Source organism: Pseudanabaena sp. SR411, from assembly GCF_002251945.1.
In the GTDB taxonomy this organism is placed as follows: Bacteria; Cyanobacteriota; Cyanobacteriia; order Pseudanabaenales; family Pseudanabaenaceae; genus Pseudanabaena.
In genome coordinates, this window is record NZ_NDHW01000034.1 from 1 (window position 1) to 57,671 (window position 57,671).

The following is a 57,671-nucleotide window of genomic DNA, read 5'->3' on the forward strand; positions in this document are numbered from 1 at the left end:
TGGTTTGAGTTCATGCTTTTCGTCGCCTAGATGAGTTGATAGTTCTGCTTCCAATGCTCTTTCCACCGAGGCGGTGGTCAGTTGCTTCAGGATTCCTCCTTCTCCGAATAGGTCTGGTGGAGTTTTACATTCTTGCAACAATTCATCGAGTAGTTCTTTACGAATATTCATCTTTTTAGTGTTGGTATTGTGTGTCTTGATTATCTCTCTGTATATATCCCAGACTTTACACATCTCACTTTACATTCTCTGACCGGGGGGCAAAAACTACAACGCTTAAATGGTTTCTAAAACCGATAAGAGACGGCGCGAAGCGCCGCCACTTATCGGTTTTAGAAAAGACAATAGAGGCGGCGCAAAGCGCCGCCTCTATTGTTAGGCAAACTAACTTTTAATAAAAAAGTACAGTGTCATCACTGAACCAACGCCAATCACAAAGCGCTTTACTACTATGGGGGCAATCTTTTGGACATAGTAAGCGCTGATATACCCCCCGATAGAAGCACCGATCGCCGCAACCGCCCCTTCTTGCCAAAGAATCACCCCTGCATTAACAAAGGGAATGACGATTACTGCATTAATACAACTGGTGAGCATGACCTTATAAGCGTTCATGCGATGGATATTGGTCATCCCCATCAGCGCAAAGGTTGCCAAAAATAAAATCCCCATCCCGCCCCCAAAAAAGCCTCCATACACAGCCACAACTAATTGCAAGATCGTAATGAAGACTGTTCGCAATTCTCGGAGCTTTGCAAATCGGGCTTGTTGCTGCTCAACCCATAGCGTCATTTTATTGCTAAAGGCAAAAGCCAATGTTGCTGTCAGTAATAAGTAAGGTAAGACTTGTAAAAAAGTTGCAGTCGGGGTTCTGAGAAGCAAAATGGCTCCTGCTAGCCCTCCAATTATCCCCAAGATACATACTTGAATTAGCGATCGCTTGTCTTGATTAAATTCACGACGATAGGCTCCTGCACTGGCTAATGTACCTGGTAACAAAGCGATCGCATTGGTGGCATTGGCTGTTATTGGCGGAATACCAACAAACATGAGAACAGGAAACAAAATAAAACTGCCTCCCCCTGCAATGCCATTGATCCCACCTGCCAATAGCGCCGCCCCAAAGATCAACAGATATGACACATTCATGAAATATATATAATTGAAACAATATAATGCAGGTAAATCCAAATCCACATTTTGGACGTAACTACAATCTAGAGAAAACAGAAATTCTTATTATGAAACTGATTTTGGTGATTTCAGTGCCGAAGACACTGAAATCACCAAAATCAGTTTTTTGAAAACCTGCCTAATATGGGTTTTCAAAAAACTGATTTTTATAATAAGAACTGCTGGTAGAGACAATGAACCAATTCACTAAATCGGGAAAAGTAATATGATTAAGGTTTTTAGGAGATATCAAAAGGTTTTATACAGCCTAGTTCTGGGTATCACCATCTGTTTACTTGCGATAAATGTTAGCGCACCAGCCCAATCTCATAATGTCTCCCCTACAACCATTAGTTCGCAGCTAGCTGACAATTCTATCAGTTTAGCAATCTATCAACAGCAAGCCGAAGCTGAACTCCTTTCTCAAAGCAACTTGATCAGCCAAAGCGCTAATTTCACTAGATTTGCAGCAATCTTGACAGGTGACGAGATTTATCCAAGTCCAGTGACAACTAATGCAGCAGGTGTAGTTGGAGCAGCTCTGTTCGGCGATCGGTTAATTGTACGTGGTGGTTTTTATAGTTTGAGCAGTCCCCTACGTGATTATGCTACTGATCCTCTAGTTCCTCCTAATCCAAACATTACTTCGGGTGTACATATTCATAGAGGCGCTGCTAAGGCAAATGGTCCTTTCCAGTATGCTTTGCAAGTGCAAGTTAATTCAGATGGTGTAAGCGGTAATGTTAAGGGCGAATATACGCTAACGGCTGAGCAACTCCAAGCTCTTAATAGTGGTGGTTTATACGTTGATCTCCATACCAAATCTAACCGTGCAGGTGAGTTACGCGGTATTTTGAAAGTACAGTCATAGCACTCAAAAGCTGATGAGTTGCTTGGCAACTCATCAGCTTTTGAGTCTTAGAGCTAGCTACAAAGACCAACCCGAAAGAGAGTGGCGGCGCGAAGCGCCGCCACTCTCTTTCGGGTAATAGCCATAGAGTGATGACAACTCTAAAGTTACTGAAACGTAGGAGCGTTCATTTTTGCTTTAATATTATTAATGTAAGCAATTATTGTCGTCTTAGTGTGTCTAAGCTGCGCGATGTCTAGCGTTTATCTTGCATTGATTCAAGGGCGTTTAGGATTTAGAGCGTAGCCGCAAACCTTCCGCTATAGGCACTGGTACATTTTTTAATCGTTATGCCCAAAGTTCTCGTTTCTGACCCCATCGATCAAGTTGGTATCGATATCCTTTCTCAAGTCGCCACCGTTGACGTAAAAACCACCCTTAGTCCCGAAGAACTGCTCCAAGTTCTCCCTGAATACGACGCGATCATGATTCGCTCTGGTACAAAGCTCACCAAAGAAGCTGTTGAAGCTGGTAAAAACCTCAAAATCATCGGTCGTGCTGGTGTTGGGGTCGATAATGTAGATGTGCCAACCGCTACCCGCATGGGCATTGTGGTTGTCAATTCTCCTGAAGGCAATACGATCGCGGCGGCTGAGCATACTCTGGCGATGATGATGTCGCTATCGCGCTTTATTCCCGCAGCTAACGCATCCCTCAAGGGTGGCAAGTGGGATCGCAAGAGTTTTACTGGCGTTGAAGTCTACAAGAAAACCCTTGGTATTCTTGGTTTAGGCAAAATTGGCTCTCACGTTGCTACGGTTGCCAAGTCTCTGGGAATGCGGATTCTCGCCTATGATCCATTCTTGACCGCAGAACGTGCTGAGAAATTAGGTGTCCATCTGGTTGAGCTAGAAATTTTGCTGCGTGAAGCTGATTACATAACATTGCATTTACCCAAAACTAAAGAAACCGCACATTTGATTAATGCCGATCGCATTGCAATCATGAAAGATGGCGTGAGAATCATCAACTGCGCTAGAGGCGGGATCATTGATGAAGTAGCGATCGCTGAAGCAATCAAGAGCGGCAAAATTGGCGGCATCGCCCTTGATGTATTTGAAAATGAGCCTCTCGAAGCTGACTCTGGTTTGCGTGAACTAGGTGCAAACGTAATCTTGACTCCTCACCTTGGAGCATCTACCGAAGAAGCTCAAACCAATGTGGCTGTTGATGTTGCCGAACAAATCCGTGATGTCTTGCTTGGCTTACCTGCGCGATCGGCGGTGAATATCCCTGGATTGCGCCCCGATGTATGGCAAAAACTCAAGCCTTACCTGCAACTTGCCGAAATGCTGGGCAATTTAGTTGGACAACTGGCTGGCGGTCGTGTCGATACCCTCAATGTCAAGCTTCAAGGTGAAATCGCCAACAGCGAAAGTCAACCAATCGTTGTTGCTGCTCTCAAAGGCTTGTTAACCCCTGCTTTGCGCGAACGTGTTAATTTTGTAAACGCCAGTATCGAAGCTAAGGAGCGTGGCATTCATGTCACCGAAACCCGTGATCCTTCGGTTGAAGACTACAGTGGCTCGATTCACTTAACTGCTCACGGCAGTCAAGGTCAGCAAGAGGTGACGGGAGCTTTGCTAGGCAAATCAGAAATTCGGATCACTAGCATTAATGAGTTCCCAATCAACGTTGCACCTACGCACTATATGTTGCTGACACTGCACCGTGATATGCCAGGGATCATCGGTAGACTTGGCTCACTACTTGGCAACTTCAATGTCAATATTGCCAGTATGCAAGTTGGTCGTCGGATGGTACGCGGTGAAGCGGTTATGGTGTTGAATATTGACGATCCATTGCCTAGTGGTTTGCTTGATGAAGTTGTACATATTCAAGGCGTCACCGATGCCTTTGTGGTGAAGCTATAGTTTAGATGGTGACGCAATGCGTTACCATCTAAACGAAGTTTAGTGGATAAGCATTATGTCAACTTCAAAACCATATATTTCTTCAGAAAAGTATCGTCAAATGTTGGTACGTGATGGCGATCGCCGTTTTCAAGAGTGGCATAACAGCTTTCTCAGTTACCAACAGGCTTATCTCGAAGACATGAATAAGCGTAAAAAATAAACAAAAGGCTCGCAATGCGAGCCTTTTGCTTGGGAGGATTAATTATGACTTTTTGGGAGTGGTACGATCGCAGTTTTTTATCAGCAAAACAATATGATGTACCTGTATATGAGCTTGATTGGCTAGTTTTACGGCTAACTTGCTTAGACAAATTGGACTTAAGATTACGATCGCCTGATATCTCGCAAAAAATTACACCCGAAATATTAACTAAACTCGATCAACTTTGGCAGAAAAGATTAAGCGATCGCATTCCCGTACAGTACCTAACAGGATCAGTAACATGGCGCAATTTAGAGTTGCAAGTATCTTCCGCCGTATTAATTCCTCGTCCTGAAACCGAATTAATAATTGATATTGTTGAGGAGAATTGCCAAGATCCTATTTATCAAAATGGTATTTGGGTGGATTTAGGGACTGGTAGCGGCGCGATCGCGATCGCTTTAGCACAGCAATTTCCGCAAGCAGAAATTCATGCAGTTGATTGCAGTCAAGCTGCTTTAGAAATTGCCAAAACTAATGCTAGTAAAAATTATCAGCAAATTCATTTTCATCACGGCAGTTGGTTTGAGCCATTAGCTAAATTAAATTTACAAAATCATCTTGCAGGAATAGTTTCTAATCCGCCTTATATTCCCAGTATCGAAGTTTTAAATCTACAGCCCGAAGTTACCAATCATGAGCCACATTTAGCCCTTGATGGGGGTAATGATGGACTAGATGCTATTCGAGAACTTGTAAATAATGCACCACAATATCTAATTTCAGGCGGATTTTGGATTGTGGAACTAATGGCTGGACAAGCAGAAATAGTGCGATCGCTATTACAAGCCAATGGCAGGTATACCAATATCCAAATACATCAAGATTACGCAGCGATCGAACGCTTTGTATCAGCTCAAACCAATTAAAAGGCGGGATTACGGATTAAATGGATTATTGACACGGATTTCAATTAATTTACTCTAGCCAAAACTTTTCATTTTAGATGTCTGGAAATCTGCCTCATCCTTTAATCCATCTAGTTCACAATTCTGACTTTTATCGCACTTGCATATATGCTACATCAGAAATTAAAGGAATTTTATCGGCATATTTTCCAAGGATACATTGAAATACGGAATATATAAAAGCCGCCGTTATCCCTAAAAAAGTAACACTCGCAATAATTTGCAACATAAATGGAAAGAATGCAAGTTGTCCTAAAATTGCTTCTAAAATCTGAGTTGCTGCTCCCACGAGAGCGACAATAATATCTAAGAGTAATGCTTGCATGGCATTAAAGCGCGTAAAATGATTTACCTTATAGCTTCTAACTACAAAAATAAATACGCAAAACCAAGCAACAAAGCGGATTGAAATAAAATCAATAATTGAAATAGATAGAAGTTGATTTAACTTCAAAACTGGTAAAAACACAATAAATAATGGGGGGAATTGGATAAACAAAAATGCCCCAAATCCCACTACTGCGGTAATTGGCAATAGATAAGTTAAGCTTGCATATAACTTATCTAAATTATCAACTGAACTACGTCTTGCCATAAATCTCTATTGATTTTCAAATTGTTTTTAAACTGTCTAAATATCACTAGATTCTATAAAATCTATGCCTAGATTAGTTTTATAATTCACACTGAAATGATGCAGCTTGTGAAAGAGTAGGAATGTCAGAATATTCACCTTTGACATTTTGATAAATGGCATAGCCAGCTATTAGAGTTGTACCAATAAAAATGGTATTGGCGATGGTTGCGCTGATCACAGATGGCAATCCATTGCTAGATAACTGTTGGACAACTTGAAAGAAAAGTTGTGCAATAAACAACACTATTTGCATTAGCAAAGCTTGCATTGTGTTGAAGCGAATAAAATGCGGAATGCGAGAATCTCTTACTATTAAGAAGAACAGCCCCATAAACAGGAAAAATTCGCCTGTTAAACCAAGTACAGGTACTAGGGGGAATGCCAAAACATTGCCATAAAGCCAAATAAACGGAAAAAAGGGAAGTACGAGAATTGGGAATTGCTGAAACAAGGTCGCCCCATAGATTACACCCGCCGATATGGGCAGTAGGTAAGGCAAGCAACTATAAAAGCGGTGCAGAGGTGTTACAGATTGCTGCCATGTCATAACTATTTTCTCTAAGTTCTGTGATGTTATTAGATTTAAAGAAATCCTAAATTCATTTGTGGGATTGAATGGTTTGAGAGAGTGCGCCCTACAAAAAGCGTACTCTCTCAAACTATTTAGGATTGCTGTATATAGAGTTCGATTTTAGCTCAAGTTCTTTAAAGAGATTTAAAAAATATTTGCATTTTGTTGTCGCAAATGTAACGAAATATAACGAAATGTAAACAAATCAATTTAAAATTATTGCATTTATAGCCCAAAATCAACCACGGCAATGCTTGTCTGGTATTAAATAGTGAGTAGGTATAAATCTTTAATTGCTAATTGTTATTCTATGTAACAGGTTTAGCAACACCATAACCAAACGCAATATATAAAATCCCCCAAAAATCAGGACAGTAATTTAAGGAGACTGCATGTTCACTTCTGTGCCACCGATCGCAACATTATCTGGTAGACGTATCATTCCCGAAAATCTACAGGGTCGGGTCTTAATGAAGTTGGTCTATGTAGTGCTTGAACCTCAATATCAGAGCGCTATGTCGGCGGCTGTAAAGTCAATCAACAAAAACAATCCTCATCTGGCGATCGAGGTAAATGGCTATTTAATCGAGGAGTTGCGTAGTCCAGAAAATTATGAAGCTTTTAAAGAGGATATTGCGGAAGCCGATATTTTTATTGCCTCACTAATTTTTATCGACGACTTGGCAACAAAAATTGCTCAAGCAGTTGCCCCCCATCGCGATCGCCTATCGGCATGTGTAGTATTCCCATCAATGCCAGAGGTGATGCGCCTCAATAAGATGGGTTCATTCAGCATGGAAAATCTGGGGCAGTCGAAAAGTGCGATCGCCCAGTTTATGCGGAAGCGTAAAGAGAAATCAGGCAGTTCTTTTCAAGACAGTATGCTCAAGGTCGTGCAGACCCTGCCCAAGATTCTCAAATATATGCCGATGGATAAGGCGCAGGATGCTCGCAACTTCATGTTGAGCTTTCAATATTGGCTAGGGGGATCAACGGAAAACCTTGAAAATTTCTTGCTGATGCTTGCCCAAAATTATCTGCCTACGGTCAAAGCGCGAGCAAAAGAAAATGGTTCCGCACCTTTACAAATCAAAGATCCTGTCAATTACTTAGACATGGGGCTGTGGCATCCCCTTGCTCCCAAGATGTTTGAGACTACTGCCGACTATTTAAACTGGTTTAACTCACGCACAGATATTCCTGAAGAAATGAAAGATCCCCTCGCGCCATGTGTGGGGCTGCTCATGGCAAGAACTCACCTTGTCACAGGCGATGACGCGCATTATGTGGCGATGGTGCAAGAATTAGAATCCCTAGGGGCTAGGGTGATTTCCGTATTTAATGGGGGCTTAGATTTCTCAAAAGCAGTTGAAGAATATTTCTATGATCCTAAGCAAAAGGATCGGGCGATCGTCGATAGCGTCGTTTCACTGACTGGTTTTGCATTAGTTGGGGGTCCTGCTAAACAAGATCACCCCAAAGCGATCGAAGCCCTTGAAAAGCTAAATCGTCCCTACATGGTGGCTTTACCCCTCGTTTTCCAAACTACTGAAGAATGGCAAGATAGCGATCTTGGATTACATCCTGTGCAAGTAGCGCTACAGGTTGCGCTACCAGAACTCGATGGCGGACTCGATCCCATCGTGCTTTCGGGGCGCGATAGTATGACGGGAAGATCCCATGCGATCGGCGATCGCTTAGAAACCATTGCTAATCGTGCAATCAAATGGGCAAATCTGCGCCGCAAGCCTCGCCACGAGAAGAAACTCGCCATCACCATCTTCAGTTTTCCACCTGATAAGGGCAATATTGGCACAGCCGCTTACTTGGATGTTTTCTCTTCCATTCATAAAGTTGCCGAAGCTCTTGGGAACAATGGTTATGATGTGCAAGGCTTGCCCAAGACATCCCACGACATGATGTCAGAAATTCTGCATAACCCTGAAGCAATGGTTGGCAGTCCTGAATTGAATGTTGCTTACAAGATGTCTGTGCCAGAGTATGAAGCAAATACTCCCTACGTCGATCGCATTATTGAGCAATGGGGAGCCGCCCCCGGACATCTCAACTCCGATGGACAGAACCTCCTCATTTACGGTAAGCAGTACGGAAATATTTTTGTAGGTGTTCAGCCCACCTTTGGTTATGAAGGCGACCCCATGCGCTTGCTTTTTAGCAAATCTGCATCCCCACACCACGGATTTGTCGCTTACTACACCTATCTCAATCACATCTGGGGAGCCGATGCCGTCCTCCACTTCGGTACTCACGGTTCAATGGAATTCATGCCAGGCAAACAGGTGGGAATGTCAGGTGAATGTTTCCCTGATAGCTTGATTGGTGCGCTGCCAAACATCTATTACTACGCAGTTAATAATCCATCGGAAGCAACGATCGCTAAGCGTCGCGGTTATGCCACAATCATCAGTTACATCACTCCTGCACCCGAAAATGCAGGCTTGAGCCGCAACTTACAAGAACTGAGCGAATTGATTGCGTCCTACAAGGATCTGCGCCTCGGTGGTCGTGGAGTCCAAATCACCAATACGATTATGGACAAGGTGCGCTTGGTCAATCTGGATAAGGATGTGCAACTTCCTGACCAAGATGCCAAGGAAATGTCCCTTGAAGAACGCGATAACGTCATCGGTCAGGTATACAACAAGCTGATGGAAATCGAGTCTCGTGTTCTCCCTTGTGGCTTACACGTTGTTGGCGAACCTCCAAAAGTCGAAGATGTCACCGATGTATTGACCAGTATCGCCAGCTTTGATCGCCCCGAAGACAACATGAAGTCTTTACTACGGATTATGTGTGAATGTATCGGACGCGATATTGAACAACTCTATAAATCCAGCGACAAAGGTATTTACGCCGATGTGGAACTTTTGGCAAACATTCGTGCGATCGCCAATAAAGCTGTAGGTGCATTGGTCAAAGCCAAGGCTGATGACGATGGCAGAGTTTCTAAACTCTCAGTACTTAACTTCTTTAGAATGGGCAAAACCGAGCCTTGGATTGAAGTTTTCCAAGAGAATGGCTATCCCAATATCAATAAAGATGACATCAAGCCTCTATTTGAGTTTTTAGAGTTCTGTCTCAAGCAAATCGTTGCTGATAACGAACTCGGTGGATTGATTCGCGCTCTCGAAGGTGACTATATTCTCCCTAGCCCTGGTGGTGACCCAATCCGTAACCCATTGGTGCTGCCCACTGGCAAGAATATGCACGCTCTCGATCCCAACTCGATCCCAACGAGTGCGGCTGTGCAAGCAGCAAAAACCGTAGTTGATCGTCTATTGGAGCGTCAACGTCAAGATAACAATGGAGTCTATCCCGAAACGATCGCCGTTGTCCTCTGGGGAACTGACAACATCAAGACCTATGGCGAATCCCTTGCTCAAGTCCTCTGTATGATCGGTGTGAAGCCTATGCCTGATGCTCTCGGTCGGATCAATCGTTTAGAGTTAACCCCTCTTGAAGAACTTGGCAGACCTCGCGTGGATGTCGTCGTCAACTGTTCAGGCGTATTCCGTGACCTGTTTGTTAATCAAATGGACTTGATCGATCGCGCTGTGAGAATGGCAGCCGAAGCTGATGAGCCTTTGGAAATGAACTTTGTCCGCAAACATGCGATCGCCCAAGCCGAAGAGTTTGGTTTAACCATCAGTCAAGCTGCAACTCGCGTCTTCAGTAACTCATCGGGTTCCTATTCCTCTAATGTCAACCTTGCTGTGGAAAACAGCACATGGGAAAACGAAGAAGAATTGCAACAGATGTATCTATCGCGCAAGTCCTTCGCCTTTGGTGCGAATGTCAGCAACACGCAACAGCGTCAGCTTTATGAAGCTTCGCTGAAGACCGTTGACATGACCTTCCAAAACTTGGACTCGTCAGAAATCAGTCTCACCGATGTCTCCCACTACTTCGACTCTGACCCCACTAAGCTCGTTGGCAGTCTCCGCAAAGATGGCAAAAAACCAGCCTCCTTTGTCGCTGATACCACGACAGCTAATGCTCAAGTTCGCACCCTGACTGAGACAGTCCGCCTCGACACTCGCACGAAGATTCTCAATCCCAAGTGGTATGAGGGAATGCTCAAAAGTGGTTATGAAGGTGTACGCGAAATCTCGAAGCGCCTTGTGAACACAATGGGCTGGTCGGCAACGGCTGGTGCAGTGGATAACTGGGTCTACGAAGATGTCAATGATGTCTATGTGAACGATAAAGAGATGTGCGATCGCCTCAAAAATCTCAATCCTAACTCGTTCCGTAAGATTGTTGGTACTCTTTTAGAAGTCAATGGTCGCGGCTATTGGGAAACCAGTGAAGAGAATCTTGATAGACTTCGTGAACTCTATCAAGAACTCGAAGACCGCATTGAAGGTGTAGAATAAAAATTAAAAGCGGCGCATTGCGCCGCTTTTAATTTTTAAAGTCCTGATTTTTTGTTGGAGGTTATATGATTCTTTTTCAAGAGATTATTGAAACGATTGAAAGCCTACCAATAAAGGATCAGGATTATTTGTTTGAGATGATTCAAAAGCGGAGAACTGCTACACAGAAAAATCTATCAACGGCGATGCTGGGTCAATCTAATATGCCAAATAAATTTATCTTTGATTACAGCGCTCCACCTATTTGGGAGGTTGTTGCTAAAATTTCTGCTCAAGTGCCTGATGAAGAGTGGCAAAAATTGCCAACAGATTTGGCAATGAATTTTGAAAACTATTTCAACTGCAAGTAATGAAAGAATTCCTTAATCAGACTCCTCCTGATGATACAGGTAGTAATACTCTAAAACGATATCGCTATCAAGCTCAACTAGCTTTACCATTCTGTTTGGAATGTGTTCAAGGTGATAGTGTTCATTCAGTTATTATGGAACACTTTGAAGATATTGTTGTGGAATACAAGGAATACTGGCAATTTATCCAAGTTAAAACCCGAAATGCTAATCTAGGTCCTTGGACACTTACAGATGCAATAGATGGTCTTCAAAGCCTCTATAGAGCTTATAAAGAAACATCAAATCTAAATGTTAAATATAGCCTTTTTTTAGAAGGAGCTATTGGAGTAAAGCAAAAAGATCTTCAGACTTTAGTTAGTAAGACACCTGAATTATCAACATCTCTCATTAAAACAGTTGCTAATAAACTTGAAATTAGTGAATTAGAGAGCAAAAACTTTCTTGGTTTAGTAACTGTTCATCCTAATCAGATTGATCGAAATGCTATTACCGCACATAATATAAGGCTGATGGGGCAAGTTTCTGGAAACACTTCAGCTAGAGAGATTGAGTGCTTAGAGCAAAAATTGACTGATGAGATTCTTCGAGCAATGTCGTATGATCGCCTAGAAAATCTTTTGTATCAGTATATTACCCAAGCAAATGTGATTGATAGCGAAGGGGAAAACAAGATTAAAGCCAAATGTCTCACAAATAAAAGTATTAAAGATATTATTGGTTCTCTTTTGTGTGGTGAGTATCCTTTACTGAAAAGATTCTCTGAAACTAATAATAATGATGTACTAGAAGATTCTACTAAATTAGAATTAAAGCTTATTGCAGGTGGTGCTTCTGAACGTATTATTAAACAGGCTAAGGAACTTAGAGCAAACGCTTCGTGTAGAGAATATGAGATTTTAGCTTCTGGATTTGAGAATGAGCAAAACAAAATTATAGATGTACAAATCCGAATTGAAACACTCACAAATTCAATTGTTGAATATCATGAAGATTCTCCAAAGCCAGCCAAAATTATATGGAAAGAAGTTCTTGAGGAACTAATAAAGAATAAGGGGGATATCGATCCTAATCGTATATATAAACAAGATCCTTATTTATTGCTTGGTGCAGCTTGTGGACTATCTGATGAATGTCGAATAGATTGGGGGGTGAAAATTGCGTAAAGAACTTTTTCACCCTACTATTGAAAGTGAGGCTAGAATACTCTTGTTGATCAATGGTTTCACTACAAAAACTAAATCCTTAGAAGGAAGAACCAAATTAGCTAAGCTTGATTTTCTGCTACGTTACCCCAGTTTTATGCAACGCGCTCTTTCTATTAAAAATCCTGAACAGACTATGAATGTCTCACAAGAAGAAGAACTAAATATTGAAAGTCGAATGATCCGATATAGGTATGGTCCTTGGGATCCATCCTATTATGCAATCTTAGGTAAACTAATAGGTAAAGGACTAATAGAAATTGTGCCTAATCAGCATGGGATTAGTTATCGTACTACAGAAAATGGACAAAGAATAGCCAATGCTTTGGCTAAGGAAGATAGTTGGTCTGAGACTAGAATTCGTATCAAACTACTAAAACAAAATTTTAATATCACTGGAACTAACTTAAAAAAGTTTATTTACGAACATTTCCCTGAAGTTACTGGTGCTAAATGGGGAGATGAATTATGAAAGTCTGTATCAATAAATTTTCCCTAATGGGTACTAATCGAGAGTTTTTCCTCCAACCTGGCTTAAATATTATTACAGGGTCAATTTTTAGCGGGAAAACAACACTCATGAAATGCTTAAGAGGTATTTTAGGATCTAACCTTCAAGACTTCTCAAGAGAGGCAAGAAATAACATTACAAATTTAGCTGGAGAAGTGTTAATTGGAAATGAGATCTATCAAATAATCAGACCTTTTGTAACAACTAGTGATGCTAAAGTTTCTATCGCTGGTGAATATGAAAATCAACGTTTACCAGCAATGCGTGGTAAGCGGGAAGAACAAACTTACGGTACATGGCTACTAGATAAACTAGGATTACCAACTTTAAGGGTTTTAACTGCTCCAACTCAAGCTGAAAGTGACACTAATCTTCTATCTATTAATGATTATCTAATGTATTGCTATCTTAGACAGAAAGAAATAGATGTCAATGTTTTTGGGCATACAGACTATTCTAAAAATATTAAACGCAAATATGTTTTTGAAGTGCTTTATGGAAAGTATGATGTTGAAATTGCTCAACTGCAAGAACAAAGAGTGGAGACAGTCCTTGAAATTCGTCGTCTCAAAAACTATACGAAAACCATTGAAGAATTTCTGTCTGGTACAGCTTTAGAAAATCGCGCTTCAATTATTCACAATCTTACAAATATTGAACATGAGATAGAATTATCTCATTTAGACTCAGAGAACCTAGCAAATGAAATTAGACAGAGAACAAACACAGATGAATTGCGTACAAATTTGTTGGAAATACAACAGAATATTGATGAATTTCGGCACAATCTTCAGTATGAACAATATAGTCTTAAACAAAAGCAAGGTTTAATTGCTCAACTACAAACTCAAAGTAAACGTCTCACTAAATCAATAGTTGCTAGTAGCTACTTGCTGGACTTTGATTTTCTCTCTTGTCCACGTTGTGGTTCTAGTATCAATACATCACGTTCCAATATAGATACTTGCTACCTATGCTTGCAACATCCAGAACCTCAAATTAGTCAAAATGACTTAATTGCTGAACAAAATCGTTTAGATAGACAGATTTCCGAAACTTTTGAGTTAGTTGACGCACATAGTAATGCAATTGCCGAAATTGAAAGCAGTATCAAGCAATTTGAAGATGCTCGTCAGATGTTGACTGATGAGATAAATCATCGCTCTCGTCGTTATGTTTCTGAGCAAGCTGAAGAAATCGCGCAACTAGAGCAACATAGAGTTGAACTACAAGAGCAAAAAAAGCGTCTAGAGGAATACTTAGAGCTATATACTCGACAAGATAATGCCATCTCTGGAATCGAGCAATTAGAATCTCTTATTGAAGAGCTTGACACCCAGATTGATCATGCTCAAAGTAAGGTATCAGAATTTGAAAGTTACATTGAATACTTGGATGATATTTACCAAATTATATTGCAAGAAATTCAAGTACCCTCCTTCCCAGATCCAGGTTTATCAATAATTGATCGTAAAACTTATTTACCAATTTTTGAAGGAAGACGGTTTAATGAATGGCAGGACTCCCCAGGATTGACGACAATGATTAATACGGCTCATGCTCTTGCTCATCAGTTGACTTGTTTAAATTTTCAACTACCACTTCCTAACATCCTTTTAATTGATGGGCTTTCAGGAAATATGGGGTATAAAAATGAAGATCTTGAACGTATTGAGGCGATCTATAACTATGTAATTAAAATTAGTCAAGAATATCGAGATCAGTTGCAGATTATTATTGCTGACAATACTGTTCCTGAAAATGCTCGTCAATACGTCTTTGCTGAATTTGATGACAATAATAAGCTGATACCTCTGTAATACGTCTCTCTAAAACTATTCATAAATTCTCTTTTATTTACAAATATTTTTTGCTGAGATATCTATGTGAACGATTAAAGAGATGTGCGATCGCTGTTTGATTTGAGGGAATAGGCGATCGAGTTTGTGGTGGTGTGAGGCGATCGCTGTTTGATGAGGAAATAGGCGATCGGGTGTTAAGGTTGCTGGGGCGATCGCTGTTTGATTTGGAGGAATAGGCGATCGGGTTTGGTAGGTGGTGAGGGACGATCGCTGTTTGGTGATGAGGGAAAAGGCGATCAGGTTTTGTGGGTGGTGAGGGGGCGATCGCTGTTTGATTTTGAGAGATTGGATGGAGATGCTGTTTCTATGATTATCAAGAGTCTAAAACGTCATGGGGTGAGCGATGAGGTGATTCGTGAGGCTTTGAGTGAGGTTGCTTAGTAGTTATTTTTGCGATCGCCCATTCAATTATTCTCAGTTAACGAATATCGCGATCGCCTATTACTAATCCCTTTTAAAGATAGAGTGTTGAGGCACTCGCGTTTGACTTGGAGTAAAATCTACGTTATTTTGTCCTAAATATCTTAGTACAGGACAAAAAGTTGCAAAAGTAGGCAGGAAGGGGTTTTATAAAAGATAACCACATCACAAATAAAACCCGTATGAAAGAGATTAGCGTATTTCGCGAAAAGTTATGAACATCTGCAATGGAATGGAGCAAGACTAGCGTTTGTGTCCATGTTCTTGATCGCACTAATGCGAGTAAAGACAGTAAACCTAGCCAAGCTCGCAACAGGATTTAGTGGTGAAGCTAAAGTCGAATCACACTATAAGCGGTTACAAAGATTTTTCCGAGAGTTTGAAGTGGACTATGAAAGCATCGTTTTAATGGTCGTCAAAGTGATGAAAATACCCGAACCATGGATCATCAGTATCGACCGCACCGATTGGAGATTCGGTAAGACTGTATTTAATGTGCTGACATTGGGGGTAGTGCATCACGGTATCGCATTCCCGTTGGTATGGATAATGTTGGACAAAAAAGGTAACTCGAACACCCGCGAACGTTGTGAATTGTGTAATCGTTTTCTGGAAATATTTGGAGGTCGCAAAATCGACTTTTTGACCGCAGACCGAGAATTTGTGGGAGAAGAGTAGTTTGATTACTTGCTGTGTGCCCCATGTATCCGTTTTCGTATCCGTATTCGCAAAAACACCTTGCTTGACGATGGGCAGAAACAACTGAGAGCTGACGTTTGTTTCCAAAATCTCCAAGTTGGTCAATGTCCAAGCCCAGATTAGTTTGGCAACATTGGCTTTATATCGCGGCTATGCGTCTGGATGATGGCGATTTACTAATTGTTGCAGCTCATGACCATAATAAGGCGATTGCCGACTATGCCAAACGTTGGGCAATTGAGACTTTGTTTGGTTGTTTTTAAATCTCGTGTTTTTTGTTTGGAGTCTACTCACCTTCAAGACCCTGAACGCCTTTCTAAACTAATTGCTTTAYTMACTCTGGCTTTATGTTGGGCTTTTTSTTCTGGGCTTTGGCTTGCTCAACTCARTCCCCTCAAACCTAAAAAGCACGGTCGCTTACCTAAAAGCATTTTTCGTCTTGGTTTKGATTYYCTGCGTCACTTCATCTTTGACCTTCATCTCAATTCTCTAACCTTTTTTAACTCCATTAATTTTTTGTCATGTACTTAGCCATCCGCCTACCAGATAACAAACACCTCTGACTAAAAAAACTTGCTGAGAGTCAATGCTTGAGCGTCAATAAACTCATCGAAGAACTCTCCACATCGCACTTGTCGAATTCGACACCTATACCAGATTTAAACTACTAGCTGATCAAGGCAACCCAGAAAAAGGTCTAAGACTACTTGATAAATTGGATTCCCTAACTGGATAAACTAGCGTAAGCAAATAGAATGAGTGCGATCGCCTATTCATCTTTGACTGCAACAAACTCCTTCGATACCCCGTCAGCTTGCGACGGGGTGATTCATTGTTGCTCTAGACAACCCCATTTTTCTTAAACCAATCCTGTAGACGTTTCCAGCCGTCCTCTGCTTCGGTTTGACGATAGGAAGGACGATAATCAGCATGGAAAGCGTGAGGTGCATCGGGATAAACAATGATATTGGAATTAGCACTGCAACCATTTAGCTTTTCGCGCATTTGCTCAACCGTATCTAGAGGAATGCCCGTATCCTTGCCACCGTATAACCCCAGAATTGGCACTTGCAAATTCATAGCGATATCAATAGGATGCTTTGGTGTAAGTGTTGTTGATTCACCAACCAGTCTGCCATACCAAGCCACACCCGCTTTAACTTGCGGATTGTGAGCAGAATATAACCAAGTAATCCTACCGCCCCAGCAAAAACCTGTAATCCCCAACTTTTGAGGATCACCGTTAGCAGATTTAGTTGCCCATGCCACAGTGGCATCCAGATCGGACATAACTTGTGCGTCAGGGACTTGACTAACCACTTTACGAATCTCAGCAATATCCGTCAATTTGGACACATCACCCTGTCGATAAAACATTTCAGGGGCGATCGCTAGATAACCTAATTTCGCGAGACGACGGCATACATCTTGGATATAAGCATGAACTCCAAAGATTTCTTGAATAACTAAGATCACAGGAAAATCTTTGCCCAAAGTTGGTCTAGCTCTATAAGCAGGGATCGTGCCATCTTTGACAGGGATTTTGACTTCACCTGCGATGATCCCCTTATTATCAGTGGTAATTACTTTCGCGGAAATTGGCTGCACGGCGATCGCAAAGCCAGCCGTGAGACTCGTAACGGTGATGAATTCGCGTCTGGTAAGTTTTGACATGAAAATAAACCTTTACAAAAATATAGATGGTGACAAGCTAGGCTTACCACCATCTATATTTTGCAACCTAAAACTAGAAATGAGTGTCGCCTCAAAACTCAAATAAATGAAGGCGGCGCGAAGCGCCGCCTTCATTTATTTGCTATAGCTGGCAATGATGCTATTTCAAAAACCACTCGAAGTAACTAATCTCAGGTACTGTGCCAATTCTTATCGGTAATACTGATATTCCTAATCCTTTTGATACATATACATCAATTGAATTTGTCTGATACCAACCGCTAACATAATTACCACTACGTGGTGGGCGTATAGGTGTAAAGCCAAATAATGATATTTGCCCCCCATGAGTATGCCCAGAAAGCATATATTGCGGCTTATACTCTCCTAATGTTTTCAATTCATCGGTAGAGATTTCATCTATATATGCGGGGGAATGGGAAAGTAATAAATGATTAGGATTAGGACTAATATTCTGAAGTGATTTAGTCAAGTTAGGCTCACCAACTAAATCATCAACACCTGTGATCAATAGTCTCTGATTACCTTTTTGATATAAAGCGCTTTCATTAACCAATAAACGACAATCATAGGTATTGTATATTTTGGTTAGAGTTGCCAAATCAACTTTTGACTTGTATTCCCAGTTTCCGAGAATTGCATATTTGGTAATTTTGCGATCAAGAAGAGACAAAAAGCGATCGTATCCATTAATTTGGTCAGCTTTATCAATAGAATCCCCAGTCAAAACAATAATATCTGGATGCAGTTGATTTACTTGTTCTACAATTTGCTGAGTACGATGATTAAATTTTTTCAGATGGAGATCGCTAATTTGAACAATTTTTAAACTGTCTTGATTAGTGGTGATTTCTGGATTGAGACGATATCGTGCAACGACAAGGAGACTTGGCTCGATACTAAAAGCATAAATAGCCAGTAAGGCTAAAAACGTAACAATAAAGAGCAGAATATATCGTTTTTTCCTTATTTTCCACATTAAAATATCTTATGGTCATAGTTAGCTAGTCAGCTAATGTAAAGTCTATGCTGAAACACCTGTTTCATGACAACGAATGCGAATTTTGGTAATTTGTGATCTCAATAGTCTATGCACTAGAGTTAGTTATTAGCCATACCATAACGTACTGTCGTTTAAGCTTTTGTAAGGTGTGTTACGCTGCGCTAACACACCTTACAAAGAGAACCTTACAAAGAGAAATAGACTTAGCTTGTTTCTCTAAATTATTTGCCAATTTTGACTGGAGTTTTAGTAGCTTTGATCTCGTAAATTGCTTTTTCTAGCAAAGAAACTCCTGTCATTTCTTCTGGTTGTGGAACTTGCAGGATTTCTAAAATCGTAGGTGCAATGTCTGCGAGACGACCGCCAGACTGCTTCAGCCTCACATCAGCACCATGACCATAGATCTTACGACCTTCACCCTCTACCAAAATAAATGGCACAGGATTACTGGAATGGGCTGTCCAAGGATTGCCATGCTCATCACACATATATTCGGCATTGCCATGATCGGCGGTGATTAAAGCTGTACCACCAGCATTGGCAATACTAGACAATAATTTTCCCAAACATCGATCCACATGTTCGAGAGCTTTAACTGTCGCTTCAAAGTTGCCAGTGTGACCAACCATGTCGGGGTTAGCATAGTTAATCACGATTAGCGAGTAAATTCGCTTGGCGATCGCCTCCGCAGCAATGCGTGTTACCTCGGCAGCCGACATGGCTGGCTCTTGATCATAGGTAGACACACGCGGACTATTGACCAGCACCCGATCATCGCCTTCACTAGCTTCTTCCAGTCCACCATCAAAGAAATAGGTGACATGGGCATACTTCTCAGTTTCGGCGAGGCGTAACTGCTTTAATCCATGCTGTGCGACAACTGGTCCCAGTAAATTAGTTAAGTTTTGGGGCAGAAAGGCAACAGGTACGGGTAAAGCACTGTCGTACTGTGTAAAAGTGGCATAGGCAAGATGCTCAATATATTCGCGTTCAAAGCCCGTAAAATTTTTGGCAACAAGAGCTTGGGTGATCTCACGGGAGCGATCGGGACGGAAGTTGAAGCAAATTACGCCATCACCTGAGGCGATCGCGCCATGGGCGACGCGAGTAGGTGGTAAAAATTCATCGGTAATTTTTTCTTTGTAGGCGGCTTCCAGTAAGTCAGTTGGTGCGGTTAGCTCAGAAGTAATTTGATCATTTGTCAAAACTTCATAGGCTTTTTGGACGCGATCCCAGCGCTTGTCACGATCCATGACAAAGTAGCGACCACTGATTGTGACAATGCGCCCAACACCAATCTTTTTGATATGTGCTTGTAAAAGCCGAATAAAGTTGATCCCTGAGTGCGGCAAGGTGTCGCGTCCGTCGGTAATCACATGAATGCAGACATCTTCAATTTCTTGGGACTTGGCTAAATCTAGTAATCCCAATAGGTGATCAATATGTGAATGTACGCCGCCATCGGAGCAAAGTCCGATCAGGTGCAATTTGCTATGGTTAGCTTTAACCTTTTCACAAACTTCTACTAGTACAGGATTTGATAATAACGAGCCATCATCGACGGCATCAGAAATTCTTACTAACTCTTGGGGGACAACTCGACCTGCACCAATGTTTAAATGTCCAACTTCAGAGTTGCCCATTTGACCTTTTGGTAAGCCAACATCTTTGCCAGAGGCTTGGAGGAGAGTTTTTGGGTAAGTACTCCACAGACTATCCATGATGGGAGTATTTGCTGCGACGATCGCATTGCCCTCGGTTTCTTCCCTATGTCCCCAGCCGTCTAAAATGATCAGAACCAGTGGAGAAACAGACCCCGTTTGCATAAAAGACAGTTCCTTATTAAGTACATGTTCACTCCTGACTAGGCAATCATACCATTGGAGTAAATCTACTGATTATCTTAACAATACTTGGCAAGTAGCGCGATCGCAATGTATCGTAAAAAACTTTTAATTATTCCCAAATTTGTGGTGCTTTGTTTCAATCGCTGAATTGCTGGGTTCAAAACCAATTTTGGGGTTTGCCGGGCCCACGGCGCGGCAAACCCCAAAATTGGTTTCATCATGAGAATTGCTCAGGTGAATCACCTCATTCTATTTTGCCGATCGCTAACGAATGTATGATGATTACTCTGCAATAAATTCTTTCATCGGTTAAAAAATTCCCCTCACGAATGGCGCTAATAGTTCAGAAATATGGTGGCTCCTCCGTAGCCGATGCCGATCGCATTAAGGCAGTCCGCGATCGCATTAAGCGGACAGTTGATGCTGGTAATCAAGTTGTAGTCGTGGTTTCAGCGATGGGCAAAACCACCGATGGTTTGGTAGCTCTCGCCGAATCAGTGTCAGCAACTTATAACCAAACCCTCACCGAAATTGCGGCAAAAGAGCGGGAAATGGATCTGCTCTTAGCAACGGGAGAGCAGATCACGATCGCCGCCTTAAGTATGGCTCTGCAAGCAGCAGGACAGCCTGCGATCGCCATGAATGGCTCACAAGTAAGAGTAGTTACGGAGCCAAACCATACTCGCGCCAGAATTTTATACGTAGAACCAGACCAAATCAGATCGGCGCTGGATCTAGGTAAGGTTGTAGTGATCGCAGGATTTCAAGGTGTGGCAATTGATCCAGCCACTGGTTTACCGAGCAATGAAATTACCACTTTAGGCCGTGGAGGATCTGACACCTCGGCAGTGGCGATCGCCGCCGCCATCAACGCTGACATTTGCGAAATTTATACCGATGTTCCCGGAATTCTGACCACTGATCCGCGCATTGTCCCCAAGGCGCAAATGTTAGCGGAAATTACTTGCGATGAAATGCTAGAGCTAGCCAGTTTAGGGGCAAAAGTTTTGCATCCGCGATCGGTGGAAATTGCGCGTAACTTTGGCGTAAAAATGTGTGTGCGATCTAGTTGGCTAGATGATGCGGGTACGGTGATCACTTCGACTGGCATTGGCACTGGCAATCTGAAATCCTTAGAAGTGAATCGTTTTGTCGAGACAGTTTCAATTGATTATGATCAAGTCAAAATTGCGCTGTTACAAATCCCCGATCGCCCTGGAATCGCCTCACAGTTATTTAAATCTCTCGCCGATCAGGGGATCAATGTTGACTTAATTATCCAAGCAGTGCAGGAAACCGAAGGGGTCAATGACATTGCCTTTACGATTCCTCAAAATCAACTCCAACTTGCCGAAGTAGTCACCCGTAGTTTAGAAATTGGCGCAAGTTCAGTCACCGTTGATGCTGCTGTTGCCAAAATCAGCATTATTGGGGTGGGCATGATCGGACGACCAGGGGTTGCCGCGCAAATGTTCACGGCTCTGGCAGAAGCGGGGATCAATATTCAAATGATCTCTACTTCTGAAATTAAAATCAGTTGTGTGATTGCGGCGGCTGATGGTGAGGCGGCGATCGCAGCGATCCAGAAAACCTTCGATGTGCCAGTGCGATCGCATCAAGCCTGCGAAATTACATCGGAACAAAACTCAGACATTTCGCCTGTGCGTGGTGTCGCTCTAGATCGCAATCGCGCCAGAATTGCGGTGCAGCAAGTACCTGATCGCCCAGGGATGGCAGCCAAAATCCTTGAACAGCTTGTCGAGCAGAATATTAGTTTGGATATGATCGTCCAGTCGCAATCTGATCGCGATGTTAACGAAATCGCTTTTACTGTGGCGATTACTGATCTCGCTAAAGCTGAAACTGCCCTCAACCAATATACTAAGGAGCTTGGCTACGGCGAAGTGACTTGCGATGCGGACATTAGTAAAGTCAGTATTGTGGGAGCCAATATGATCCATCAGTCGGGAATTGCCGCCCGCATGTTTAGCGCCCTTGCTGATTCAGGTATTAATATTGAGATGATCGCCACATCTGAAATTAAAGTAAGTTGCGTAGTGCGCGATCATCAAGCGGAACAAGCACTAAAAGTTATTCATCAAGAATTTAATCTGTCTGGTGATCGTGCAATTGAAGTTCCCAGTGCCTTGAAAAAGTAGTAAGTGTGGCGCGAAGCGCCACACTTACTAGCTAAATACGCTTTAAGATAAGTACATATCCCGCGAGCATTTCTCTATGTCATCTGATAAATCTAGCGATCGCCCTAGCAATCCCCCCACTGATCCCAAGCAAGCGCCACCAGTTCATAAACAAGAAAATTCATTTAAAAATTTCTTGACTGATAACTTGCCCACCGTCACAGTGGCTATTTTGTTAGCAGTTGGCGTAAGAATATTTATTGCTGAGCCACGTTATATTCCTTCTAGCTCGATGGAGCCGACTTTATTAATTGACGATCGCTTAATTATCGATAAGCTTTCAATTCGTTGGCGCAAGCCTGAACGTGGCGAAATTATCGTCTTTAATCCACCCGTTAATCCTGTTGTGCCTGATGCATCTAAGGTTTATATCAAGCGGGTGATTGGGTTGCCAGGTGATCGTATCAGCATTCATGATGGACGAGTCTTTGTAAATGATTCGCCTCTAAATGAGCCATACATTGCTTCACCTCCCAACTATACTTTACCCACTCAAGACGATGCTCTCTGCCCCAACTGCTTCCGTCCTGATAATGTGCAGTCTGGGAAAGATTATCCATTTTTTACAGTGCCAAATGGTAAATATTGGGTAATGGGTGATAACCGCAATAACAGTTTGGATTCTCACGCATGGGGATTTATGCCTGAAGAGAATCTAGTTGGAAGGGCGATGTTTCGCTACTGGCCCTTTGACAATCGAGCTGGTAATTTAAGCGTTCCTAAATACAACTAGTAGAAGGGGGCGCTTCGCGCCCCCTTCTACTAAATACACAATAAATAGATATTGATCCATGTCCACAGAAACTAAGCTCGATCCGCAAGTTCCCATTAAGCCTTGGTGGCAACAACATGGTGAAACCATCCGTATTTTTGTCGTGGCTCTTGCGATCGCTTTATTTCTGCGGGCGTTTATTGTCGAGCCCCGCTTCATTCCCTCTGGCTCGATGGAGCCGACTTTGCAAGTGGGCGATCGTATCTTGGTCGATAAAATCTCAATGCAATGGCAAGAACCAAAACGCGGCGATATTTTGATTTTCTATCCACCAAAATCTCCTGCGATCGATGATACAAGTAAGGCATATATCAAGCGCTTGATTGGCATCGAAGGCGATCGCATTGGAGTACGTGGAGGCAAAGTCTATCGTAATGGGGAAGCGATCGATGAGCCATATATTGCGGAAGCTCCTAAATATGCGATGCGTGAAGTGGTCGTTCCCAAAGATCATTATTGGATGATGGGCGACAATCGCAATCATAGTAACGATTCGCATATTTGGGGATTTTTGCCCAAGGAAAATGTCATCGGCAAAGCAACTATTAGATTCTTTCCTTTTGGCGATCGGCTAGGCGCAATTACAACAGATAAACAATAGATAAAATTTTCCGTCTAATATTATAGATTAAATCTAACAGATTTTTAGCTTATGAAAATTATTAGTGAGGATAGGCGGACTCCTTTCAAAAATTACTTTCTGCTTAGAGCAAATGTTGCAGATCAACTAACTAATTCAGGTGCAATTACAGATTCTTTGATTCTTGGAACAACAGCACTTGACGCTCTTGCAAAAATTTGGCTTCACGACTTTCCGAAAATTGAAAATGAGCTTATTCAGTATTATGGCGGCGGTATTTCAGAATCTATTCGTCTATCTCAATTACTCAAGCGATTTGCTAAAGATGATTCAGACGCAAGCAAAGTTGCTGTTGTTTGCTTTGCCGAGGACTGGAAGCTATTTCGTCCAGAAGACACCTCCTTTGCTAGTCAACTTCTTGATAAACGATTAAGTAATAATCCAAACGAATTCCTTCGAGCAAATGAGCTGCCGAAATCATATCTTGATTTACCTCTAAAAGAGCTTGAACTCGAATGTACTCAAATAGCTCAAAACCCTAAATTACGAAGGATTGCAGAAGAATATGAATATGGGGCTATGTTGTATAAATTTTATCGTTGCCCACTAGTACATTCTTCAAAGAACTCGGATCGAACTCATGGTTTCTCTCGTGGAGAAGAAATAATGTATTATCGATCTTATGTAGATCCCAATCGAACTACTATCGGTTTTGGCTCCAAACTGATAACACGTTGGCTAAGAATTGTAGCCACTAACTATGTTCAATTTTGTCAAGATGAGTCTGTGATTCCCGCAGAGAATTTTGATGCTGGTCTGTTACCAGAAAAAAGTCTTAAGGAACGTTGGAATAAACTGTAGAAATACTACGATCACCAAGCAATAATTATTTGGAATGGAGAAGAGTGAGAAATCCGTGTACTAGCTACAGGACGAAGACCATTGTTTAGGACTGCTTTACTAGATGAACATGAACTTGTTGTGCAGTTCACAGAAAGCGGGTTGGTTACGATTGACGAATTGTAGAGCGATCGCCGTCTCATTCAGGCAGACTGTAATGCGAATTGATCCAAGGATCTAATGTTGGATTTGTTTAATGTAGGCTTATTATGTAAAGAAGCATAAAGTATTGTAAACAAATCGTAATTTTTAAGATGCAAAATAAAGTTGTTGTCGTTGTCGGTGCAACAGGCGGAATTGGTTCGGCGCTTGTCCCGAAATTAGCATCAGCAGGCGCGAAGTTAGTTCTTGTAGCAAGAGATGTCGCCAAGCTGGAATCTCTAGTCAACAATCTCGAAGATGACTATGATATTGAGGCGATCGCAGTTCCTACAGACATTACTAAATATGAGCAAGTTGAAGGAATGGTGCAGCAGGCGATCGCGCAGTTTGGACAGATTGATGTCTTAGTAAATGCAGCAGGTGCAGGTGTGATGAAGCAATTTCTGCGTATTGAACCGCAAGAACTTGACCAGATGCTTGACCTCAATCTCAAAGGCAATTTTTATACTAGTCAAGCTGTGGCAAATGTCATGAAGGATCGCAAGATTGGACATATCTGTAATGTCATTGGCATTCTTGGCAAACATCCCATGGCGATGGCGGCGGCTTACTGTGCATCGAAATTTGGGGCGATCGGATTTAGTAAATGTATGGCTGATGAACTTCGGCGTTTGGGGATTAAGGTGACTCTATTCTATTTTGGGGGAATTGATTCACCATTCTGGGATAACGTCAGCCTGAAGGTCGATCGCAGCAAAATGCTAACAACTGAGACAGCCGCAAATGCAATCATGTTTGCTCTCTCCGCTGATCTACAATCCGTCCCAATGGAAATCAATATTCAACCTGAAAGTCATTTATTCTTTTAAGCCTTGATTTCTTTGACATGAAATGTGTCGTACAGCAATTATCGATCAAACGAACCCCAAGAGATTTTCTAAAAGTGTTGCTTTGCAACACTTTTAGAAAATCTCTTGGTTTAGAACGCAAAGCATTGTAAGTAAGCAATGATGAGATCGCATTTTTAGCGAGAAAGAAAATCTTCTTGCTAAAAATGCAATTTTTCTTCAAGCACTGTTAATGACTTCAGAACCTTAGTGAAATCTTCTAGACTGAGAGGATTACAGGTTTCACTTACTCTAGAAAGTTTTCCGCCTGTGTAAATGACTTGTCCACCTTTTTTAATTGAAGCCCAATATTGTCTTGTTTCACTTCCACGAAGTTTTCCATAGGTAATCTCGATGTCTCCCAGAGCAGTTTCAAGTTTACTTTTGCTGGGGTTCGTTATCCACACAGCCTGATATCCACTACCTACTTCGATGCAAATGTTGTTTGCATTAGCGTAAGAAATTCTATAGTAGGCAGAATCGGTTATGTCTTCAGGATTTTTCTGTCTATGAGCCTCAAAATAAGTGACATTAAAGCCTGCTGGTAAATAGGTAGGCAAAACAACCTTTATTCCTAGTTGCTTTAATTGGATTTGCTGATCCGCACTTAGTAGACTGTCTGATACCTGTGCGATCGCTTTTGGAGTTGCGTCATTTACCACTGCTTGCAAAGTTGATGTTGAATGGGCGATTGGTGAATCTATAACGACTGGATTGCTGCTGCAACCTAAAGAAAATAGGGGAATGTTTATCAAAACGGCAAGGCTGCGGAGTACAGATGGATGCATAGAATTTCTATGGGCATGATGTATAAAATAATTCTTGCAAGGTTAGGCAAAGTTTAGAAGCAAATATTCAATAAGAAATACGGTGGATTATAGTAGTGGCAATTAATGTCAGTAAGTAGTTCAGCATAAGTAAACTTAAAACCTAGAAGCTTTTTGAGTGTGGATTTCTCTCTAATTATTTTTTGTTGCAAATTGCTGAGAAGTATTTCTGTCTCACCGAAATCACGTTTAATGGTAGAAAGTGAAAGAAATCATCAAGTCTTCTTTCGATTCGACTAATTTAGAGACATTTTGGAGATCGAAATGCAAAAGCGACATCTATATATATTGTCTATATTCATTACTATCTTCTCGTTTGGCGTAGCACTCAAAGCGACAGAAGTATTTCAATCACGAACAGTGAAAATACCTAGTCCATCGGAAATGTCAAAACTGGCTGATTCTTTCAGTCCTCAAGAAATATCACAATTGGAAATCGATGATGTCTTGCGCGATCGCCTTCGCTTCGAACCTCAATGGCAAGAAATCGCTCAAGCTGTGCGCCAAGATATTATTGCTGCTAAATGGGGACGCGATCCTGTTGAAAATCCAGTTTGGGAAAAATATGGAGCTAAAGCTTATCCATTGCTGAGTTATTATGCTCGTTCCCGTGATGAAACTAGGCAAAAGTATGGTATTGAAGGTATTCGTCGCCTTGGCAAGCCCTATACAACTTTCTGGTTACGGGGACAGATTCAACGACGGATGACTTATCCCAGTTTTTACGAAATCGCTTCCTATCTGTCAGCGGCTCAGAGCAAAGACTGGGAGAAAGAATTTGGCTTAGATGATCCTCAAGTGCGTAAAGAGTTAATCAGTCTTGCCAAAGCCAATCTTGAACCGAGAAATTCGCCGCGATATTACGACCAGTTCAATCTAGATTTCTTAACTCGTTTATTGGGTTATGAAGCTGTACATGGCAAAAATTCCTATGAGAAAGGCAAGAACTTTGTCGGTCTATCCGAATGGTTAACCTACGAGCAACTACAACAACCAACAGATATCCAAGTCAAAGCGGCGATCGCTCTCTATCAGCAATTATCTAGTGATGCTCAGGAGCATATTTTAGTTGAGAGACTAGGGGCGTTGAAAGCAGGGGAAATTACACCTTTCGGGCGAGCTTTCTTCCGTGCTTTAGCGAATGACCGATCTGCTAGCGATCGCATTTGGGCGATTGCTGAACTAGATCGGCATGGAGATAGCCAAGGGACAGAACTACTCAAAAATATTTTAAATAATGATTTATCTCAGCTTCATTCCCTCTCCAAGATCGTCAGTTACGAAAATTTTGAGCGAAAGGGTGACTATGCCTATTATCTGCTGTTGGGAATGGTAGAGAAATATCCGCAATCAAAATTTGCGATCGCCTGTCGGGAATATGGCGATTTAACAGGACGCTCTTATTTCAATGCTGAGCCACGCGAGCCAGCTATCCTTGCTCGCAATGCCAAACGTACTGAGAAAGAACATCTCACTGCTTGGCAAGACTGGCTGAAGAGATATGCAGATCATTCTGGAGCCGATGATGCCAATTATTTTCTGGCGCTGAGATTGCAAGATAACAATGATATTGTCGGAGCGATGCGTCTCTGGATCAAAATTATGACGCAACCAATGGGCGATCGCGATGCTCTTTATCTCGCTTTCCCCCATGTTCGTACTCTCCTTGATGTCGGATTGTCCATCGACCAGATGCAAACCCTCTTACAAGAACCAGAAAACCAACTCCTTGCACCACTTTTACAATATGCGATCGCCATCCAATATGCGCGATCGCACAACTATGCAAAAGCTCTAGAGATATCAGCAAATGTGCAATTAGAAGCTATTCCTGATCGCATCCTTGAAGCTTATTATTATCCGCAAGGTCGGCAGAGTTGGTCATGGCAATATAATCAGGTCGAAAGTTTTAAGAGAGAAGCTCAATCATTATTGGGTGAACAAAAACTACGTTGGCAAAAGCTGCGCCAATGGCAAATCGACAATACACCTGAATCACGATATCAGATTGCTTCTGACTGGGCTGGTATCGGTGGATGGAAAAATGGTTATTTACCAATTTGGGATGGATTTCGAGCTTATTACTTGCCAACAGACTGGAATTGTGGCGAATGGTGGGTATGCGATCCATCTAAACGCAGTAATGCGGAAATTCTCGCCAAATATCAAGCTGGTAGTCAAAATGCGATCGCTCTTTCCCTCTATCAAAAATTACTTGAAGATAATCGCCTTTCAACGGCGCTGCGAGAAAAAACTCTGTACATGGTGGCAATGACACTTCTTTACCAGTGGGAAAACCACACTTTCTCAGAAACCCAACGTATCCATCCACCCGCAGGAGTGACTACTACTAAGCAATATCAACCGCAACGTAGCTATTCTTACCAAGATTACGAGCAACGTGAAAAGAATATGCGTTCTGACTATCAGCGGCGCATTGATGGCATCATCACTGAATTACAGGTGAAGTTTCCTCAGAGTCAATATATTGATGATTTGCTGTTTTCTAGCTTCTTTCTCAGCGAGCAATCTAATTATTTGCAAAGACTGGTAGATCGATATCCCAACAGTGATCGGACTAACGAAGCCAAATTCCTCCTAGGCTTAAAAAAATAAAAAATAGCAACTTTGCGGGATTCAATTTACCTTAGATAAATTAAATCCCGCAAAGTTGGTTTCTTGTAAACTTACACCCGATTTTCAAAATAGTAATACCATTCAAAAAGTTAAATACCTTGCTGGCTATGGCTTTCAATTCTCGAAAGTATAACTACACTTTCGAGAATTGGCATTATGTTGCAAGAGATGAGCAATGATAAACGTACCTCTTTCTTCTAAAAAAAATAGATAATGGTGAGAATTCTTTCTAAACTATTGCGAGTTCTCTCAAAACATGATAGAACGAAATGATGAGTTTCTTCCATCATAAGCAAAAGTATGAGGAAACAAACTAATCAAATCAATCAATCATTACTATCTCTTTGGTTTCCATAATATGACTATAGATCTACCTGTAAGTTTGCAGCCAGACGGTTTTGGTGCGTCTTTACAAGCTTTGCAAACCCATTTGCAAGGCTTCCTCTCTGAATATGAAGATAAAGTTGCCCAAGCCCGCGCTCAGCTCGCTCATGTCGAAGCACTCCTAGGAAGTTTACCTGCTGAAGCTCCTAAGGCTAAAGGTAAAAAGAAAGAAGTTGTAGCTGATGCTCCTGTTGTAGCTACTCCTGTAATTGCTGAAGTTCCACCTGCCCCCACTAAAGGTCGCAAGCCTAAAGCCGTCGCTAAGCCTGAAGCAGCTCCTGCCGCTACACCTGCTGCTAAAGGAAGAGGAAGAGGACATCGTCGTGGTTCTTTGACAACTCGTCCTGCTTACGAAGGGCTAACCCTCACAGAAGCGATCGAAAAGATTTTGAATGAACGCCAAGGTCAAGCTGTCAATGCTGATGATGTAGTCAATATCCTTTACGGTGATTTGACAGAGACTGTATTCCGAGTTGCTAAGGAGCGTGTAACCAAGAATCTATCTAAGGGCAAAGGCGAAAATAGATGGAAGCGTGTTCCTAACCAACTTGGTTACTACACACTATCTCTAGAAACCTTAAAAACAGTTCCCACCTCAACTATTAAGAGAGGTCGTGCTGCATCTGTAAAAGCTGAAGCTCCTGCTCCTAAAGCAACTAAAGCTCCTAAAGCAACTAAAACTGCTGCTAAAGCTGCTCCTGCACCTAAGGCAACCAAAGCAACTAAAGCTCCTAAGGCTCCCAAAGTTGCTCCTAAAGCTGCAAAAGCTGCTCCTAAAGTCTCCAAAAAGGCTGAAGCAGAGGCAGCTAAGTCTGCACAGCCGAAGAAGTCTGGACGGATGAGTTCTTTGGTGATGCGTCCTCTCTATCAGGGTAATACTTTAACTGATGCGATCGAGAAGGTTTTGCAAGAGCGCAAGGGTGAATTTGTCAATGCAGATAGCGTTGTCAAAGCTTTGTATGGTGATCTCTCGGTAGAAAATTTCCGCCAAGCGAAGGATCGCGTTACCAAGAACTTGTCTAAGGGTAAGCTTGATGGTAAGTGGGAGAGAGTTCCTAACCAGTTGGGTTATTACACCTTGTCAATGTCTGCTGTCAAAGCATAGTTTCTAGCCTAAGTAGCCGAACAAAAAAATAAAGACTCGCTTTGCGAGTCTTTATTTTTTTGCTTGTGTTAGGTGTAATCATGCTTTAGAATATCCAACGGGAGAGATGGCAGAGTGGTCGAATGCGTTCGACTTGAAATCGAATGTTGTGAAAGCAACCGAGGGTTCGAATCCCTCTCTCTCCGTAAATACCAAAGCAAAAAAATGGCACAGCCATTTTTTTGCTTTTAAAACCTTAAGAAAGAAGGGCTACCCATCGGGTAGCCCTTCTTTCTTGTTAATAATCCTTTTCGATTTTCACCATTACTTTATCTTCTGCGATTGGAAATATTACAGATGACTCCTGTGCAGACTGTAACTTCGACTGGCTAGGGCTAGAAGATTGAGTTTTTTTAGCATTACGCCAAGTTATAAATCTTTCCTTGAGCCAACGAAATGCTGGTGGGGTGGCAAACCATAACACTACACCACTTAAAATGATGGAACTAATCCTCACAACTCCAGAGACTAGAGTCTCTAGGGGAATCAAAGTACCAGCATAGTAGGCAACCCCTGTCGTCACTGTTCCCCAAACTAATGCACCTGTGGCATTAAAAAAGAGAAATCGGGAATAGGACATTCCTGATAACCCAGCCATTGGTCCTGCAAAAATTCGCAAGATGGCAATGAATCGCCCAAAAAAGACGGCGCGATCGGCACTACCACGAAATTTTTCACGGGCGATCGCAATTTCATCACTGGGCATCCGAAATACTTTGCCAATTTTCTCTAATGCTGGTAAGCCACCCCAACGACCTAACCAGTATCCCGCACTGTCCCCTAAAATCGCTCCTGCAACTGTACAGAGCAGAACTAATGGATAACGCAACTCACCATTGCCAGCTAAAAATCCACCAACTAGGGTGATCGTTTCGCCTGGCAAGGGGATACCTGCATTCTCAAGCATGATGCCAAAGAAGACAATCCAGTATCCATACTGCTGCGTCCATTCTTGAATAATTTCTAGCGAAAAAAACTCAAAATGCATGAGTTATGACTCAAAGTTTGATGGGTTAAATTATTTATGAAAAATTGTTACTTTTTGTATCATTATAGGCGGTTATCGCGATCGCGTATCAGTTGTTGATTATTTGTATCGCAAGCCGCTACCGACAATGCAGTCTTAATCAGGAAAGATGCGAGAGTTTACCGATCGCCTTGCTATAGGTTAATAGATATGGCGTTAACTGGACAAGCAGTAATGCATTGCTCACAGACAACACAGCGCGATCGCAGAAAGTTGAGTTGAAAGGTTTTGGGATCGAGAGTTAGGGCTTCAGTGGGGCAAACACCTGTACACAAGCCACAATCTACACATGCCGTATCGTCAATCACAATTTCGCGTCCATGTAATGAAACCTCGATATCTTGCGATCGCATCCAGTCCATCGCTTCTTCAAGCTGGTCAATATCGCCTGATAACTCTAGTACCATCTTGCCCATTTTGTTGGGGGCAACTTGGGCGCGGATGATATTGGCAGCAATATTAAAATCTTTGGCAAGCCGATAGGTGATCGGAATGCTGATTGCTCGCTTGGGAAAGGTAAGATTAACTCTTTTTTTCATAGTTGGTGTTTTTGGAAGATTCCCGCCCTAATAAATCAGCAATACATCACTTTGGATTTTGCCTACGGCAAAATCCAAAGTGATGTATTGCTGATTTATTTTTGTTTTGCGGATATATTTACACATCCGTAAAGTGTTGTATTAATTATGAAACCAATTTTGTTGTTTTTACCATCGAATCTCAATCCTGAAGCTATTGCTAATCATGTTACTCCTTTCCCAGTGAAGAATTAGAAGTTGCGGCGCAAAGCGCCGCAACTTCTAATTCTTGGGTTTTGATTCACTTGGCGACAAAGCTACCCTTCTGTTTTTAATAATAAAAAGTCAAACAGGACAAAAGCTGATAGACTTACGAAGACTTTTTTGCTTGCTGAAATGGACTGGCAGATAGGAATATGGGCAAAATATTTATTTCCGCAGGTCACGGTAGTTTTGAGGGGTCATTTCGCGATCTAAGTGAAATGACGGGTGGAACGATGGAAACTGCTGAATTAGTCGCTACAAGGGACTTGGTAATTGCCGAGCTGAGATCGCGTGGGATTATGATCGCCATACCTAGCGATGATCTGAATTTAGCTGAGGCGATCGCATGGATTAATACTCGGTCAGATCAACAAGATGTAGCTTTGTCGTTACAACTAAATATAGCCAATGCTCCTGAATTACGTGGCACAACTGCCTATTACATTACTAATAATGCGCTGCGTAAAAGACAAGCAGAAATACTCACCAATGCCTTAACTAAGCGTGTACCTGAAATCACCAATCGTGGCGCAAAAGCCGATACGATCGCCAGTATTGGCAGTTTAAGTTTTTGCCGCCAAATTTCAGTTCCTTCTATTTTGCTGGAATTAGTTTTTTCTAATAGTTCGCAAGATCGGCTGCTGATGCAAACAAGAAGGCGTGACTATGCGATCGGTATTGCCGATGGTTTGCAAGCATGGATTAATGAAACAGCCACCACAATTCCTGTATATACACTAGCCAATCGCCCAACTAATCCAAAGCCAATAACTTATCCAGAGATTAATATCAATCTTAATGGGCAGAGTTATGCCGAGAAAGGGATTCTTGTATCGGGAAATGTATTTGTACCTGCGGATTTAGTCGATCGCCTTGGCTTTGATCTTAAGCAGATTCCTCTCAATTGCCGGTTGCGTTATCAAAGTATTGTCTATGTACAGGCGATCGCCTTACGCGAGTTAAATACTTCTGTCTCTTGGGATAGCACAACGCGCACACTTCATTTGAAAACAATTTTCAAAGTTTTTACGGGGCAAATCGATCAGATCATGGGTGTGGGTAATGCTTCGGAATTACAGTTACTGATGTTTCTGAAAAATAATAATGAAGCGGCTCTTACTAACTATGGCGATCTTCCCCATTTATATCGTGAAGAAGCGGAGATTGAAGGAGTAAATCACGATATTGCTTTTTGTCAAATGTGTATTGAAACCAACTTTTTGAGATTTGGGAAAGGTATAGAGCCTGAGCAAAATAATTTTGCTAGTTTAGGAGCCGTAGCTAGTTCGGCAGCAAAGGCATCAGGTGCAAGTTTTGACGATCAGCGTACAGGTGTAAGAGCGCATATTCAGCATCTCAAGGCTTATGCCAGCAATGCTCCGCTATTTCAACCTGTAGTTGCACCCAGATTCCATTTAGTTGCGCGAGGTGTTGCCCCAATCTTAAGTCAACTCACTGGACGTTGGGCGATCGATCCTCTCTACGATCGCAAAATCCTCGCTCTCATCCGCCGCCTCTACGAATCCGCAGGTATTTTCTGATTTTTCGCAGAGGCGATCGCCTCAATCAAAGCTTTAGCTTCGACTGCTCCCTCGGATTTTTGGAATTGCCAAGGGTAGGGCATTTTACCGCTTAAAATCATACGAATACCAAGAGGGAAAATGCTGAGTAATCCTTTTAAATCTCGGAAGTTATCGCCAACAACCCGCACCCCAAATTTACTTTCATCGATCCAACCGTCTTCTTTGACTAGTTCCACCATCGTATGACGATGACGTTGAGCAGTGGATTCTGGTAGATCGGTATTAGCAAGAATTTCATGCTTAATTTGGGAAATCCGATCTAGGGGTTGCACTTCCACTGGACAGACTTCATTGCAGTTATAGCAGCGCGTGCAGTCCCAGACAAAACCTGATTCATTATATTTGGCGACTCTCTCCTCCGTCTGATCATCACGGTTGTCTGCCATGACTCGATATGCCTTTGCTAAAGCATGGGGACCCACAAAGCGATCGCTTACAGCAGCAGCATTACATTCAGAATAGCAAGAACCGCAAAGAATGCAATTAGCAGCAGCTTGGAGTTTGGCACGTTGGGCGGGAGTTTGTAGAAATTCTGTCTTACTGATTTGTCGTGATGCAGTGGAGACATAGGGATCGACTTTGTGGAGGTTATCCCAAAACTTAGTCATGTCTACGATTAAGTCTTTAATTACAGGCAGATTTTGCATCGGTTCGATCACCAGTTCCATATCATGCTCTCCCATTACTTCGCTGATATGCTTCTGACAAGCTAAGCCCGATCGCCCATTAATTCGCATCGAGCAAGATCCACAAATAGCATTACGACAATTACGCCGAAAACTAACGGAGCCATCCTGTTCGCTCTGAATCTTGATTAATGCATCTAATACTGTTGTGCGATCGGGGTCGGCTTCGATTTGAAAGGTTTGATAGGTGGGTTCGCTAGTACGCGATGTTTGGCGGCGAAGCTTGACGGTAATATTCATGGATGATATTGGCGATCGGGCTTTAGGCATCAAGTCTAACTTTAACTCAATGTTTGATTGATGGGGCTAATGATTTACAGCGCAAGGTGCTGCAAATCATTTATCGGATGTATGCAGCACCTTGCGCCGCATACATCCGATAAATCACAAAACTATTTCACGATTTGCTCATCTGTGGAGAAATCAATATCGTCGTGCTGACGATTGGAAGGAATATAGTCATACTCAAAAGATGTTTTCAAGCCAGACAGGAGATCGTACTTAGGATTCCAGTTTAGATCTTGCTGTGCCTTGGTGACGGACGCAAAGAAATGCTGCAAGCGGAAGGGGAAAGCTTTCTTTTTGCCAAAGTCAAAATCTTTGGGATTGTAATAAACAAAGTTGAGTTGACTCGGATCTTTACCTGCGGCGATCGCGCATTGTTTGGCAAGTCCGATAAAAGTCACATAGCGGGTATCGGAAATATTGTATATTTCGCCAATCGCCTTTTGATTACCCAAAACTGCTGCCATCGCGGAAGCGAGATCTTCGACATGACCAAGTTGAGTAATAAACTTGCCATTCCCTGGAATCGGAATCGGGCGATCGCGCACAATTCGATCAAAAAACCAAGCTTCCACATCGTTATAGTTTTGTGGTCCATATATATAAGTAGGACGAATGGAAGTATAGGGGAATCCTGATTCAGTGCGAACCTTTTGCAAATATGCCTCGGTGTCCAACTTGCCCTTATGTCGGCTTTTCGGATCAGTGGCATCGGCTTCGTGATAGGGCAGAATCTCGCTATCGAGATATACACCTGCGGAACTCATGTACACAAAGTGCTGAAGGCGATCGCGAAAGATTTCGACAAGGGGCTGGGTGTCACTTAGTTCCCGACCATTGTTATCAAAAATCGCATCAAAGGATTCACCACTGAGTTTGTCTTGCAATTGCTGTGAATCAGTGCGATCACCGATAATTGTTCGCAGTCCTGCAACGGGTGATGGCTTTTTACCTCGATTAAATAGAGTGACTTCATGCCCCTGAGACACCAATAATTTAACTAGCGACACACCAATAAATCTTGTGCCGCCCATTACTAAAATTTTCATTTTTAACTGATTTTCATTACATTTACTAAACCCAGAATATATCGTTTTGCGCTGTAGATTCCGCTATGACGTTAGTATTAAGTGGTGCTGTGTTGTATGGCTAATTTAGACAAATGATAGGAATTATGCGGCGACTGATAGTAATTTTCTTGATTGGGATATTGAGCTTTTTTGTTGCCATCGCAACCAATGCCCAAAATTTTGTCCCCCCCACACAACTACACCTCACCTATCCACCTCTACAACATAAGACCACCAGCGATCGCCTGTTTTTTATTGGTACGGCTCCCAAAGATGGCAAGGTCAGTATTAATGGCAATCCCATAGAACGTAGTGATGCGGGACATTTCGCTCCAAGTTTGCCGCTTGCTTTTGGAGAAAACAAGTTTGAGATTAAGTATGTCGATGCAACAGGCGATCGCCGTAATGAACGCCAAATCAATGTCAAGGTCTTACGGGAGTCCCGCATCACATTACCTCCCAAAGATATTGGGTTTATCCAAGACTCTCTATTCCCCACCGTCGATATTGCGCGACAACCCAATGAAAGAATCTGCTTTGATGCGATCGCCACGCCCAATGCCACGGCTCTAGTAAGAATAGGCGATCGCGAAATCCCCTTATTACCCCGTCGTCGCAATATCCAATTACCGCCGAATTCTTCAGTATTGACAGGCAATAACGAAGCCACCAGCGAATCGCCTTCAGGATATTTTCGCGGCTGTACTACCTTTGAAACTGCTAGTAAACTCGGTCAACCTGAGTATGAAATGCGAATAAAGGATCAATCTGGCGATCGCGTTATCAAGCAAAAAGCCACAGGTAAAGTGGAGATTCTCTCTTCCCAAAATATTCAAATTGCCGAAGTAACCGCGATCGCGGCAGATGCCAGAACTGGTGCAAGTACTGATTTCTCGCGACTCACGCCTTTGCCTAAAGGAGTCAAAGACGTAGTTACAGGGTTTCAAGGCGATTGGCTAAGGCTTGACTATGGCGGCTGGGTACGCAAGAGTATGACGAAGCTTCAACCAGCCGAAACGCCGCCGCCTTCAATTGTGCGAAGTATTAATACTAAACGAGTTGTCAATCAAGCCGATAATCCCAATAATGTATGGACAGAGGTGACAATTCCCTTAGAAGTGCCAGTACCATTCGCAATTACCCAAGGCGATCGCCTATTTACGCTGACACTCTATAATGTGACAGCTCAAACCGATACGATTTTGATCGATCCTGACTCGATTATTAATAAGTTGGACTGGGTGCAAACTGAACCCAATAAAGTTACCTATACGATTAGCCTCAAACCCAAACAGCAATGGGGATATAAAGTTCGCTATCAAGGTACAAACTTGATCTTATCCCTCAAACATCCACCGATCCTTAAAGCTGCATCAGATATTTCTCAACCACTGCAAGGCGTAAAAATTCTCATTGATGCAGGACATGGCAGTGATCAAGACCTAGGAGCGCGAGGTCCAACAGGATATCCTGAAAAAGATGTCACCCTGATCACATCAAAACTATTTCAAACTGAATTACAAAATCGTGGTGCAAAGGTGAGCATGACCCGCACTGATGATGCCGATATTCTACTAGAGCCAAGGGTTGCCCAGATTGATCGCGAAGAACCAACGCTAGCGATTAGCATTCATTACAATGCTTTGCCTGATCATGGGGATGCAATTAATACGTCAGGAGTAGGAGCCTTTTGGTACAATCCCCAAGCGCAGGATTTTGCCAAGTTTATTAATACCTACCTTTCTAAAAAGCTAAATCGTCGTGATTATGGCGTTTATTGGAATAATCTTGCCCTAGTCCGTCCCACAACTGCTCCATCAGTACTTTTGGAATTAGGTTTTATGATTAATCCTGTCGAGTTTGAATGGATTATCGATCCACAACAGCAAAATCTACTTGCTAAGACCCTTGCCGATGGCGTTACCGAATGGATTTTGAATGCTGCTAAGTGATCCCGACCAATTTTGGTCTATCTTCCATTTTGGTGAACTGATTAATGCTTATATTCCACTGATGGTATGGACGGGCGTTGGCTTAGTAGCGTCTAGATTTGTGCCAATCAATACTTCCAAATTTATGGGTATTACCCTTTACTGGGTAGGAGTGCCACTGCAACTATTTGTCCTCGCAAGACATACAGAATTTTCTGATACTCCCTATATTCCCTATGTGGCGATCGCCGCGCTGATTCTGAGTTGGCTATTGGCTTTAGTCGGTTGGCAATTTGCGAAACAGGAAGATAGCGATCGCTCTAGTTTAGGAAGCTTTATTTTGGCGACGATGCTAGGCAATACAGGATTTGTGGGCTTGACGCTGACAACTTCTCTAGCAAGTTCGACCTATGCGGATTGGGCAGTTTTATACAGTATCGCCAGTAATGTCGCTGGTAACTATGGAATTGCGGTTTTTATTGCCAGCTACTTTGGCAAAAGCGAAGTAAAGCCGCCTTGGTGGAAGTTATTGCTGGATGTTGCTACTGTACCGAGTCTCTGGGCTTTTGCGATCGGTTGGTATACGCGCCCCATCGGTTTACCTGATGTGATCGAATCGAGTCTGGATATCGGGGTATGGGTGACGATCGCCTTTGCTTTGTCTCTAGTGGGACTACGATTAGGCAAAATCGAGAAGTGGGACAGTCTTAAACCTGCGGCGATCGCTGCTTTTTTGCGTGTGGGAATTGTGCCTTTAGCGATCGGTTTGGGAGCGACAATGTTTGGACTTCGCCATGATCCGCGACTAATTCTTACTTTAATGTCGGGTACGCCCACGGGTTTGTCGGTGTTAATTCTTGCGGAAGTTTACAATCTCGATCGCGATTTACTAATTAGCACGATCGCCTTCTCTTTCATCGGACTAATTTTTATGCTACCGATTTGGATTGTCTTTTTTGGTTAAAGCATAATTGCTCTAGATTGAGCAACCACAGAGTATTTAACCTAAGTTGCTATCTATAGATTAACGCTAAGAGCAAGGACAAAGAGCATGACTTTAAGCTCAAAACCCTTGGCAGTAACAGCATGAATAGATTTAGGTAAAAGTTGGGATATCAAACTACGTCTGAGGAGATCGTAACCGAAACAACCTAATTAGCCCCAGCCGAATTGCTACTAACATTTACAACAAAATTTAGCAGTACGTCTTCCCATGAAAGTTTTTGAGGCTTGTCCAAAATTTCAACGGATTGTCCTTGACGTTAGATAGCAACATGCTTGTGTTTTGGATCGATCAACTATCCTAAAAGACAGCCATTGTCCATATATTCTTCCATTTTAGACTGTCCTTGTTTCCATGAATCGCTAGGGGACAAAAGCTCAATTAGAAATTCAGGACAGAGTGGCAAAAAACCTTTGCGTTGCTCAGGAGTAAGCGATTCCCATTTTGCGAGAGATATCCATGCAGCATCAGGTGAGCGATCGCTACCCTTCGGCAAACTAAACCCCGTTGATGAATCAAAGGTTTTACCTTGTTTGAATGAGTGGTTCCATATATAGAGTTCACCATTGAGACCAGAATTAAAACTACCAGTTTCACCACCTGTCGGGGACATAACGATTAATTCTCCTTTAGCGGTTCGCTCTAGTTTCATTTCAGGATTTGCCGCACAGATTTTTACAAACTCTTCGCGAGTCAGAGTAAGGACTGGACTGAGATCGATAGTTTGAAAGTTCATGATTTTTGCTCCTTCTCTAATCCTGAAAGACAAAATAGATACGCCATTTTGTCTTTTCAAAACCCTTACAGGGTTTAGTTATCAATTCACAAAAGTGTATATACACTTTTGTGAATTGCTCCTATTCAGCAACAAGGCGCGAAACCGAAAGCGTGTCACACAGCTTATTGATTTGACTGCAAACTCGATCAAATTGGTGGCGATCGCTAATATCAATACTTAAATCAATAATGGCTGCCTTACCTTTTTTGGTCTGTACATTGGCGCGGCGGACATTAATCTTGTTGTCGGAGAGGCGAGTCAAAATATCGCGCAATATCCCCACCCGATCAATCGCTTCTACCCGAATATCAATGGGATAGGTTTGAGCCTGATCATTTTCTTTCTGCTGATTCCAACCCACATGCAACAGGCGATCGCTAGGAATATTCGCTAAATTATGACAATCATGGCGATGGATGGTGATACCACGATTGCTACCTAATGCCACAACTCCCGTAATTGGTTCCCCTGGTAGAGGCGCACAGCAACCTGCGATCGAGTAAACCATGCCCTCCAAACCTAAAATTGGTGATTTGGAACTATTGCTATGGGTAGGTTCATGACGTGCTTCGTACTTTTGAGGATTTAAATCACGATCATGGTGCTGATGTTCACGCAGTTTATTGACTACGGCATTGACTGAAGTCTCCCCATAGCCAATACCTGCAATCAGATCTTCAACATTGTGATAGTTACATCGCTCAGCAAGCTTTTGCATCTGATCGGATTTAAGTAGTGTCTCTAAACCATTTTTACCAAGTTCACGTTCTAAGGCACTACGTCCTAGGGCAAGGTTTTCATCACGGCGCGATCGCTTAAACCATTGGCGAATCCGACTTTTTGCCGAACTTGTCGCCACAAAGTTGATCCAATCGGTACTGGGATGGGCATTATTTTGGGTGAGAATTGTGACAATATCGCCATGCTTGAGGGGACGATGCAAAGGAACCATCACATTATTGACCAATGCACCAGAGCAGTGATTACCGACTTCCGTATGCACACGATAGGCAAAATCTACAGGTGTCGCGCCACGCGGCAAACAGTACACATCCCCCTTGGGGCTAAATACATAAACTTCACTATCAAATAAATCTTCCTTGACGCTATCCAGATATTCTTGAGGATCTTTTAGTTCACGCTGCCATTCCACCAACTGACGCAGCCAAGTAAATTTCTGATCATCGCCCTTGAGTGGCTTGCTAGTCGAATTACTTTCTTTATATTTCCAATGAGCCGCAATCCCGTAATCAGCAATGTGATGCATCTCCCATGTGCGAATCTGGACTTCCACAGGTTGTCCTTTTGGTCCAATCACCGCCGTATGTAGCGATTGATAGCGGTTGGGCTTGGGTAAACCGATGTAATCTTTAAAGCGCCCCGGAATCGGACAGAAATGATCGTGAACAACCGCGAGAACTCGATAACATTCTTCTTTAGTATTGACGATCACCCTGACAGCTTGAATGTCATAAATCTCATTATACTGCTTCTTTTGGCGTTCCATCTTGCGATAAATGCCATACAAATGTTTCGGTCTACCACTAATATCAAAATCATCAATACCCATCGACTCTAGGCGATCGGCTAACACCCTCGTCACTTCCACCAATTGTTCATGGCGACTTTCATGAGTCTCGGCAACTAGAGACTCCATCATTTGATATTGTGCTGGCTCAATATATTTAAAAGCAATATCTTCGAGTTCCCATTTAATTTGCCCTAAACCCAAACGGTTTGCTAAAGGTGCAAAAATCTCTCTTGTTTCTCTAGAAATCAGAACTTGTTTCTCAGGTCGCAGATGTTGCAGCGTTCGCATGTTGTGCAGGCGATCGGCAAGCTTGACGATAATCACGCGAATGTCTTGAGCCATCGCCAGAAACATGCGGCGAAAATTTTCGGCTTGACTTTCAGTCTTACTCTCAAAACTCAGTTTCGATAACTTAGTTACCCCTTCCACCAGTTGACGAACTTCTTTCCCAAACATTTCTTCGATCTGCTCGCAGGATACATCAGTATCCTCAACAACATCATGCAGAAATCCTGCGGCGATCATTGCATTACTGCCACCTAAATCTTTGAGGATGGCGGCAACTGCGATCGGATGCAGTATGTATGGTTCCCCTGAAGCACGGCATTGACCATCATGCAGTTTATAGGCAAAATCTAAAGCTCGACCAACAATATCTTCACTCTCTAAACTTTCACCCCTTTGCGATTTCTCCCAACTACTTCTCAGCCAGTCTGGAATCCATGCATCTACGATCGCATCACATTCCTGTAAGTTTTCACAATCTATTTCCCCATCTATCGGCTTACCTAGACGTTCTACTGGAGCTTCAGCTACTAATGTCATCGGAGTCATATGTTTAATTTCGCCTTAGCAAAGATAGTTGTTAAGATTCTCATAACCTTATTTTAAACTTATATGTCAAATATGCGGTTTTGTCTCTAGAAAAACAAATTTTTCCATTTTTTTATGCATTATATAGCAAAGCAAGTTTTGCTTAGGACATAAAACCCAAGAATCGAGTGGCGGCGCGAAGCGCCGCCACTCGATTCTTGGGTTTTGGTTTGTACTAGCCAACTCTTTTTTTGCTATACAAATCAAAAGAGAGAAGATGGCGCAAAGCGCTACCTTCTCTCTTTTGAGAAAGCCTAAAAAATCATGGGTTTACTAAAACGATCAATACGTTTGCACAGCGTCAAACGATGTGTGGCACTATCCCAATGCACATGCTCAAAAATTTTGCGTAATATATAGAAGCCCCGACCGCATTCTAAGTCATGACAAGGTGTGGGATCGTCTTTTGATCCCCCAGAGGATTGCAAATCACTCCCCTGATCAGTGATCACCCACCAGTACATTTGCGAAACAATCGAAAATTTAACGGTGATTTGCTTGCATGGATCGAGAGAATTGCCGTGTTTGACGGCATTGACTAAAGCTTCTTGCAAACCCAATCGTAACTCTGGCTGCCATTCTGACGGTACTTCGTCAAGCAACAGGTCTAATACTGGGGCAAGATAGAGGGTTGAAGTAAAACTGAGATTACTCCACTTTCGTCCTACTGAACGCACAGGGGTCACAATCACGGACTTTTAACTCCTCTGAAAGACGGCTGTAGCTTGCTTTTGGTCTTTGTGAATAGCAAAAATATTCACTAAACATGCAATGGAATTAATTAAATTCACGATCGCCATACAATAGATCTATCTATTATTCTAGCGAAAAAATCTTTCTTAAAATCTTTCCTAAGCAGTATGACTTTTACGCAACGACAAAATTCCCCTTTTAATCCCACTGAAAACACCCGTTCCATGGGAAAGGGGATGCGAGCCGCTATTTTATTTTTGTTAAGCGTATTGGTACTAATCGGGATTTTAGGCGGGCGACTTTTTTATTTACAGCTAATTGAGGGCGATCGCAACCAACAACTTGCGGAAAACAATCGGATCAGATTAATTGCCAAGCCTCCAGAAAGAGGACGGCTTTTTGATCGCAAAGGTAACATTCTTGCTTCAAGCCGATTAGCGCATGTGGTGTATCTGTGGCCGATCGCCCAACCCAAGGACAAATGGGAGCCAATTATTAATCGTTTAGCTGGGTTAATCGGAGTTTCGGCGCAAACGATTACCGACAAGCTGGAACAGGAAGGCTACAACTCCCCCAACCTAGTCCGAGTCTCCACCTCAATTAGCCCCAAACTGGTAACCGTACTTTCTGAGCATAGCCTCGAATTACCAGGGGTGAAAGTAGAGCCTGAAGCGGTGCGCTATTACCCCAATGGCGATGTCGCGGCTCATGTGTTGGGATATACAGGCGAGCTAACTGCTGAAGAGTTGCCCAAATTACGCGAAAAAGGTTATCGCCCAGGAGATGTAATCGGCAAAGCTGGCGTGGAATATGCCTTTGAGAATCAACTACGGGGCGAGTGGGGCGGTCAGCAGGTAGAAGTCGATGCTTTTGGAAAGGTACTGCGAGTTTTAGGACAAAAGCCACCGAAAGCAGGTAATGCTGTCAAAATGACGATTGACCTAGATCTAGAAAAAGCCGTTGAAAAGATTTTAGGTGATCAGCAAGGCGGGATTATCGCCATGAATCCGAATAATGGCGAAATCCTTGCTATGGTTAGCCATCCAGCTTTTGACCCTAACCTGTTTTCTGGCAAGATTTCCGAAGCAACATGGAAACGCTTGCAAGAAAAAGACCATCCTTTTGTCAATCGAGTCTTGCAGGTATATCCGCCCGCAAGTACCTTTAAGGTTGTGACGATGACCGCAGGTTTAGAAACCAACAAATTTGGCATCAATGATGTGCTGGCGACTTACCCTTATCTTGATGTGGGCGGCTTTCAATTCTGGGATCACAACAAGGCTGGGTTTGGCACAATTGGGTTTTATGAGGCGATGGCCTATAGCAGTAATACTTTCTTTGGGCAGGTAGGTATGCGTGTGGGCGAAAAAGATCTTGCCGCATGGTCGCATAAATTTGGTTATGGAGAATATTCAGGTATTGAAATTAAGGAAGAAGAGACTAAAGGCACTGTTCCCGATGAAGAGTGGAAAAAGCGCGTCATTGGTGAACCTTGGTATGTTGGTAATACTTTAAATATGTCCATTGGGCAGGGGGATGTCCAAGCTAATCTTGTCCAAGTTTCAATGATGACTGCTGCTGTTGCTAACGGTGGATTTAAGATTAGACCCCATTTGCTTCTAGAAGATAATGATGCAAGGGAGTGGCGGCAGTCCCTGAATATATCGCCAACAAATTTGGCAGCTTTGCAAAAGGCTTTGCGATCTGTATTTGATTTTGGGACAGCCGCATCTTTAAATTCGGCAGAAATTACAATGGCCGGTAAGTCTGGTACGGCTCAAGATCCCCCCCGTCCTAATCATGCATGGTTTACAGTCTATGCACCCTACGAAAAGCCAGAAATTGTGGTGACAGTTTTTGGTGAAAATGCAGGTGGTGGTGGTGGTAGTGCGATCGCTGCTCCCTTGGCAGTACAGACTATCGAAGCTTATATGCAAATCAAAAATAAGCCCAACTCACCAAATAATCCACCAGTTCCTGTGATTAACAATTAAAAAAAAGCGGTGCTTAGCACCGCTTTTTTATATCAGCCGACAAAACAAAAAACCAATAGAAGAAGGGCGGCGCGAAGCGCCGCCCTTCTTCTATTGGTAATACAATTGGCGACAGCTATATTAGATTTTCTTCAACCAGCTAAACATAGCTCGGAGATCTTTACCGACTGACTCAATCTGATGCTCTGCTTCTTGACGACGCATTGCGGTGAATCCAGGTTTACCAGCTTGATTTTCAAGAACAAACTCACGGGCAAATTGACCAGATTGAATTTCCGAAAGAATTTTCTTCATTTCGATCTTAGTCTGCTCAGTAACAACACGAGGACCACGGGTGTAATCACCATACTCAGCCGTATTCGAGATGCTGTAGCGCATATTCGACATACCACCTTCAACCACCAAGTCCACGATCAGCTTCACTTCATGCAAGCACTCAAAGTAAGCGAGTTCGGGCTGATAGCCAGCTTCAACAAGGGTTTCAAAGCCTGCCTTGATGAGAGCGCATAGACCGCCGCAGAGTACCGCTTGTTCGCCGAATAGATCGGTTTCAGTTTCTTCACGGAAAGTAGTTTCGAGAACGCCGCCGCGTGTGCCGCCAATGCCTTTGGCATAAGCCATCGCGCGATCGCGTGCATGTCCAGTAGCATCTTGATAGACTGCGAATAAAGCAGGAACGCCTTGACCTTGAGTATAGGTGCGACGTACCAAGTGTCCAGGACCTTTAGGCGCGACCATGATCACATCGACATCTGCAGGAGGAACAACTTGTGCGAAGTGAATATTGAAACCATGGGCGAAAGCTAGAGTATCTCCAGCTTTAAGATTTGGAGCAATTTCGGTAGCGTAGATTGCTTTTTGAGTTTCGTCAGGCAATAAAATCATAATTAGGTCAGCAGCAGCCGATGCGTCTGCAACAGTCTTGACGGTCAGACCTTCAGATTCTGCTTTTTGCCATGAGGGACTGCCTTGATATAACCCCACGATGACATCCACGCCGCTTTCTTTTAGGTTAAGGGCATGGGCGTGACCCTGAGAACCGTAGCCGATAATTGCAACTGTCTTACCTGCTAGAAATTCAAGATTTGCGTCCGTGTCGTAGTACATCCGAGCCATAGTGTGGTTATCTCCGAGACAAAAGATGGGGTGATTAGTTTTTTAGATGTAGTTTGGAAGATTTATTGTCAATTGCCTTCAAACACTTTTCCTAGTCTAACAAAAATCGTTGCAACTCTTAAATATATTTACAGCATTTACAGAGCGATCGAATCACAAGAGATTTTTTGAAAGTGTTGCGAAGCAACACTTTCAAAAAATCTCTTGGTTTGGGCTTGAGAGCAAAGCGTCGTAAGCGCAGCAAATATATCGCAGCAAATATATTTAAGTGCGGCGGCGCGATCGCGGACGGTTGCGATCGGCTTTGTCTCGTTCGTAATTTATGAGTCTGCCGTAATATTCATGTTTGGCGAGATTTAGCGATAGAAAAACATGCTCTCTAGCATTACCAAAACCTTTACGGTTGAAGAAATTAATGGCAGGTGTATTCGCGGGATCGGTATCAACTAGCATTAGGCGCACATTATCTTCAATCATGCGCTCAATGATTTTATCGACTAGGCGATCGGCTACTCCACGCCTTTGGCAATTGGGATTTACGCCAAGCCAAGTAATATAGCCATATTTCCATGAAGCCTTATTGATGATCGTGCCGAGGATAAAACCTGCGAGTTGCTCATCGATTTCCGCCACTAAGCAATACTCTGAGTCGGTGTTATACATGCCGATTACTTCCCACTCATCCCATGTCCGATAGAGGTAAGGATAGAGATCACTGGTAAATAGCTGTTCGCCTAAGTGAAAAATTGGCGCAATGTCATCGATATTCATCTCGCGAATATCCACACTATTTGGATCGAGGCGATCGCTATCTGTGTCAGTAGCTTTATCTGGAAAATCGTTCATAATTTAAGACTTGTTAGTTTTTTAAATTTTCCCATTGTAAATAAGTGGCTGGATTGTAAACATAGTGAAAAGATTGCGCTGGCGCACAATGATTGATCTTAATAGCAAGCCCTAACTCAAAATGTAAATGTCTGATATCACTCCGTCCTGAATTTCCCATTTTGCCAAGTTCTTGACCACGAGTAACTTTCTGCCCAACTTTCACTTGAGTACTGTCAGGATACAGATGAGCATAGCGAGTGAATAGTCCATTAGGATGCTGAATCACAATATGGTTTCCCCAATCGCCGCCACAGTCTCGCTGCAAACGGTTGGGCGCAAATGAATCTGATTGCGGACAATCACGGCGAATATATACAACTGTGCCATCGGCAGCCGATCGCACAGAAACTTGAGTAATTAACGGGTTGCTATGAATAAAATCTAGCCCTTCATGCTCCGCAAGCTGATAGTCCTTGCCTACAAATGGATCGATTTCGGTAAATTCTGCGGGTAAAGCCCAAGCTAATGTTAAGTCGCGATCGCTGCGAACTGTAGCAACACGCTGTGTCGGCGCATATTCTTCGTCATGCTTATCTGAGTTTGAATCTAAGCTTTGATAAGAATATTCATAGGCGCAAACTTGTGCAAATACGGGAGACACATCAACATAGAGAAAAGAAATTAAAAAAACTGCTAATCTGAAACGCAAATATATGTTCATGCCTAGTCATCAAACAAGTTGGACATTCTGCATTTTTTTACTTCCAGCCAAGAATTAGTGGTGCGGCGCTTTGCGCCGCACCACTAATTCTTGGCTGGGGGGAGTATCTTAAAAATGTCGTATAGTCGTATATCTGAGATAGATTAATGGCGATCGCTTGGTTTTGTTATCCGTATCAAGGTAGCAATGATCAAGAAGATTTACTATAAATTTAGTAAAACCTTTTAAAAGCTGTCTTTAGGTTTGCCTACACATGATCATAAGTATTAAAATAAGTTACAGCTATCAAAAAATTGTTAACTAGTTCAGCAATCTTGGGTTTTTCAATTACATGAGTAAAGTTTACGATTGGTTTAATGATCGCCTTGAAGTCGGGGCGCTCGCTGAGGACGTTACGAGTAAGTACGTTCCCCCTCACGTTAATATCTTTTACTGCTTAGGCGGCATCACCCTCACCTGCTTCCTAATTCAGTTCGCGACAGGCTTCGCGATGACTTTTTATTACAAGCCATCAGTTACTGAAGCATTTGAATCAGTGCGCTACATCATGACTGACGTTAACTTCGGTTGGTTGATCCGCTCAGTTCATCGTTGGTCTGCAAGCATGATGGTCTTGATGATGATCTTGCACGTTTTCCGCGTGTATCTAACAGGCGGTTTCAAAAAGCCTCGTGAATTGACTTGGATCACTGGTGTCATCCTTGCTGTGATAACTGTTACCTTCGGTGTAACTGGATACTCCCTACCTTGGGATCAAGTTGGATACTGGGCGGTTAAGATTGTATCTGGTGTACCTGATGCAATTCCTGTTGTTGGTGGAACCTTGGTTGAGCTATTGCGTGGCGGACAAAGTGTTGGTCAAGCAACTCTTACCCGTTTCTACAGCTTGCATACCTTTGTATTGCCTTGGTTGATTGCAGTATTCATGCTGGCTCACTTCTTGATGATCCGTAAGCAAGGTATTTCTGGTCCTTTGTAAGGTTTCTTATCCTAGAAACTCGTATAGGATTTTCCTGTTAGATAATTTTAGAAAACCATAACGCAATAAATAAAGCAATAACATGGCAAAGACTGAAAAGCTCCCTGATTTAAATGATCCAATTTTGCGTGCAAAGTTGGAAAAGAACATGGGTCACAACTACTATGGCGAACCAGCTTGGCCAAATGACCTGTTGTACATGTTCCCAGTTGTGATCACTGGCACGATCGCTTTGATTACTGGTTTGGCAGTGCTTGACCCCACGATGGTCGGCGAACCTGCTAATCCTTTCGCAACTCCTTTAGAAATTTTGCCAGAGTGGTTCTTGTATCCTGCATTCCAAATTTTGCGGATTGTTCCTAACAAGCTTTTGGGCGTACTGCTCCAAAGTTTGATTCCCGTTGGTTTGATTCTCATTCCTTTCATTGAGAATGTAAACAAGTTCCAAAATCCTTTCCGTCGTCCTGTAGCAATGGCTGTATTTCTATTTGGTACTGCTGTTACTCTTTGGTTGGGAATTGGCTCCACCATGCCTATTGATAAGTCTTTGACTTTGGGCTTGTTCTAAAATTTCAAGAAAAAAAATTGTGTAAGCAATGCTTGCACAATTTTTTTTAGCTAAAAAGATAAAGGCAGTGCTGAGCACTGCCTTTATCTTTTTAGGGTTTGATTTGTTTTCATAAAACCCAAGAAGCGAGTGGCGGCGCTTTGCGCCGCCACTCGCTTCTTGGGTTTTATGTCCTAGGCAAACTCAACTGTTTTAAGGTTTATTTGTCTCTTTGATCGAGTCTGTGAAGATGGTCTTTGGCTGATACTTATTTGATTAGTATGTCTGAGGTAATACCATACTTCACAACTTTAATATAAGTCCTCTCAAGCTCTTTGAAATTGCAGGATTCAAGTAAATTCTCAAACAAATTCTGAACACCTATAAAAGAAATAAGTTGTATATTATGTTTGATTTTATTACAAATATTTACGTTAAAAGTTAGCTTTCTTCCTACTATTTATATATGTATTGTTAATACTATCTGTACATGTATTTCTTTCTGCCATCTCTATAGACTTGAAAAGTTCATGATTCACATGAGAGGTTTTAATTATGGCAAAGCGATCTTTACAAGCATCACCATCAGGTGCCAGACTAGCTAAGCAACAATTTACCTTTAAAGGCTGGACACAAGATTATCTGGCGGGTGAAATAGGTATCAAAACACGGCAACCAATCTGGCGTTTCTTTGCAGGTCAACCAATTGAAAGATTTACATTTTTTGAGATTTGTACAGCTTTAGATCTGGAATGGAGAGAGGTTGCTTCCAATATTCCAGCAGAATATGTTGATCACATTACAAATAGCGCTGTGTTACAACTAACATCTCTAAAATTAGATGATTTAGTGCAAATGGTGCGATCACAACGCAAGGATAAAGTTAATCATCAATGTGGCATCTTGCAACTATTAGATATTAACCGTCCCGTAGATATTGACAAGATCTACATTGATGTAAATGTGATCGAACAAATCCCCAGTCAGCAAGGGGGCAAAATCTCTGATCTCGATAGTCTAGCGCCCGAAGATATTGATCGCGACTTAGACAAAATCACCGCCCGACAAATCCTCGGTACACAAGCCGTAGAGAAATATGGCAACTTACGAGTACTGGGCAAGACAGGAGCGGGTAAGTCTATATTTCTCAAACATCTGGCAATGCAATGCAATGCTGGAAAGTTTGCAGCAAAACAAGTTCCAGTGTTTACGGCATTGCGAGATTTTGCTGAAAGCTGTAAGTATAATCAGCAAGTTAGCTTATTAGAGTTTATCAATCAAGAATTTCTTGAATCAGATATTTCTCACCCAGAAATCCTTAAGAAGCTACTTCATGAAGGGCGAATCTTGTTCTTAATTGATGGCCTTGATGAAATTTGCCAAGATGTAGAATTAGAACCTAGGGTTTTAAATGAAGTTCGTCGATTTTGTGAGAGATACCACAAGAATACTTTTGTAACAACCTGTCGGACTGACTTGCAAAAATTAGCCCTGAAAGGTTTCACCGATGTCCAAATCACTCCGCTTAACGAAGTCCAAATCAGCACGGGTGCGCGAAAATGGTTTGGAGAATTTAGCAAGGCTGATGGTACTGATGGACTCAGAATTTCATCTCAGTTTATGCAAAAGTTGAAATTACCAGAAAATTGGCAATTTCAGCCATTGATGGCTAACCCGCTACTTTTGCATCTTGCCTGTTCTATATTTCATTGTCAAAAGAAGTTTCCGATTAAAGCGGAGTTTTATAAGCAAGGTATGGATTTGCTGGTATGGAAATGGGATGAAGCAAGAGGACTGGATCGGAATCAATCATACCCAGGATATGCATTACCGCAAAAGCTACAGTTGTGGAGTGAGCTTGCCTCATTCACCTTTGAAAAAGGGCAATACTTCTTTGAGCAACGGGTAATTGAAGAACATATCGCTAACTCTGTGCAAAACCTCACCGATACTAACTCTGAGCCAGAAGAAATTTACCAAGCGATCGAAACCGTGCTACGCATGGTCAAGGCTCAACATCATGGACTTTTAGCTGAGCGGGCAAAGGGCATATTTTCCTTCTCCTATTCCGCAATGCAGCAGTATTGTATTGCTCGCAAGATTGTTAGTCATAATCTTCAACCAGCAGGGCAATCTTTGCAGGAACTTGTAACTCATCTTACCGATCCGCGTTGGCATGAAATCTTTTTGCTCACAGCAAGTATGCTTCACAGTGCCGATGATTTGGTGCAGTTAATGAACCAAGAAATTAATCGCCTCGTTGCTGAATCTCCTTATTTAGAGAACTTTTTGGCTGGGGCATACCAAAAAGCCCAAAATAATCTAGAAGAAAGCCCAGACTTAGGTCTTCCCAAAACCTTACATTCCTGTGATCAATTATCAAATAAAAATCACACGGAACCCAACCTTGAAAATTGGAGTAACGATAACTGTATGACTCGGTTATGGCAGTTGCAACAAGCGATCGCCAATCACCGTCAAGATATCAATGCTGCCCAACAACAAGTGTTACAAAGCTTCTATGACGCTAATCAATTGCTGCTTGACTGTCTCAATAGCAGCTGCAAAGTTACATCCAGCATCAGAGAAGAAATAGAAGCAAACTTACTTTGTTATAGCTATTGCCGCTCTAGTTACAGCAAATTAAGTTTAATCATGACACCAATGGAAGCATAAAACAATTTACTCCCTTCCCAGTCAGCTATTCTCATTATAAAAATCGTTTTTTTGAAAGCCCGTCAACGGCGGGCTTTCAAAAAAACGATTTTGGTGTTTCCAGAGACTTCGACGCTGGAAACACCAAAATCGTTTTCATAATAAGAATAGGTGCAAAGGGACTAAATTATTTTCTCAATTTAGCGCTCTAAGCCGCGACAGCCACAGGACTATCGAGCTTCTTCAATTGCTGCACTAGCAAGCTGAGAAATAGCCCGACATCGGTGACAACGCCGACGGACTCAACAGAACCGCGATCAGAGAGTTTGGTCACCACCGCAGGATTGATGTCCACACAAACCATCTTCACACCTGCGGGAGTCATGTTACCCACACCGATGGAATGCAGCATTGATGACAACATCAAAATCATGTCAGCATCACGAATTTGCTCACTGTAAAGACGTTGTGCTTCCAGTAAATCCATTACAGTGTCAGGCAAGGGTCCATCATCGCGAATGGAGCCAGCTAGGACAAAGGGAATATTGTTTTTAACGCATTCGTACATCACACCAGTCTTCACAAAACCAGCTTCAACTGCCTTGTGGATACTGCCATAGCGACGGACAGAGTTAATCACTTTTAGGTGATGCCGATGTCCACCCTTGACGCTAATGCCACGCTTGAGGTCAACGCCGAGGGAAGTTCCCATTGAAGATTGTTCCATGTCGTGAACGGCGATCGCATTACCACCGAGCATTGACTGCACATAGCCTTCACGAATCAAGTAAGCCAAGTGAGGAGCGCCACCAGTATGCACAACTACGGGACCACAGGAGACAACTAACTTACCGCCGCGATCACGAATTTGGCGAAGTTCCCATGCGATTTGCTCAACTACGAGTTCGACGCGACGTTCGCTAGATACACCCGCACCCATGAAGGAAAATTCTTCTTTCTTGGCGGTATCTCTAGCTTCAGGCTTACGCACAGTCCGCACGCCATCGTAACCAACTACGACGCGATCGCCTACAATGAGATCGCGCAAAAGCTTACAGGTAGCAGTTTTACCATCGGGACTAATGGCGATCGCTGCATCCATCCGCTGATTTGTACAACGAATCCACTCGCCATCCACACATGCCTCAGTGGGATAAATTGTGGATACATAGAAGTCATCGGGCGCGACTCCATCTTGCAAGACTGGTTCCAAATTGGCAGCGCATGTCTCACGATCTTGTAATACTGCACCAATTTCGATCAGTTCACCCATGATTGTTTCCATGAGGTCATGGGATGGGGCAGAAATACGGATTCTGGCTAAAGAAGTGCTTTGTCTTTGTTCACCAAGATTGAACTCTAATACTTGGAAACTGCCACCATTATCAGTTACCAAATCAAGGGCGCGATTGATGATGCCTGAATCTAGCAAATGTCCTGTTAATTCGACAATTCTTGCTTCTACGCCGCCTTGCTCAATGGTTTGGTCACTGCTTTCTGCGGCAATAGGAACTTCAATAGTTCTCAAAGTCAAGCATTTTGCTGCGCCACCAGCTTTCAGAAACTCAGTGAGAGGAGTTTCGATGACGGTGAACCCAGCGTTAGTAATGCGTTGTTTTAAGCGATCGCTGATTTTATTCATTACTACATTGCGTTCGACGTTGACCGCATTGCAAGCAAAGTTAACAGCATCCGCTTCTTCGATCGCAATCCTCTTGTCCGCAGGAACGCGCATTTCGATCAAACGATTGGAATAGGAATCAAAGGCAGGTGGATAGTAAAGTAAATAGCCGCCTGTTAAAGGACAGAAGCAGGTATCGAGGTGATAGAAGCGATTGTCAATTAAACGTAGCGAAAGAACTTCGACATCGAGCCATTTCGCCAAGTAAGGATGAGCATCTAGTTCGGAACGGAAGCCATAGCCAGCCCAGAGCCAACCACCACTGCGATCGAACAGAGCATCACCAGCACCTTCAAAGGGTAAATCCTTAGGCAGTTCAAACACTGTAAAGCCTTTAGACTCAAACCATGCTTTGAAATAAGGCTCTTCGCCTTGACGCTCTTTGTGTAAAAAACGGCTCAATACCGCTTTGTCGCCTAATACTAGACCAGCGTTGGCGGTGAATACCATGTCCGGCCAGCCTTTTTCGGGTGTCACTAGCTCGACATTAACTAAACCCTTGAGGACTCCATACAGTTTTTGCCATTGCTCTACAGCGCGATCGCGGCTAGATTTGTGAACGTTGCCCTCCATCCAAGGATTGATCACATAGTCTACGTCGTAGTGATCGGGAGCGCACATCAGATAATTCAGTTGGGCAGTCATAAATAAAAGTAAATAATTAGAGGAGAATGCAATTTTTGGTCACATCCATACTGGCAGCCACCAAAAATTGCCAAACAATTGCAAAGCTGCCAATCTCTAATCATACCTAATGCTTCATGCTGTAAGCTCTCGCAAAAGTTATCGTCTCTTGATAATTGCTGCCAAAAAAATTTTCATAGACTATTGCAAATAATGGGGGAATAGGCTAGATTATTAGCAGACCCATCCTATTCCCCCCCGTGTGGGTCTAGTATCCCCGAAATGGCAATTACTTCCGAAAGGGGTAAGCGCAAATTGGTAGACCTAAAGCTATCCGCTACACATACGGTATGGTGGCTACTAATGCCGAAGGGATATTTTGTAATCCTACAACTGAATAAAACAAAAAGGCTCGCATTGCGAGCCTTTTTGTTTTTAAAAAATCTCGCGTAGCGAGATTTTTTAAATTAGCCGCCAATTTGGGACATGGTGCGAAAATAGCTTTTCTGCTCACCAGTGCCGCGATCGCGTTCTTTAAAATTAATTTCGTCCTTGAGATTTAGTAAATCGCGCACCGCAATTCTTAACTCAGCGAAATTTTTGCCCTGACGCATGGCAGTTTTTAGATCGATCTGTCCCGTTTCATTTAATAGGCATGGACGCAATAGACCATCAGCCGATAGCCGCATCCGATTGCAGCGATCGCAAAAACATTCAGACATTTGACTAATAAAGCCCAAAGTCCCCTTAGCATTGGGAATTTGAAATACATCGGCAGGGCCATTACCTTTGCATTTGCCAGCCTCTAGACCGTAGCGATCGCTGATTTGTTGGCGCAGAGTTGCGGAGTCCACCCAACCCTTATGCGTAAATAAGCTGTCGTTACCAATCGGCATAAACTCAATAAACCGAATATGCCAACGGCGATCAATACTTAGAGCCGCTAAATCTAATATTTCGCGATCATTTACATCTGGCACAACTACTACATTTAACTTGAGTGGATCAAAGCCCACCTCATGGGCTGCCAAGATCCCAGCCCAGACTTTTTCCCAGAGATTACGACCTGTAATTTGCCGAAACACATCGCGATCGAGGGAATCGAGACTAATGTTAATGCGGCGTAAACCTGCTGCATACAGTGGCTGGGCTAATTCACCAAGTAAAAAGCCATTGGTGGTCATCGCCAAATCTTCTACCCCCTGTAAATTGGCGATCGCTCCCACCAAACTCACTAAATCTCGCCGCAGTAGAGGCTCCCCACCTGTCAGCCGAAATTTCTTAAAGCCAAGGGGAATAAATACCTCTTGAATTAAGTTAATTAACTCAGTATTGGTGAGGCTTTCCTGCGCTTGAATATAATCGACTTCCGAGCCTTCAGGCATACAGTATGTGCAGCGAAAATTGCAGCGATCGATCAAACTGATGCGAAGGTAGTCAACATTGTTCACAGATTTAATGTCCTCATGGCTGGCGTGGCAGAAATTAATTGAGGCGCTAAGCGCCTCAATTAATTTCTGATTTTGTAATTCAGAGTGCGACTTGTCGCAACTAATTTTTAGGTTTTGATTTGTCCTAGCTATATGATAGAAAAATAATTGATCAAGATGTTTTAAACCATGACCTCACAGTACGCCTACATACGCGGGACATTTGTACCCCTCGAAGATGCCACAATCAGTATCCGCACCCACGCATTTCTATATGGTACGGCTGTCTTTGAAGGAATTAAGGCGTATTGGCTACCAGAAGAAAATCGGATGGCGGCATTTCGCCTAGAAGAGCATTATCAACGTCTCATCCAAAGTTGCCGCATTATTGGCTTGCAGCATCCCCTTGATGTGGAGACGATGGTTCACCTCACTACCGAGTTAATCCAACGCAATCAGTGTAACTCCGCTACATATATCCGCCCAATTATTTACAAGTCTGACCTTCGGATTGGACCAATTCTCAAAGTTCCTCATACCCATGATGATTTTTGTCTGTTCAGTGTGCCGATGGATGGATATCTTGATACTAGTAATGGCATCAAGGTTGGTGTTTCTTCATGGCGACGTTTAGATGACAATGCAATTCCTGCTCGTGCAAAAGTGAATGGCGCTTATGTAAATACGGCTCTTGCGAAGACCGATGGCTATGCCTCTGGTTTTGATGATGTTGTTGTGTTAACGAATGAAGGTCATGTCGCTGAAGGAAGTGCGATGAATCTCTTTTTAGTAAGAGATGGAAAACTAATCACTAGTTCAATTACTGACAATATTCTGGAAGGAATTACTCGTAGTTCAGTAATGGAGTTAGCTGCTAAAGAATTAGGACTTGAAACGGTATCGCGTACAATCGATCGCACGGAGCTATACATTGCCGATGAAGCTTTCTTTGTTGGTACAGCAACTGAACTCGCTCCAATCACCAGCTTTGATCATCGTCCTGTTGGTGATGGCACAATTGGCGAAATCACCAAGAAGCTTCGCGATTTATACAGCAAAGCTGTTCAAGGGCTTTTACCTGACTATCATCACTGGCTAACCAAGGTCTAGTTTATTACCAAAAGTATGAGGCGGCGCTTCGCGCCGCCTCATACTTTTGGTTTTTATGTCCTAACAAGAAATGGCGAAAGCTATAAATAATGTAGTGGAAAGATTTGCTAGATGATTAGTAAGCTAGAAAAAAGGAAATCCTGATTTGGTTTGTTATCCTGAGATTACCTAAGTAGCTAGGCAAAATTAGTTACAGAGTAAAACCCATAAAGTTGCGTCCCTACGGGGCGCAACTTTATAGAGGAGCCATTCATGAATGGCTCCTTTTATGAGCTACACTTTCGCTAAACCACTGTGACGGAGTAAAGGTGCAGTAATAGGTGCGCGACCTCGGAAAGTTTTGAAGACTTCCATCGGATGCTTGCTACCACCGAGGGCAAGAACTGTATCGCGATAGAGTCTACCCGTTGAAGCGATCGCTTCTTCATTCTCTAGCCCTGCCTCCTCAAAAGCAGCAAAGGCATCGGCACTGAGGACTTCTGCCCATTTGTAACTGTAATAACCTGCGGCATATCCTCCCGCAAATATGTGACCAAAGGAACAAAGGAAATTATCTTCTGGCAAAGGTGGAATTACCATTGTGGTTTCGGCAAGGCGCAATCGCACTTGCATTGGCGTTTCAGAGCCGCCGACTTCATAGCGGTGATGTAACTCGATATCGACAAGGCTGAAATGCAATTGACGGAGCATTCCCGAACCACTCATGTAGTTTTTGGAGTCAATCAACTTTTGGAAGTAACTTTCGGGCAGGGTTTCGCCTGTTTCATAGTGTTTCGCCATGCCAAACAAAGTAGCGCGATCGTAGCACCAGTTTTCCATGAATTGACTAGGAAGTTCGACGGCATCCCATTCGACGTTATTAATACCTGATGCTCCTGAATAGTCAACCTTGGTCAACATATGTTGCAATCCATGACCAAACTCATGGAAGAGGGTTTCCACTTCACCAAAGGTCATGAGGCTAGGCTTGCCATCAACGGGGGGCGATTGATTACAAATCAAATAGG

At 42.7% G+C, this 57,671-nt stretch carries 46 protein-coding genes, 1 tRNA gene, 4 pseudogenes and 1 riboswitch (1 of these 52 running past the window's edge); of the genes and pseudogenes, 30 read left to right on the top strand and 21 right to left on the bottom strand.

Annotation, left to right across the window (positions count from 1 at the left end; all coding sequences use genetic code 11):
- Together B9G53_RS28295 and B9G53_RS01200 are read right to left on the bottom strand one after the other, a co-directional pair.
- Positions 1–171: pseudogene (locus B9G53_RS28295) on the bottom strand (IS256 family transposase); the annotation flags it as partial.
- A 213-nt stretch (positions 172–384) separates the two neighbouring features.
- Entirely contained in the window at positions 385–1,149 is a 765-nt protein-coding gene (locus tag B9G53_RS01200; protein ID WP_094528500.1) for a sulfite exporter TauE/SafE family protein, read from the bottom strand.
- A 250-nt stretch (positions 1,150–1,399) separates the two neighbouring features.
- On the opposite strand from B9G53_RS01200, the gene B9G53_RS01205 reads away from it, so the two are divergent.
- From B9G53_RS01205 to prmC, 4 genes are all read left to right on the top strand, one after another.
- Complete coding sequence (locus B9G53_RS01205) at positions 1,400–2,044, top strand: CHRD domain-containing protein (RefSeq protein ID WP_094528501.1); 645 nt, start codon at positions 1,400–1,402, stop codon at positions 2,042–2,044.
- Between the two features lie 329 nt (positions 2,045–2,373).
- The gene (serA, locus tag B9G53_RS01210) at positions 2,374–3,957 is read left to right on the top strand and encodes a phosphoglycerate dehydrogenase (protein WP_094528502.1); all 1,584 of its coding nucleotides are present in this window, start codon (positions 2,374–2,376) and stop codon (positions 3,955–3,957) included.
- Between the two features lie 55 nt (positions 3,958–4,012).
- Positions 4,013–4,159, top strand: a complete 147-nt coding sequence (locus B9G53_RS27070; RefSeq protein WP_176453044.1) for a hypothetical protein — start codon at positions 4,013–4,015, stop codon at positions 4,157–4,159.
- A 44-nt stretch (positions 4,160–4,203) separates the two neighbouring features.
- A complete protein-coding gene (gene prmC / locus B9G53_RS01215; RefSeq protein ID WP_176453045.1) occupies positions 4,204–5,070 on the top strand; it encodes a peptide chain release factor N(5)-glutamine methyltransferase in 867 nt (288 codons plus the stop codon).
- 130 nt (positions 5,071–5,200) lie between these two features.
- On the opposite strand, the gene B9G53_RS01220 is transcribed toward prmC, so the two are convergent.
- Both B9G53_RS01220 and B9G53_RS01225 read right to left on the bottom strand, forming a co-directional pair.
- Positions 5,201–5,704 carry a Tic20 family protein gene (locus tag B9G53_RS01220; RefSeq protein WP_094528503.1) on the bottom strand — a complete coding sequence of 168 codons (504 nt, stop codon included), beginning with the start codon at positions 5,702–5,704 and terminating at the stop codon, positions 5,201–5,203.
- 79 nt (positions 5,705–5,783) lie between these two features.
- Complete coding sequence (locus B9G53_RS01225; protein ID WP_094528504.1) at positions 5,784–6,293, bottom strand: Tic20 family protein; 510 nt, start codon at positions 6,291–6,293, stop codon at positions 5,784–5,786.
- Between the two features lie 416 nt (positions 6,294–6,709).
- Here B9G53_RS01225 and B9G53_RS01230 point away from each other — a divergent pair, with 416 nt between their 5' ends.
- The 9 genes and pseudogenes from B9G53_RS01230 to B9G53_RS28895 all read left to right on the top strand — a co-directional run bounded on the left by B9G53_RS01230 (position 6,710) and on the right by B9G53_RS28895 (position 16,497).
- Positions 6,710–10,714 carry a magnesium chelatase subunit H gene (locus tag B9G53_RS01230; RefSeq protein WP_094528505.1) on the top strand — a complete coding sequence of 1,335 codons (4,005 nt, stop codon included), beginning with the start codon at positions 6,710–6,712 and terminating at the stop codon, positions 10,712–10,714.
- Between the two features lie 65 nt (positions 10,715–10,779).
- Positions 10,780–11,064, top strand: coding sequence for a hypothetical protein (locus tag B9G53_RS01235; protein WP_094528506.1), 285 nt, complete (start codon positions 10,780–10,782; stop codon positions 11,062–11,064).
- Entirely contained in the window at positions 11,064–12,230 is a 1,167-nt protein-coding gene (locus B9G53_RS01240; RefSeq protein ID WP_094528507.1) for a dsDNA nuclease domain-containing protein, read from the top strand. The genes B9G53_RS01235 and B9G53_RS01240 overlap by 1 nt, the downstream gene beginning before the upstream one ends.
- Entirely contained in the window at positions 12,223–12,741 is a 519-nt protein-coding gene (locus B9G53_RS01245; protein WP_094528508.1) for a hypothetical protein, read from the top strand. The genes B9G53_RS01240 and B9G53_RS01245 overlap by 8 nt, the downstream gene beginning before the upstream one ends.
- Positions 12,738–14,600, top strand: a complete 1,863-nt coding sequence (locus B9G53_RS01250) for an ATP-binding protein (RefSeq protein ID WP_094528509.1) — start codon at positions 12,738–12,740, stop codon at positions 14,598–14,600. The genes B9G53_RS01245 and B9G53_RS01250 overlap by 4 nt, the downstream gene beginning before the upstream one ends.
- A 201-nt stretch (positions 14,601–14,801) precedes the next feature.
- Positions 14,802–15,023, top strand: coding sequence for a hypothetical protein (locus B9G53_RS01255; protein ID WP_141211670.1), 222 nt, complete (start codon positions 14,802–14,804; stop codon positions 15,021–15,023).
- A 291-nt stretch (positions 15,024–15,314) separates the two neighbouring features.
- Entirely contained in the window at positions 15,315–15,740 is a 426-nt protein-coding gene (locus B9G53_RS27855; protein ID WP_217901486.1) for a hypothetical protein, read from the top strand.
- Positions 15,741–15,865: 125 nt separating this feature from the next.
- Positions 15,866–16,024: a hypothetical protein gene (locus tag B9G53_RS27860; RefSeq protein ID WP_217901487.1), complete on the top strand. Its 159-nt coding sequence runs from the start codon at positions 15,866–15,868 to the stop codon at positions 16,022–16,024.
- Positions 16,025–16,282: 258 nt separating this feature from the next.
- A pseudogene (locus B9G53_RS28895) lies at positions 16,283–16,497 on the top strand (toxin-antitoxin system HicB family antitoxin).
- Between the two features lie 104 nt (positions 16,498–16,601).
- On the opposite strand, the gene B9G53_RS01270 reads toward B9G53_RS28895, so the two are convergent.
- The 3 genes from B9G53_RS01270 to gpmI all read right to left on the bottom strand — a co-directional run bounded on the left by B9G53_RS01270 (position 16,602) and on the right by gpmI (position 20,285).
- Positions 16,602–17,435, bottom strand: a complete 834-nt coding sequence (locus tag B9G53_RS01270; RefSeq protein ID WP_094528511.1) for a dienelactone hydrolase family protein — start codon at positions 17,433–17,435, stop codon at positions 16,602–16,604.
- Positions 17,436–17,595: 160 nt separating this feature from the next.
- Positions 17,596–18,435, bottom strand: coding sequence for a metallophosphoesterase (locus B9G53_RS01275; RefSeq protein ID WP_094528512.1), 840 nt, complete (start codon positions 18,433–18,435; stop codon positions 17,596–17,598).
- A 245-nt stretch (positions 18,436–18,680) separates the two neighbouring features.
- A complete protein-coding gene (gene gpmI / locus B9G53_RS01280; RefSeq protein WP_094528513.1) occupies positions 18,681–20,285 on the bottom strand; it encodes a 2,3-bisphosphoglycerate-independent phosphoglycerate mutase in 1,605 nt (534 codons plus the stop codon).
- A gap of 350 nt (positions 20,286–20,635) precedes the next feature.
- On the opposite strand from gpmI, the gene B9G53_RS01285 reads away from it, so the two are divergent.
- The 6 genes and pseudogenes from B9G53_RS01285 to B9G53_RS01310 all read left to right on the top strand — a co-directional run bounded on the left by B9G53_RS01285 (position 20,636) and on the right by B9G53_RS01310 (position 25,727).
- Positions 20,636–22,465 (top strand): aspartate kinase, encoded by a 1,830-nt coding sequence (locus B9G53_RS01285; RefSeq protein WP_094528514.1) that lies wholly within the window; start codon positions 20,636–20,638, stop codon positions 22,463–22,465.
- A 76-nt stretch (positions 22,466–22,541) separates the two neighbouring features.
- A complete protein-coding gene (gene lepB / locus B9G53_RS01290; RefSeq protein WP_094528515.1) occupies positions 22,542–23,237 on the top strand; it encodes a signal peptidase I in 696 nt (231 codons plus the stop codon).
- Between the two features lie 58 nt (positions 23,238–23,295).
- A complete protein-coding gene (gene lepB, locus B9G53_RS01295; RefSeq protein WP_094528516.1) occupies positions 23,296–23,877 on the top strand; it encodes a signal peptidase I in 582 nt (193 codons plus the stop codon).
- Positions 23,878–23,928: 51 nt separating this feature from the next.
- Entirely contained in the window at positions 23,929–24,717 is a 789-nt protein-coding gene (locus tag B9G53_RS01300; RefSeq protein ID WP_094528517.1) for a hypothetical protein, read from the top strand.
- 12 nt (positions 24,718–24,729) lie between these two features.
- Positions 24,730–24,882 (top strand): annotated as a pseudogene (locus B9G53_RS28900) (clan AA aspartic protease); the annotation flags it as partial.
- A gap of 128 nt (positions 24,883–25,010) precedes the next feature.
- Positions 25,011–25,727, top strand: a complete 717-nt coding sequence (locus B9G53_RS01310) for an SDR family oxidoreductase (protein ID WP_094528518.1) — start codon at positions 25,011–25,013, stop codon at positions 25,725–25,727.
- 179 nt (positions 25,728–25,906) lie between these two features.
- On the opposite strand, the gene B9G53_RS01315 is transcribed toward B9G53_RS01310, so the two are convergent.
- Positions 25,907–26,533, bottom strand: a complete 627-nt coding sequence (locus B9G53_RS01315; RefSeq protein ID WP_094528519.1) for a hypothetical protein — start codon at positions 26,531–26,533, stop codon at positions 25,907–25,909.
- Between the two features lie 303 nt (positions 26,534–26,836).
- Here B9G53_RS01315 and B9G53_RS01320 point away from each other — a divergent pair, with 303 nt between their 5' ends.
- The 3 genes from B9G53_RS01320 (at position 26,837) to B9G53_RS01330 (ending at position 30,883) form a co-directional block, all read left to right on the top strand.
- Positions 26,837–29,188 (top strand): hypothetical protein, encoded by a 2,352-nt coding sequence (locus tag B9G53_RS01320; RefSeq protein WP_094528520.1) that lies wholly within the window; start codon positions 26,837–26,839, stop codon positions 29,186–29,188.
- A 379-nt stretch (positions 29,189–29,567) separates the two neighbouring features.
- Positions 29,568–30,698, top strand: coding sequence for a hypothetical protein (locus B9G53_RS01325; protein WP_094528521.1), 1,131 nt, complete (start codon positions 29,568–29,570; stop codon positions 30,696–30,698).
- A gap of 100 nt (positions 30,699–30,798) precedes the next feature.
- Positions 30,799–30,883: transfer RNA gene (locus B9G53_RS01330), tRNA-Ser, on the top strand.
- Positions 30,884–30,975: 92 nt separating this feature from the next.
- On the opposite strand, the gene B9G53_RS01335 is transcribed toward B9G53_RS01330, so the two are convergent.
- Both B9G53_RS01335 and B9G53_RS01340 read right to left on the bottom strand, forming a co-directional pair.
- Positions 30,976–31,725: a DedA family protein gene (locus tag B9G53_RS01335; protein ID WP_094528522.1), complete on the bottom strand. Its 750-nt coding sequence runs from the start codon at positions 31,723–31,725 to the stop codon at positions 30,976–30,978.
- Between the two features lie 173 nt (positions 31,726–31,898).
- Positions 31,899–32,303, bottom strand: coding sequence for an NIL domain-containing protein (locus tag B9G53_RS01340; protein ID WP_094528523.1), 405 nt, complete (start codon positions 32,301–32,303; stop codon positions 31,899–31,901).
- Positions 32,304–32,698: 395 nt separating this feature from the next.
- On the opposite strand from B9G53_RS01340, the gene B9G53_RS01345 reads away from it, so the two are divergent.
- The gene (locus B9G53_RS01345; protein WP_094528524.1) at positions 32,699–34,087 is read left to right on the top strand and encodes an N-acetylmuramoyl-L-alanine amidase; all 1,389 of its coding nucleotides are present in this window, start codon (positions 32,699–32,701) and stop codon (positions 34,085–34,087) included.
- Here the strand turns inward: B9G53_RS01345 and B9G53_RS01350 are convergent.
- Both B9G53_RS01350 and B9G53_RS01355 read right to left on the bottom strand, forming a co-directional pair.
- A complete protein-coding gene (locus B9G53_RS01350; RefSeq protein ID WP_094528525.1) occupies positions 34,063–35,055 on the bottom strand; it encodes a succinate dehydrogenase/fumarate reductase iron-sulfur subunit in 993 nt (330 codons plus the stop codon). The two genes, B9G53_RS01345 and B9G53_RS01350, sit on opposite strands and share 25 nt — an antisense overlap.
- A gap of 152 nt (positions 35,056–35,207) precedes the next feature.
- The gene (locus B9G53_RS01355; protein ID WP_094528526.1) at positions 35,208–36,149 is read right to left on the bottom strand and encodes an NAD-dependent epimerase/dehydratase family protein; all 942 of its coding nucleotides are present in this window, start codon (positions 36,147–36,149) and stop codon (positions 35,208–35,210) included.
- Between the two features lie 125 nt (positions 36,150–36,274).
- Between B9G53_RS01355 and B9G53_RS01360 the strand changes: the two genes are divergently transcribed.
- Together B9G53_RS01360 and B9G53_RS01365 are read left to right on the top strand one after the other, a co-directional pair.
- The gene (locus tag B9G53_RS01360) at positions 36,275–38,122 is read left to right on the top strand and encodes an N-acetylmuramoyl-L-alanine amidase (protein ID WP_094528527.1); all 1,848 of its coding nucleotides are present in this window, start codon (positions 36,275–36,277) and stop codon (positions 38,120–38,122) included.
- Complete coding sequence (locus tag B9G53_RS01365) at positions 38,109–39,065, top strand: AEC family transporter (RefSeq protein ID WP_094528528.1); 957 nt, start codon at positions 38,109–38,111, stop codon at positions 39,063–39,065. Before B9G53_RS01360 ends, B9G53_RS01365 begins: the two co-directional genes overlap by 14 nt.
- 187 nt (positions 39,066–39,252) lie before the next feature.
- On the opposite strand, the pseudogene B9G53_RS01375 reads toward B9G53_RS01365, so the two are convergent.
- From B9G53_RS01375 to B9G53_RS01385, 3 genes and pseudogenes are all read right to left on the bottom strand, one after another.
- Positions 39,253–39,840, bottom strand: a pseudogene (locus tag B9G53_RS01375) (Uma2 family endonuclease).
- Positions 39,841–39,961: 121 nt separating this feature from the next.
- The gene (locus tag B9G53_RS01380) at positions 39,962–42,247 is read right to left on the bottom strand and encodes a bifunctional (p)ppGpp synthetase/guanosine-3',5'-bis(diphosphate) 3'-pyrophosphohydrolase (RefSeq protein WP_094528529.1); all 2,286 of its coding nucleotides are present in this window, start codon (positions 42,245–42,247) and stop codon (positions 39,962–39,964) included.
- Positions 42,248–42,540: 293 nt separating this feature from the next.
- Positions 42,541–42,978 carry an ATP-binding protein gene (locus B9G53_RS01385; protein ID WP_094528530.1) on the bottom strand — a complete coding sequence of 146 codons (438 nt, stop codon included), beginning with the start codon at positions 42,976–42,978 and terminating at the stop codon, positions 42,541–42,543.
- 168 nt (positions 42,979–43,146) lie between these two features.
- Between B9G53_RS01385 and mrdA the strand changes: the two genes are divergently transcribed.
- A complete protein-coding gene (gene mrdA / locus B9G53_RS01390; RefSeq protein ID WP_094528531.1) occupies positions 43,147–44,973 on the top strand; it encodes a penicillin-binding protein 2 in 1,827 nt (608 codons plus the stop codon).
- Between the two features lie 120 nt (positions 44,974–45,093).
- Here mrdA and ilvC read toward each other — a convergent pair whose 3' ends face one another.
- The 3 genes from ilvC to B9G53_RS01405 form a co-directional block, all read right to left on the bottom strand.
- Positions 45,094–46,089 carry a ketol-acid reductoisomerase gene (ilvC, locus tag B9G53_RS01395; protein WP_094528532.1) on the bottom strand — a complete coding sequence of 332 codons (996 nt, stop codon included), beginning with the start codon at positions 46,087–46,089 and terminating at the stop codon, positions 45,094–45,096.
- A gap of 264 nt (positions 46,090–46,353) precedes the next feature.
- Positions 46,354–46,935 carry a GNAT family N-acetyltransferase gene (locus tag B9G53_RS01400; RefSeq protein ID WP_094528533.1) on the bottom strand — a complete coding sequence of 194 codons (582 nt, stop codon included), beginning with the start codon at positions 46,933–46,935 and terminating at the stop codon, positions 46,354–46,356.
- Between the two features lie 13 nt (positions 46,936–46,948).
- Complete coding sequence (locus B9G53_RS01405) at positions 46,949–47,638, bottom strand: M23 family metallopeptidase (RefSeq protein WP_094528534.1); 690 nt, start codon at positions 47,636–47,638, stop codon at positions 46,949–46,951.
- Between the two features lie 331 nt (positions 47,639–47,969).
- On the opposite strand from B9G53_RS01405, the gene petB reads away from it, so the two are divergent.
- The 3 genes from petB to B9G53_RS01420 all read left to right on the top strand — a co-directional run bounded on the left by petB (position 47,970) and on the right by B9G53_RS01420 (position 51,840).
- Positions 47,970–48,617: a cytochrome b6 gene (gene petB / locus B9G53_RS01410; protein ID WP_094528535.1), complete on the top strand. Its 648-nt coding sequence runs from the start codon at positions 47,970–47,972 to the stop codon at positions 48,615–48,617.
- Positions 48,618–48,699: 82 nt separating this feature from the next.
- The gene (gene petD, locus B9G53_RS01415; protein ID WP_094528536.1) at positions 48,700–49,185 is read left to right on the top strand and encodes a cytochrome b6-f complex subunit IV; all 486 of its coding nucleotides are present in this window, start codon (positions 48,700–48,702) and stop codon (positions 49,183–49,185) included.
- A gap of 534 nt (positions 49,186–49,719) precedes the next feature.
- Entirely contained in the window at positions 49,720–51,840 is a 2,121-nt protein-coding gene (locus B9G53_RS01420; RefSeq protein ID WP_094528537.1) for an NACHT domain-containing NTPase, read from the top strand.
- A 187-nt stretch (positions 51,841–52,027) separates the two neighbouring features.
- Here B9G53_RS01420 and B9G53_RS01425 read toward each other — a convergent pair whose 3' ends face one another.
- Together B9G53_RS01425 and moaA are read right to left on the bottom strand one after the other, a co-directional pair.
- Positions 52,028–54,145, bottom strand: coding sequence for a TIGR00300 family protein (locus B9G53_RS01425; protein ID WP_094528538.1), 2,118 nt, complete (start codon positions 54,143–54,145; stop codon positions 52,028–52,030).
- A 253-nt stretch (positions 54,146–54,398) separates the two neighbouring features.
- Positions 54,399–54,495, top strand: a riboswitch (cyclic di-GMP riboswitch).
- Positions 54,496–54,591: 96 nt separating this feature from the next.
- A complete protein-coding gene (moaA, locus tag B9G53_RS01430; protein ID WP_094528539.1) occupies positions 54,592–55,575 on the bottom strand; it encodes a GTP 3',8-cyclase MoaA in 984 nt (327 codons plus the stop codon).
- Positions 55,576–55,743: 168 nt separating this feature from the next.
- Here moaA and B9G53_RS01435 point away from each other — a divergent pair, with 168 nt between their 5' ends.
- Complete coding sequence (locus tag B9G53_RS01435) at positions 55,744–56,664, top strand: branched-chain amino acid transaminase (RefSeq protein ID WP_094528540.1); 921 nt, start codon at positions 55,744–55,746, stop codon at positions 56,662–56,664.
- Positions 56,665–56,937: 273 nt separating this feature from the next.
- Here B9G53_RS01435 and B9G53_RS01440 read toward each other — a convergent pair whose 3' ends face one another.
- A protein-coding gene (locus tag B9G53_RS01440; RefSeq protein WP_094528541.1) for a M3 family metallopeptidase crosses the window boundary here: on the bottom strand, positions 56,938–57,671 show its 3' end. The gene runs 1,351 nt beyond the window's last position; 734 of the gene's 2,085 nt are visible here — the last part of the coding sequence; its start codon lies off the right edge, out of view; the stop codon is at positions 56,938–56,940.

Coding starts and splice junctions, on each gene's coding strand:
- B9G53_RS01310 (WP_094528518.1), top strand. CDS start 25,011: ATGCAAAATAAAGTTGTTGTCGTTGTCGGTGCAACAGGCGGAATTGGT.
- B9G53_RS01340 (WP_094528523.1), bottom strand. CDS start 32,303: ATGAAAAAAAGAGTTAATCTTACCTTTCCCAAGCGAGCAATCAGCATT.
- B9G53_RS01220 (WP_094528503.1), bottom strand. CDS start 5,704: ATGGCAAGACGTAGTTCAGTTGATAATTTAGATAAGTTATATGCAAGC.
- B9G53_RS01335 (WP_094528522.1), bottom strand. CDS start 31,725: ATGCATTTTGAGTTTTTTTCGCTAGAAATTATTCAAGAATGGACGCAG.
- B9G53_RS01285 (WP_094528514.1), top strand. CDS start 20,636: ATGGCGCTAATAGTTCAGAAATATGGTGGCTCCTCCGTAGCCGATGCC.
- B9G53_RS01205 (WP_094528501.1), top strand. CDS start 1,400: ATGATTAAGGTTTTTAGGAGATATCAAAAGGTTTTATACAGCCTAGTT.
- B9G53_RS27860 (WP_217901487.1), top strand. CDS start 15,866: ATGTCCAAGCCCAGATTAGTTTGGCAACATTGGCTTTATATCGCGGCT.
- B9G53_RS01355 (WP_094528526.1), bottom strand. CDS start 36,149: ATGAAAATTTTAGTAATGGGCGGCACAAGATTTATTGGTGTGTCGCTA.
- B9G53_RS01315 (WP_094528519.1), bottom strand. CDS start 26,533: ATGCATCCATCTGTACTCCGCAGCCTTGCCGTTTTGATAAACATTCCC.
- gpmI (WP_094528513.1), bottom strand. CDS start 20,285: ATGCAAACGGGGTCTGTTTCTCCACTGGTTCTGATCATTTTAGACGGC.
- B9G53_RS01270 (WP_094528511.1), bottom strand. CDS start 17,435: ATGTCAAAACTTACCAGACGCGAATTCATCACCGTTACGAGTCTCACG.
- B9G53_RS01350 (WP_094528525.1), bottom strand. CDS start 35,055: ATGAATATTACCGTCAAGCTTCGCCGCCAAACATCGCGTACTAGCGAA.
- B9G53_RS01325 (WP_094528521.1), top strand. CDS start 29,568: ATGACTATAGATCTACCTGTAAGTTTGCAGCCAGACGGTTTTGGTGCG.
- serA (WP_094528502.1), top strand. CDS start 2,374: ATGCCCAAAGTTCTCGTTTCTGACCCCATCGATCAAGTTGGTATCGAT.
- mrdA (WP_094528531.1), top strand. CDS start 43,147: ATGACTTTTACGCAACGACAAAATTCCCCTTTTAATCCCACTGAAAAC.
- B9G53_RS01360 (WP_094528527.1), top strand. CDS start 36,275: ATGCGGCGACTGATAGTAATTTTCTTGATTGGGATATTGAGCTTTTTT.
- B9G53_RS01320 (WP_094528520.1), top strand. CDS start 26,837: ATGCAAAAGCGACATCTATATATATTGTCTATATTCATTACTATCTTC.
- B9G53_RS01200 (WP_094528500.1), bottom strand. CDS start 1,149: ATGAATGTGTCATATCTGTTGATCTTTGGGGCGGCGCTATTGGCAGGT.
- B9G53_RS01250 (WP_094528509.1), top strand. CDS start 12,738: ATGAAAGTCTGTATCAATAAATTTTCCCTAATGGGTACTAATCGAGAG.
- lepB (WP_094528516.1), top strand. CDS start 23,296: ATGTCCACAGAAACTAAGCTCGATCCGCAAGTTCCCATTAAGCCTTGG.
- prmC (WP_176453045.1), top strand. CDS start 4,204: ATGACTTTTTGGGAGTGGTACGATCGCAGTTTTTTATCAGCAAAACAA.
- B9G53_RS01400 (WP_094528533.1), bottom strand. CDS start 46,935: ATGAACGATTTTCCAGATAAAGCTACTGACACAGATAGCGATCGCCTC.
- B9G53_RS01225 (WP_094528504.1), bottom strand. CDS start 6,293: ATGACATGGCAGCAATCTGTAACACCTCTGCACCGCTTTTATAGTTGC.
- B9G53_RS27070 (WP_176453044.1), top strand. CDS start 4,013: ATGTCAACTTCAAAACCATATATTTCTTCAGAAAAGTATCGTCAAATG.
- B9G53_RS01435 (WP_094528540.1), top strand. CDS start 55,744: ATGACCTCACAGTACGCCTACATACGCGGGACATTTGTACCCCTCGAA.
- ilvC (WP_094528532.1), bottom strand. CDS start 46,089: ATGGCTCGGATGTACTACGACACGGACGCAAATCTTGAATTTCTAGCA.
- B9G53_RS01425 (WP_094528538.1), bottom strand. CDS start 54,145: ATGACTGCCCAACTGAATTATCTGATGTGCGCTCCCGATCACTACGAC.
- B9G53_RS01275 (WP_094528512.1), bottom strand. CDS start 18,435: ATGTGGAAAATAAGGAAAAAACGATATATTCTGCTCTTTATTGTTACG.
- B9G53_RS01240 (WP_094528507.1), top strand. CDS start 11,064: ATGAAAGAATTCCTTAATCAGACTCCTCCTGATGATACAGGTAGTAAT.
- lepB (WP_094528515.1), top strand. CDS start 22,542: ATGTCATCTGATAAATCTAGCGATCGCCCTAGCAATCCCCCCACTGAT.
- B9G53_RS01235 (WP_094528506.1), top strand. CDS start 10,780: ATGATTCTTTTTCAAGAGATTATTGAAACGATTGAAAGCCTACCAATA.
- B9G53_RS01365 (WP_094528528.1), top strand. CDS start 38,109: ATGCTGCTAAGTGATCCCGACCAATTTTGGTCTATCTTCCATTTTGGT.
- B9G53_RS01230 (WP_094528505.1), top strand. CDS start 6,710: ATGTTCACTTCTGTGCCACCGATCGCAACATTATCTGGTAGACGTATC.
- B9G53_RS01380 (WP_094528529.1), bottom strand. CDS start 42,247: ATGACTCCGATGACATTAGTAGCTGAAGCTCCAGTAGAACGTCTAGGT.
- B9G53_RS01405 (WP_094528534.1), bottom strand. CDS start 47,638: ATGAACATATATTTGCGTTTCAGATTAGCAGTTTTTTTAATTTCTTTT.
- B9G53_RS01345 (WP_094528524.1), top strand. CDS start 32,699: ATGGGCAAAATATTTATTTCCGCAGGTCACGGTAGTTTTGAGGGGTCA.
- B9G53_RS01420 (WP_094528537.1), top strand. CDS start 49,720: ATGGCAAAGCGATCTTTACAAGCATCACCATCAGGTGCCAGACTAGCT.
- petD (WP_094528536.1), top strand. CDS start 48,700: ATGGCAAAGACTGAAAAGCTCCCTGATTTAAATGATCCAATTTTGCGT.
- B9G53_RS01300 (WP_094528517.1), top strand. CDS start 23,929: ATGAAAATTATTAGTGAGGATAGGCGGACTCCTTTCAAAAATTACTTT.
- petB (WP_094528535.1), top strand. CDS start 47,970: ATGAGTAAAGTTTACGATTGGTTTAATGATCGCCTTGAAGTCGGGGCG.